This is a genomic window from Devosia sp. CN2-171 (assembly GCF_049354815.1).
Taxonomy (GTDB): domain Bacteria; phylum Pseudomonadota; class Alphaproteobacteria; order Rhizobiales; family Devosiaceae; genus Devosia_A.
In genome coordinates this window covers 2138075-2193102 of record NZ_CP186479.1, presented here as the reverse complement: position 1 = coordinate 2193102, position 55028 = coordinate 2138075, and the positions used below count along the sequence as shown (strand labels likewise).

58 protein-coding genes, 1 tRNA gene and 1 other RNA gene (2 of these 60 running past the window's edge) are annotated in these 55028 nt (G+C 65.1%); 30 read left to right on the top strand and 30 right to left on the bottom strand.

The genetic code is table 11. The annotated features are described in order from the left end of the window. The 4 genes from ACOYW5_RS10835 to ACOYW5_RS10820 all read right to left on the bottom strand — a co-directional run. A protein-coding gene (locus ACOYW5_RS10835) for an HAD family hydrolase (RefSeq protein WP_423069262.1) crosses the window boundary here: on the bottom strand, positions 1–474 show its 5' portion. Its footprint begins 150 nt before the window's first position; 474 of the gene's 624 nt are visible here — the first part of the coding sequence; its start codon is at positions 472–474; the stop codon falls past the left edge of the window. 61 nt (positions 475–535) lie between these two features. Next, on the bottom strand, positions 536–1114 hold the full coding sequence (locus ACOYW5_RS10830) for a TadE/TadG family type IV pilus assembly protein (RefSeq protein ID WP_423069261.1): 579 nt from the start codon (positions 1112–1114) through the stop codon (positions 536–538). Beyond that, positions 1096–1671: a TadE/TadG family type IV pilus assembly protein gene (locus ACOYW5_RS10825; protein WP_423069260.1), complete on the bottom strand. Its 576-nt coding sequence runs from the start codon at positions 1669–1671 to the stop codon at positions 1096–1098. Before ACOYW5_RS10825 ends, ACOYW5_RS10830 begins: the two co-directional genes overlap by 19 nt. 142 nt (positions 1672–1813) lie before the next feature. Next, positions 1814–2263 carry a pilus assembly protein N-terminal domain-containing protein gene (locus ACOYW5_RS10820; RefSeq protein ID WP_423069259.1) on the bottom strand — a complete coding sequence of 150 codons (450 nt, stop codon included), beginning with the start codon at positions 2261–2263 and terminating at the stop codon, positions 1814–1816. A 339-nt stretch (positions 2264–2602) separates the two neighbouring features. On the opposite strand from ACOYW5_RS10820, the gene ACOYW5_RS10815 reads away from it, so the two are divergent. The 8 genes from ACOYW5_RS10815 to ACOYW5_RS10780 all read left to right on the top strand — a co-directional run bounded on the left by ACOYW5_RS10815 (position 2603) and on the right by ACOYW5_RS10780 (position 10819). Then, positions 2603–2791: a Flp family type IVb pilin gene (locus tag ACOYW5_RS10815; RefSeq protein ID WP_423069258.1), complete on the top strand. Its 189-nt coding sequence runs from the start codon at positions 2603–2605 to the stop codon at positions 2789–2791. A 131-nt stretch (positions 2792–2922) separates the two neighbouring features. Next, positions 2923–3435 (top strand): A24 family peptidase, encoded by a 513-nt coding sequence (locus ACOYW5_RS10810; RefSeq protein WP_423069257.1) that lies wholly within the window; start codon positions 2923–2925, stop codon positions 3433–3435. A gap of 131 nt (positions 3436–3566) precedes the next feature. Continuing rightward, positions 3567–4535: a Flp pilus assembly protein CpaB gene (cpaB, locus tag ACOYW5_RS10805; RefSeq protein WP_423069256.1), complete on the top strand. Its 969-nt coding sequence runs from the start codon at positions 3567–3569 to the stop codon at positions 4533–4535. 17 nt (positions 4536–4552) lie between these two features. Then, on the top strand, positions 4553–6037 hold the full coding sequence (locus tag ACOYW5_RS10800) for a type II and III secretion system protein family protein (protein ID WP_423069255.1): 1485 nt from the start codon (positions 4553–4555) through the stop codon (positions 6035–6037). 15 nt (positions 6038–6052) lie between these two features. Continuing rightward, positions 6053–7330, top strand: coding sequence for an AAA family ATPase (locus ACOYW5_RS10795; protein WP_423069254.1), 1278 nt, complete (start codon positions 6053–6055; stop codon positions 7328–7330). Positions 7331–7341: 11 nt separating this feature from the next. Then, positions 7342–8811 (top strand): CpaF family protein, encoded by a 1470-nt coding sequence (locus tag ACOYW5_RS10790; protein ID WP_423069253.1) that lies wholly within the window; start codon positions 7342–7344, stop codon positions 8809–8811. A 9-nt stretch (positions 8812–8820) separates the two neighbouring features. Next, positions 8821–9798, top strand: coding sequence for a type II secretion system F family protein (locus tag ACOYW5_RS10785; RefSeq protein ID WP_423069252.1), 978 nt, complete (start codon positions 8821–8823; stop codon positions 9796–9798). Positions 9799–9808: 10 nt separating this feature from the next. Further along, on the top strand, positions 9809–10819 hold the full coding sequence (locus tag ACOYW5_RS10780) for a type II secretion system F family protein (RefSeq protein ID WP_423069251.1): 1011 nt from the start codon (positions 9809–9811) through the stop codon (positions 10817–10819). Positions 10820–10906: 87 nt separating this feature from the next. On the opposite strand, the gene ACOYW5_RS10775 is transcribed toward ACOYW5_RS10780, so the two are convergent. Then, on the bottom strand, positions 10907–11689 hold the full coding sequence (locus ACOYW5_RS10775; protein ID WP_423069250.1) for a tetratricopeptide repeat protein: 783 nt from the start codon (positions 11687–11689) through the stop codon (positions 10907–10909). Positions 11690–11829: 140 nt separating this feature from the next. On the opposite strand from ACOYW5_RS10775, the gene ACOYW5_RS10770 reads away from it, so the two are divergent. Together ACOYW5_RS10770 and ACOYW5_RS10765 are read left to right on the top strand one after the other, a co-directional pair. Next, entirely contained in the window at positions 11830–13173 is a 1344-nt protein-coding gene (locus ACOYW5_RS10770) for a leucyl aminopeptidase family protein (protein WP_423069249.1), read from the top strand. 31 nt (positions 13174–13204) lie between these two features. Continuing rightward, entirely contained in the window at positions 13205–14119 is a 915-nt protein-coding gene (locus ACOYW5_RS10765) for a bifunctional helix-turn-helix transcriptional regulator/GNAT family N-acetyltransferase (protein ID WP_423069248.1), read from the top strand. Between the two features lie 112 nt (positions 14120–14231). Here the strand turns inward: ACOYW5_RS10765 and ACOYW5_RS10760 are convergent, their stop codons facing one another. Both ACOYW5_RS10760 and ACOYW5_RS10755 read right to left on the bottom strand, forming a co-directional pair. Beyond that, complete coding sequence (locus ACOYW5_RS10760; protein ID WP_423069247.1) at positions 14232–15182, bottom strand: 2-hydroxyacid dehydrogenase; 951 nt, start codon at positions 15180–15182, stop codon at positions 14232–14234. A 71-nt stretch (positions 15183–15253) separates the two neighbouring features. Further along, complete coding sequence (locus ACOYW5_RS10755) at positions 15254–15952, bottom strand: c-type cytochrome (RefSeq protein WP_423069246.1); 699 nt, start codon at positions 15950–15952, stop codon at positions 15254–15256. 244 nt (positions 15953–16196) lie between these two features. Here ACOYW5_RS10755 and ACOYW5_RS10750 point away from each other — a divergent pair, with 244 nt between their 5' ends. Next, positions 16197–17045 (top strand): prephenate dehydratase, encoded by an 849-nt coding sequence (locus ACOYW5_RS10750; protein ID WP_423069245.1) that lies wholly within the window; start codon positions 16197–16199, stop codon positions 17043–17045. Here ACOYW5_RS10750 and ACOYW5_RS10745 read toward each other — a convergent pair. Both ACOYW5_RS10745 and ACOYW5_RS10740 read right to left on the bottom strand, forming a co-directional pair. Continuing rightward, a complete protein-coding gene (locus ACOYW5_RS10745) occupies positions 17039–17257 on the bottom strand; it encodes a hypothetical protein (RefSeq protein ID WP_423069244.1) in 219 nt (72 codons plus the stop codon). The genes ACOYW5_RS10750 and ACOYW5_RS10745 overlap by 7 nt on opposite strands. A gap of 460 nt (positions 17258–17717) precedes the next feature. Beyond that, a complete protein-coding gene (locus ACOYW5_RS10740) occupies positions 17718–18113 on the bottom strand; it encodes a hypothetical protein (RefSeq protein ID WP_423069243.1) in 396 nt (131 codons plus the stop codon). A gap of 97 nt (positions 18114–18210) precedes the next feature. On the opposite strand from ACOYW5_RS10740, the gene ffs reads away from it, so the two are divergent. From ffs to recR, 4 genes are all read left to right on the top strand, one after another. Then, positions 18211–18306: signal recognition particle sRNA small type (gene ffs, locus ACOYW5_RS10735), an RNA gene on the top strand. An 84-nt stretch (positions 18307–18390) separates the two neighbouring features. Next, on the top strand, positions 18391–20190 hold the full coding sequence (locus ACOYW5_RS10730) for a DNA polymerase III subunit gamma/tau (protein WP_423069242.1): 1800 nt from the start codon (positions 18391–18393) through the stop codon (positions 20188–20190). Next, positions 20187–20507 carry a YbaB/EbfC family nucleoid-associated protein gene (locus ACOYW5_RS10725; RefSeq protein ID WP_423069241.1) on the top strand — a complete coding sequence of 107 codons (321 nt, stop codon included), beginning with the start codon at positions 20187–20189 and terminating at the stop codon, positions 20505–20507. The genes ACOYW5_RS10730 and ACOYW5_RS10725 overlap by 4 nt, the downstream gene beginning before the upstream one ends. Before the next feature lie 7 nt (positions 20508–20514). Then, positions 20515–21108 carry a recombination mediator RecR gene (gene recR / locus ACOYW5_RS10720; RefSeq protein WP_423069240.1) on the top strand — a complete coding sequence of 198 codons (594 nt, stop codon included), beginning with the start codon at positions 20515–20517 and terminating at the stop codon, positions 21106–21108. A 58-nt stretch (positions 21109–21166) separates the two neighbouring features. Here the strand turns inward: recR and ACOYW5_RS10715 are convergent, their stop codons facing one another. Beyond that, positions 21167–21622, bottom strand: coding sequence for a hypothetical protein (locus ACOYW5_RS10715; RefSeq protein ID WP_423069239.1), 456 nt, complete (start codon positions 21620–21622; stop codon positions 21167–21169). A 224-nt stretch (positions 21623–21846) separates the two neighbouring features. Here ACOYW5_RS10715 and ACOYW5_RS10710 point away from each other — a divergent pair, with 224 nt between their 5' ends. Next, entirely contained in the window at positions 21847–24240 is a 2394-nt protein-coding gene (locus ACOYW5_RS10710; protein ID WP_423069238.1) for a bifunctional diguanylate cyclase/phosphodiesterase, read from the top strand. 3 nt (positions 24241–24243) lie between these two features. On the opposite strand, the gene ACOYW5_RS10705 is transcribed toward ACOYW5_RS10710, so the two are convergent. Continuing rightward, positions 24244–25422 carry a DNA recombination protein RmuC gene (locus tag ACOYW5_RS10705; RefSeq protein ID WP_423069237.1) on the bottom strand — a complete coding sequence of 393 codons (1179 nt, stop codon included), beginning with the start codon at positions 25420–25422 and terminating at the stop codon, positions 24244–24246. A 149-nt stretch (positions 25423–25571) separates the two neighbouring features. Between ACOYW5_RS10705 and def the strand changes: the two genes are divergently transcribed. From def to truA, 3 genes are all read left to right on the top strand, one after another. After that, positions 25572–26093: a peptide deformylase gene (gene def / locus ACOYW5_RS10700; protein WP_423069236.1), complete on the top strand. Its 522-nt coding sequence runs from the start codon at positions 25572–25574 to the stop codon at positions 26091–26093. A gap of 139 nt (positions 26094–26232) precedes the next feature. After that, a complete protein-coding gene (fmt, locus tag ACOYW5_RS10695) occupies positions 26233–27153 on the top strand; it encodes a methionyl-tRNA formyltransferase (RefSeq protein ID WP_423069235.1) in 921 nt (306 codons plus the stop codon). Then, complete coding sequence (gene truA, locus ACOYW5_RS10690) at positions 27153–27890, top strand: tRNA pseudouridine(38-40) synthase TruA (protein ID WP_423069234.1); 738 nt, start codon at positions 27153–27155, stop codon at positions 27888–27890. Before fmt ends, truA begins: the two co-directional genes overlap by 1 nt. Here the strand turns inward: truA and ACOYW5_RS10685 are convergent. The 4 genes from ACOYW5_RS10685 to dapD are packed head-to-tail and all read right to left on the bottom strand — an operon-like array spanning position 27887 to position 30981. After that, a complete protein-coding gene (locus tag ACOYW5_RS10685) occupies positions 27887–28462 on the bottom strand; it encodes a hypothetical protein (RefSeq protein ID WP_423069233.1) in 576 nt (191 codons plus the stop codon). The genes truA and ACOYW5_RS10685 overlap by 4 nt on opposite strands. After that, positions 28462–29004 carry a hypothetical protein gene (locus ACOYW5_RS10680; RefSeq protein ID WP_423069232.1) on the bottom strand — a complete coding sequence of 181 codons (543 nt, stop codon included), beginning with the start codon at positions 29002–29004 and terminating at the stop codon, positions 28462–28464. Before ACOYW5_RS10680 ends, ACOYW5_RS10685 begins: the two co-directional genes overlap by 1 nt. Next, positions 29001–30134 carry a succinyl-diaminopimelate desuccinylase gene (dapE, locus tag ACOYW5_RS10675; protein WP_423069231.1) on the bottom strand — a complete coding sequence of 378 codons (1134 nt, stop codon included), beginning with the start codon at positions 30132–30134 and terminating at the stop codon, positions 29001–29003. The genes ACOYW5_RS10680 and dapE overlap by 4 nt, the downstream gene beginning before the upstream one ends. A 1-nt stretch (position 30135) precedes the next feature. Further along, a complete protein-coding gene (dapD, locus tag ACOYW5_RS10670) occupies positions 30136–30981 on the bottom strand; it encodes a 2,3,4,5-tetrahydropyridine-2,6-dicarboxylate N-succinyltransferase (protein ID WP_423069442.1) in 846 nt (281 codons plus the stop codon). Positions 30982–31097: 116 nt separating this feature from the next. On the opposite strand from dapD, the gene ACOYW5_RS10665 reads away from it, so the two are divergent. After that, complete coding sequence (locus ACOYW5_RS10665) at positions 31098–31940, top strand: LOG family protein (RefSeq protein ID WP_423069230.1); 843 nt, start codon at positions 31098–31100, stop codon at positions 31938–31940. Between the two features lie 23 nt (positions 31941–31963). Here ACOYW5_RS10665 and ACOYW5_RS10660 read toward each other — a convergent pair whose 3' ends face one another. Both ACOYW5_RS10660 and ACOYW5_RS10655 read right to left on the bottom strand, forming a co-directional pair. Further along, a complete protein-coding gene (locus ACOYW5_RS10660; protein WP_423069229.1) occupies positions 31964–32560 on the bottom strand; it encodes an NAD(P)H-dependent oxidoreductase in 597 nt (198 codons plus the stop codon). A gap of 26 nt (positions 32561–32586) precedes the next feature. Further along, positions 32587–33270 carry a pyrimidine 5'-nucleotidase gene (locus tag ACOYW5_RS10655; RefSeq protein ID WP_423069228.1) on the bottom strand — a complete coding sequence of 228 codons (684 nt, stop codon included), beginning with the start codon at positions 33268–33270 and terminating at the stop codon, positions 32587–32589. 99 nt (positions 33271–33369) lie between these two features. On the opposite strand from ACOYW5_RS10655, the gene ACOYW5_RS10650 reads away from it, so the two are divergent. Together ACOYW5_RS10650 and ACOYW5_RS10645 are read left to right on the top strand one after the other, a co-directional pair. Then, the gene (locus ACOYW5_RS10650) at positions 33370–34872 is read left to right on the top strand and encodes an MFS transporter (RefSeq protein ID WP_423069227.1); all 1503 of its coding nucleotides are present in this window, start codon (positions 33370–33372) and stop codon (positions 34870–34872) included. Positions 34873–35033: 161 nt separating this feature from the next. Beyond that, on the top strand, positions 35034–36002 hold the full coding sequence (locus tag ACOYW5_RS10645) for a hypothetical protein (protein ID WP_423069226.1): 969 nt from the start codon (positions 35034–35036) through the stop codon (positions 36000–36002). A 13-nt stretch (positions 36003–36015) separates the two neighbouring features. Here ACOYW5_RS10645 and argB read toward each other — a convergent pair whose 3' ends face one another. Continuing rightward, entirely contained in the window at positions 36016–36924 is a 909-nt protein-coding gene (gene argB, locus ACOYW5_RS10640) for an acetylglutamate kinase (RefSeq protein ID WP_423069225.1), read from the bottom strand. Positions 36925–37068: 144 nt separating this feature from the next. Between argB and ACOYW5_RS10635 the strand changes: the two genes are divergently transcribed. From ACOYW5_RS10635 to ACOYW5_RS10615, 5 genes are all read left to right on the top strand, one after another. Further along, positions 37069–37617, top strand: a complete 549-nt coding sequence (locus ACOYW5_RS10635) for a sigma-70 family RNA polymerase sigma factor (RefSeq protein WP_423069224.1) — start codon at positions 37069–37071, stop codon at positions 37615–37617. Beyond that, positions 37614–38330, top strand: a complete 717-nt coding sequence (locus ACOYW5_RS10630) for an anti-sigma factor (RefSeq protein ID WP_423069223.1) — start codon at positions 37614–37616, stop codon at positions 38328–38330. The genes ACOYW5_RS10635 and ACOYW5_RS10630 overlap by 4 nt, the downstream gene beginning before the upstream one ends. Before the next feature lie 227 nt (positions 38331–38557). Next, positions 38558–39121 carry a fasciclin domain-containing protein gene (locus ACOYW5_RS10625; protein WP_423069222.1) on the top strand — a complete coding sequence of 188 codons (564 nt, stop codon included), beginning with the start codon at positions 38558–38560 and terminating at the stop codon, positions 39119–39121. A 136-nt stretch (positions 39122–39257) separates the two neighbouring features. Continuing rightward, positions 39258–39761, top strand: a complete 504-nt coding sequence (msrB, locus tag ACOYW5_RS10620) for a peptide-methionine (R)-S-oxide reductase MsrB (RefSeq protein ID WP_423069221.1) — start codon at positions 39258–39260, stop codon at positions 39759–39761. 221 nt (positions 39762–39982) lie between these two features. Then, positions 39983–40687 carry a glutamine amidotransferase-related protein gene (locus ACOYW5_RS10615; protein ID WP_423069220.1) on the top strand — a complete coding sequence of 235 codons (705 nt, stop codon included), beginning with the start codon at positions 39983–39985 and terminating at the stop codon, positions 40685–40687. Here ACOYW5_RS10615 and yihA read toward each other — a convergent pair. From yihA to rpmH, 4 genes are all read right to left on the bottom strand, one after another. Beyond that, complete coding sequence (gene yihA, locus ACOYW5_RS10610) at positions 40684–41334, bottom strand: ribosome biogenesis GTP-binding protein YihA/YsxC (RefSeq protein WP_423069219.1); 651 nt, start codon at positions 41332–41334, stop codon at positions 40684–40686. The genes ACOYW5_RS10615 and yihA overlap by 4 nt on opposite strands. 84 nt (positions 41335–41418) lie before the next feature. Further along, complete coding sequence (gene yidC, locus ACOYW5_RS10605; protein WP_423069218.1) at positions 41419–43293, bottom strand: membrane protein insertase YidC; 1875 nt, start codon at positions 43291–43293, stop codon at positions 41419–41421. Continuing rightward, positions 43293–43622: a ribonuclease P protein component gene (rnpA, locus tag ACOYW5_RS10600; protein ID WP_423069217.1), complete on the bottom strand. Its 330-nt coding sequence runs from the start codon at positions 43620–43622 to the stop codon at positions 43293–43295. Before rnpA ends, yidC begins: the two co-directional genes overlap by 1 nt. Positions 43623–43662: 40 nt before the next feature. After that, positions 43663–43800, bottom strand: a complete 138-nt coding sequence (rpmH, locus tag ACOYW5_RS10595; protein ID WP_291396073.1) for a 50S ribosomal protein L34 — start codon at positions 43798–43800, stop codon at positions 43663–43665. Positions 43801–44076: 276 nt separating this feature from the next. On the opposite strand from rpmH, the gene ACOYW5_RS10590 reads away from it, so the two are divergent. From ACOYW5_RS10590 to ACOYW5_RS10580, 3 genes are all read left to right on the top strand, one after another. Beyond that, on the top strand, positions 44077–45507 hold the full coding sequence (locus tag ACOYW5_RS10590) for a dihydrolipoyl dehydrogenase family protein (RefSeq protein WP_423069216.1): 1431 nt from the start codon (positions 44077–44079) through the stop codon (positions 45505–45507). Between the two features lie 54 nt (positions 45508–45561). After that, positions 45562–46992, top strand: a complete 1431-nt coding sequence (locus ACOYW5_RS10585; RefSeq protein WP_423069215.1) for a sensor histidine kinase — start codon at positions 45562–45564, stop codon at positions 46990–46992. A 103-nt stretch (positions 46993–47095) separates the two neighbouring features. After that, positions 47096–47172, top strand: a tRNA-Arg gene (locus ACOYW5_RS10580). A gap of 229 nt (positions 47173–47401) precedes the next feature. On the opposite strand, the gene ACOYW5_RS10575 is transcribed toward ACOYW5_RS10580, so the two are convergent. The 8 genes from ACOYW5_RS10575 to ACOYW5_RS10540 form a co-directional block, all read right to left on the bottom strand. Beyond that, positions 47402–48184, bottom strand: a complete 783-nt coding sequence (locus tag ACOYW5_RS10575; protein ID WP_423069214.1) for an urease accessory protein UreD — start codon at positions 48182–48184, stop codon at positions 47402–47404. Continuing rightward, positions 48181–48831, bottom strand: coding sequence for an urease accessory protein UreG (gene ureG / locus ACOYW5_RS10570; protein ID WP_423069213.1), 651 nt, complete (start codon positions 48829–48831; stop codon positions 48181–48183). The genes ACOYW5_RS10575 and ureG overlap by 4 nt, the downstream gene beginning before the upstream one ends. Beyond that, on the bottom strand, positions 48828–50525 hold the full coding sequence (ureC, locus tag ACOYW5_RS10565) for an urease subunit alpha (protein WP_423069212.1): 1698 nt from the start codon (positions 50523–50525) through the stop codon (positions 48828–48830). The genes ureG and ureC overlap by 4 nt, the downstream gene beginning before the upstream one ends. A gap of 5 nt (positions 50526–50530) precedes the next feature. After that, the gene (gene ureB / locus ACOYW5_RS10560) at positions 50531–51226 is read right to left on the bottom strand and encodes an urease subunit beta (protein ID WP_423069211.1); all 696 of its coding nucleotides are present in this window, start codon (positions 51224–51226) and stop codon (positions 50531–50533) included. 15 nt (positions 51227–51241) lie between these two features. Continuing rightward, positions 51242–51922 (bottom strand): urease accessory protein UreF, encoded by a 681-nt coding sequence (locus ACOYW5_RS10555; protein ID WP_423069210.1) that lies wholly within the window; start codon positions 51920–51922, stop codon positions 51242–51244. Positions 51923–52139: 217 nt separating this feature from the next. Next, a complete protein-coding gene (ureE, locus tag ACOYW5_RS10550; protein ID WP_423069209.1) occupies positions 52140–52586 on the bottom strand; it encodes an urease accessory protein UreE in 447 nt (148 codons plus the stop codon). A gap of 11 nt (positions 52587–52597) precedes the next feature. Then, positions 52598–54268: an asparaginase domain-containing protein gene (locus ACOYW5_RS10545; protein WP_423069208.1), complete on the bottom strand. Its 1671-nt coding sequence runs from the start codon at positions 54266–54268 to the stop codon at positions 52598–52600. Further along, a protein-coding gene (locus tag ACOYW5_RS10540) for an acetamidase/formamidase family protein (RefSeq protein ID WP_423069207.1) crosses the window boundary here: on the bottom strand, positions 54265–55028 show its 3' portion. Its footprint extends 175 nt past the window's final position; only the last 764 of its 939 coding nucleotides appear in the window; its start codon lies off the right edge, out of view — the gene reads right to left on this strand; it ends in the stop codon at positions 54265–54267. The genes ACOYW5_RS10545 and ACOYW5_RS10540 overlap by 4 nt, the downstream gene beginning before the upstream one ends.

The following is a 55028-nucleotide window of genomic DNA, read 5'->3' as shown; positions in this document are numbered from 1 at the left end:
CAGCGCATAGCGCTCGCAGAACACGCGGTAGAGCCGGGGATCGGGCTTTACCAGGCCCTCGAGGCCCGAGACGACCACGCCGTCGAACTTCTCGAGAAACGGCCATTCGCCGAGGCAGCTGACCCACTTCTCCCAGCTGAAATTGGTGATGGCGAAAGTCGGGATCTCCTCAGCGATTAACTCGTCATGGATGGCGATCGTGCCTGGGATGAACTCGCCCACCGTCTCTTTCCACCGCAGGTCGAACGCCTGGATCTCGCGCCAGTAACGCGGATAGCGGGTGATGAGCTTGGCGACGCCCTCCGCGAAGATGTCGCCGGCGTCGAACTCCAGGTTCCAGTCCTTGGTGCAGATATTGTCCCAGAACCACTGCGCTTCCTCTTCGTTCGGAAAGAGCTTGCGGAACAGGTACATCGGGTTCCAGTCGACGAACACCCCGCCGAGGTCGAAGACAGGGATCAGGGTATCGGTCATGGAACTTGCCTCGTCGCTGGGATGGCCGCGCCTATGGCATGGCCGCACCCGGACAGCAAGCTCAGCTATCGGGGTCGAGCGCTATGGCTTCCCCGAAGCGAGGCAGGAAGTACTCGACATGCCTGAGATTGACCGTGTCGGAGATGATGTAGTTGACGAGCGGCTGGTAGGGATAGTCGATCTCGGCGGCAACGAGCAGTCCGTCAGCGTTCTGCGCCAATTGGCTGATCTGCGTCGTGCCGTCGAGCGGAAACGGACTATCGGTCTCGCGCGCCGTGCCGGCACCGCTAGCCCTGCTCCACAGCACCGTCGCCGCGCCGTCTTCGTCGATCGAGACCATCGAGACGACCTGGCCGAGGTCGGTGGTGTTGAACGGCTGCATGACTGTGGCCGCCGCGGCGAAGTAGTCGTTGAGCGTCGACAGGCCAATCGTGTCCCGCTCGCGGGCCACAAGATCGGCCATCGAACTCGCCAGTATCGCGACCTTCTGGTCCGCCGTGTAGAGCCGCGATACCTCGACCGAGCCGAGATAGAGCGCCAGCATCAGCGGCAGCACCAGGGCAAATTCGACCGCGGCGACCCCACGTTCGTCACCGAGACTGGCTTTCCACCGGTTGCGGATCATGTGCAATCGCTGCATCCGAAGGGCTCGTTTCTGAACACGCGCGAGGATCCCAGCAGCCGGCTGCCATCGGGCAGGGTGCCGAAGTTGAAGCCGGGCAGGTTTATGATCGTGGGCCACTTGTAGTAGGCCCGGACCAGCACAACGTCGGCGCCAACGCCGGGTACGTAGTCGGATTCCAGCGTCCAGTCGCAGGTGACGGCGGTGCAGTCGTCATCGATCTCCAGCGGGTAGCCGATGGCGGCCTCGCTAAAATCCTCGATGACGGCGACGTTGACGCGCATCCGTGCGTTGGGCCCGTTGGTGCAATCGAACATGCCGTAGAGCCTGTCGCAGATGGCGGCGCGATAGTCGTCGCCATCCCACTCCGCGGTCTGAGCCTGGCCGGTTCGAACGAGGCGTGCCGTGTCCTGCACGGCGCTATCGAGGACCTGGCCGGCGAGGAAGATCATCGCCGTCTCGAGGGTCGCTCCGATGATGGTGAAGAAGGGAAGCGCCAGGATGCCGAACTCGATTGCCGTCACGCCGCGCTCGTCGCAGCCGAACTGCCGGCCGCGCCGTATGAACGGCGTCATCCATCGCCTTAAGAGAGTACCGCGTTTGCGCATAGTGAGCCCCGCATACCACCGCGACGCCGAAGCTAGAAGCAACCGCCTAGTTAATGGTTAGTACGAAGGCAGTATTTGGAAGGGATGCGACCGCGTGCTTAACGCCGGGTTACTGCTGTGCCGCCGATGCGATCGTCTGCGACGAACTGATCGTGGTGCCGGTGAAGTCGCTGTCGTCGCCGAGCATGATCGTCGGCTGGCAAGTCGGCTCGCACGACAGGGTGGTTCGCTTATCGCCCATGTAGACTGTGACGATGCTGGCCTGGTCCTGGACCACCTCGATTATCGTATCGGCGATCGGGCTGCCCCGGTTGTCGAGCACGATCAGGTTGGTCTGGCCGTAGGCCTTGCCGGTGAGCACCAGCGTCTGCGGATCCTGGATGGTCACGTCGGCGATGGCCGGGTTGCCGATGATCACGGTCGAGGCCGGCGCGTTGATCCTCAGGATGCGCGCCATGTTCACCTTGACACTGACCGGTGCGCTTTCGGCATGGGCGAACGAAGGCGCCAGCAGCATCGGCAGCGTGATCAATACGGCAAGGCTGGTACGGAACGACATGGGGCGACCCTGGTAAGCGGTACTCGAACGCAAATAGAGTGTTGCGCGGAATGGTGAACAATTCGCAAATGCCCCCAGGCCGGCAACACGCACGAACAGCGGTGGCGGGGCTCGGTCGTATTACTTGGTGCCAGGTCTGAACAATTGGATCGACTGCTTTAACGATCCGCTCAGTATGCTTGAAAGCCCTGTATTCCGGGGCTTTGCGGGCTTCAACATTAACTCAATGTCAAGAGGTCGAGCGCTAGCTTTTGGGCATGTTCGATGTGTGACGTATCGAACGGTGCAGGACGCATCAAACGATGCGATCACAAGAATGACGTGTGCAAGGAGCCAAAAATGAACACTGTTGCTAACTTCGTGAACGACGAGTCTGGCGCGACCGCCATTGAGTACGGCCTGATCGCCGCGCTCATCGCCGTCGGTATCATCGCCGCCGCTACCGCCCTGGGCGGCAGCCTCTCGGGTCTGTTCTCCGCGATCTCGACCCAGCTTGGTACCGCTACCGAGAATATCCCGGACGCGTAAGTCGCTACGGGGCTCGAAAAGAGTTCGGAGGGGACCCCCAGTGGGTCCCCTTTCCGTTTCTGGTTTATTAACCACGAACCACCGAGAGTGGCGGCGCGCCGGGTCTGCCGGCATTGAACCGCCGCCAGATCATGCCCGCATTCATCACCGTCCCGCTGCTGTTCGTGTTTCCGGCCCTGATGGCCTATGCGGCCTGTTCGGATCTCCTCACCATGCGGATCAGCAACAAGCTCGTGCTGTTGCTCATTGTCGCCTTCTTCGCCCTGGCGCTGCTTATCGGCATGCCGTTCGAGCAGATAGGCGTTCACGCGCTGACCGGAATCGTCGTCCTTCTCGTCGCTTTCAGCTTTTTTGCCTTCGGGTGGATTGGCGGTGGCGACGCCAAGCTGATCGCGGCCACGGCGCTGTGGTTCGGCTTCCCCGGTGCGATCGCCTACATGATCTACGCCTCGCTGCTGGGCGGCAGCCTGACCCTCGCCTTGCTGGGCGTGCGTCGCTTGCCCCTGCCGCCACAGCTCAAGTTCGTCGGCTGGATCGAAAAGCTCCACGACGCCAAGACCGGCGTACCCTACGGCATCGCGCTCGCCGCAGCCGGGCTGGCGGTCTACCCGACCAGCGTCGTCTTTCAACTGCTCATCGGCTGAAAGTCTTCGCGCTACGGGTCGTTAACCGTAATTGACAAGCTTCGATTAACCAAACTTTGACCCTTTGCCCCGATAGTCGTTGGCAAGTGTAACCGGGCCTTTGGGGGCTCAGTCGGCTTGGAGTCTGAGCCATGCGTGCCTCGCGTATTATCCTGCTGTTCGTAGCTTTGCTGGCAGGCGGATTGGCGGCATTTCTCGCGATGCGCCAGGGCACCCCCCAACAGGTCGCTGTCCCCGGTCCGACCCAGATCGTCGAAGAAAAGAAGGCCAAGATCCTTATCGCCAAGGCGCCGATCGGCGTCGGCCAGCGGTTGAGTGCCGATACGATCGAATGGATGGATTGGCCCGAGCTGTCGGTGCGGGACGAGTATGTCACCGAGGCTGAGCTGCCCGATGCCCTGACGCAGATGAACGGCACCGTTGCCCGCTTTGAAATCTTCATTGGCGAGCCGATCTCCGACCAGAAGCTGGTGCGCTCCGACCAGGGCTACCTCTCCGCCGTCCTGCCCAAGGGCATGCGCGGCGTGTCCGTGCCAGTCAGCGCCGACGCCGCGGCCGGTGGTTTCGTGGTGCCGAACGACCGCGTAGACGTGGTGCTGACCCGTGGCGGGATCAGCCAAACCATCCTCGCCAACGTCAAGATTCTCGCCATTGGCACCCGTCTCGGCCAGATCAACCAGGCGGCCAAGAAAGAGGGTGAGGACACCAAGGCAACGGACGTCAGCACCTTCCAGGGCGGCACGATCGCCACTCTCGAGCTGACCCCGGCCCAGGGTGAAATGATCATCAACGCCACCCGCCTCGGCAAGCTCTCGGTGGTTCTCCGCTCGATCGCCGATTTCGCCCAGTCGCCGGGCGACGCGATCCAGAACGAGACCAGCCGGGCGATCAAGATGATCCGCTTCGGCAAGGATGCCACCGTGATGCCGGCGACCAACGGCGCCGAGGTCACCGACGCCGCGTACACCGAACCGGCCAGTGACGATGCCCCCGTCGACGGTCCGACCACGCCCGCTGGCGAGTCGGTTGTCGGCAACGAAGCCGACATCGACCGGCAGCTGGCCACTGAAGGTACCGGCTCAGAAGAGCAGGCCGAATGATGCGTGAGGATAACGTGATGACCCCGGTCCCCGTCCGCCCCGTCCGCGGCTTCGTTGCCCGATCCGCGCGTCTGATGGTCGCTGCTACGGCTGTCGGCGCCACTCTCGGGCTTGCCCCGCTCGGGCTCGTCGAGGGGCGGGCGGCCGAGTCCACGCACCTCAAGCTCACCGCCAGCGGCTTCGGCTCGACCCAGCAGGTGAGCCTTGATCTCAACAAGTCCATGCTGGTCGACCTGCCGGTCGATGCCTACGAGGTCATCGTCTCCCAGCCGGGTGTGGCCAACGCGATCCTGCGTTCGAAGCGCCGCGCCATTGTTCAGGCCCTGGGGCCGGGTGACAGCAACATCTTCTTCATGGATGCCTCGGGTCGCACCATCCTTGTCCTGGATGTGAGCACCAAGGGCACCAACAACCAGAGTTCGAGCGTCGCCGCGGTGCTGCGCGACACCTACGCCAAGGTCATCCCCAACTCGCAGATCGACGTTGAGGCGGTTGCGATGACCGATGCCGACGGCAACCTCATCAACCGCATCGTGTTGTCCGGTTCAGCCAACAGCGCCGACGACCTGCACAAGGCCATGTCGATCGCGGCGCAATTCGCCGGCGGACAGGACAACGTCACCAGCGTGCTCGAGGTCGGCGGCACGCAGCAGGTCATGATCAAAGTCGCCGTGGCCGAGGTCAATCGCAGCCTCGCCAAGGAGTTCGGCATCAATCTGAGCGGCAGCATCAACAGCGGCGCGCTGACCACCGGCTTCGTTTCCACGCAGCCCATCGGCGGCGTTTCGAACATCTTCACCAGCAATGGAGTCGATCTGGGCCTTGACGTCGGGCCGCTGTCGATCGACGCGCAAATCCGCGCCATGGAACAGCGCGGCGCTGCCCGCATGTTGGCCGAACCGGTGCTGACCGCCATGTCCGGCCAGACCGCATCCTTTACCGCAGGCGGCCAGTTCCCCGTGCCGACCGGCGTTTCGGACAACACGGTGTCCTTTGCCTACCAAGACTTTGGCGTGACGCTCGACTTCACCCCGACCATCAAGTCCAACGGCACGATCGGTTTGCAGATCGATACGACGAGCAGCGAACTTAGCCCCGAGGGCAGCATCACCGTCGGCACGGTTACGCTGCCGGGCATCAAGAAGCGCTCTGCCAAGACCAGCGTCGAGGTCGGCGCGGGCATGACCCTCGCGATCGGCGGTCTCATTCAGGAAACGACCCGCGCGCAGGTGCACCGTCTGCCCGGCCTCGGTGACATTCCGATCCTCGGCACGCTGTTCCGCTCGCGCGATTTCATCACCTCGCAGACCGAGCTGGTCATCCTCGTGACGCCCTATCTCGCCCAAGCGACGCAGGAAGCTCCCGAGACCCCGGCCGACAGGATGGTATTTGCTAACGATGCCGAGGCTATTTTCCTCGGGCGTATCGAGACGATGTACGGTGTCGGCCCGGCCGGCACGCGCGGCAGCTACGACGGTAACGTCGGCTTCGTGCTGGATTGATGGAGTAAGGTTGTCATGAGTCTGCTCTCCCGCGATGGCGGCAAAGCTGCCGAAGAAACGGTGCTGGACGTCGCCGCAGGCGCGCGGCTGATCCCCCGCATCACCATCCAGGCATTCTGCGAGCATTCGCAGACCGCCCAGCTGGTCGAGTCGGCGGTGCACGACCGGCGTATGTCCAAGGTGGCGCTCACCACCCACAATGGTGGCCTCGAGGGCGCCATCGAGACCTACCGCGCCAATCCGACGCCGAACCTGATCCTCGTCGAGACCTCGTTGCCGACCGAAGAGATCCCGCATGCGCTCGAACGCCTCGCCGAAGTCTGCGATGCCTCTACGCGCCTGATCGTCCTCGGCCACGTCAACGACGTGCTGCTCTATCGCGAGCTGATCCGCTCCGGCGTCTCCGAATACATAGTGCTGCCGGCCTCGGCCCAGACGATCGTCTCCGCCATCACCGAGCTGTTTGCCGCCGAAGGCGCCGCCCCGATCGGCCGCACCGTCGGCTTCATCTCAGCCAAGGGCGGTTCCGGCAGCTCGACCGTCGCGCACAATGTCGCCTGGGCGGTAAGCCAGCACCTGCGTCAGGATACGCTGATCCTCGATCTCGACTTGCCCTTCGGAACGGCCGGCCTCAACTTCAACCAGGATCCGCCGCACGGCATCGCCGACGCCATCGGGGGCAACGCCCAGAAGATGGACCAGACCATGCTGGACCGTCTGATGAGCAAGGCGGCCAACCATGTGAGCCTCCTCACCGCTCCGGCTATGCTCGATCGCACCTTCGATTTCGAGGAGCGCGAGTTCGAGCAGATCCTCGAACTCAGCCAGAAGTCGACGCCGATCGTCGTGCTCGACCTGCCGCACACCTGGAACGCCTGGGTGCGCTACACCATCGCCACCATCGATGAAATTGTGATCGTCGCTGAGCCGGACCTGGCCAATCTGCGGAACGCCAAGAACCTCTCCGACGCGATCAAGGCGCTGCGCCCCACCGAGAGCGAGCCCATGCTGGTGATCAACAAGGTCGGCATTCCGCGCCGCCCCGAGATCGCGCCGGCCGAATTCGCCACCTCCGTCGAGTGCCGGCTGCTCGGCCAGATCGCCTTCGACGCCGCGACCTTCGGCACCGCCGCCAACAACGGGCAGATGATCGCCGAGGTCTCGGCCAACAACAAGGCCAACGAGGTGTTCCGCCTGATCGGCATGCACGTCACCGGCCGCAACGCCCCGGAACGGGCAGCCTCCTCCATGGGTGGGCTGAAACTGCCGTTCCTCAAGAAGAAGCGCGCCTGAGGGCTTTCTGAATGTTCGGTAGACGTACCACTTTCGGCGGCAATACTCCCGGCGCGGCCCCCGTGCCGCGGCCCTCGGTCGCGCCAGTCGTTCCGGCCACACGGTCGGAGCCCGCGCGGGGGATCGACATCAAGCGCCCCGACGAGGTCATCGACGTGCGCAGCCCCGAAGCGGCGACGCGCGACAAGGAATACTTCCAGACCAAGTCGGCGATCTTCAACGCCCTGATCGACTCGATCGACCTTTCCCAGCTCGCTACAATGGAGCAGGAGACGGCGCGCGAGGAAATCCGCGATATCGTCGCCGAGATCATCGCGCTCAAATCGATCATCATGTCGATCTCCGAGCAGGAAGACCTGCTCGAGGACATCTGCAACGACGTGCTCGGCTACGGCCCCCTCGAGCCGCTACTGGCGCGCGACGACATCGCCGACATCATGGTGAACGGGTCGCAGAAGTGCTACATCGAGGTCGGCGGCAAGGTGAAGCTCACCAACGTCCGCTTCCGCGACGACGCGCACCTGATGAACGTCTGCCAGCGCATCGTGTCCCAGGTCGGCCGCCGCGTCGACGAAAGCTCCCCCATCTGTGACGCCCGCCTCCCCGACGGCTCACGCGTCAACGTGATCGCCCCACCGCTCGCCATCGACGGCGCCGCGCTCACCATTCGTAAGTTCAAGAAGGACAAGCTGACCCTTCCGCAGCTGGTCAAGTATAACTCGATCTCGCCCGAGGGCGCCGAGGTGCTGCGCATCCTCGGTCGCGTGCGCGCTAACATTCTGATCTCCGGCGGTACCGGTTCGGGCAAGACCACCTTGCTCAACGCGCTCACCGGTTTCATCGAGAAGGACGAGCGCGTCATCACCTGCGAGGACTCGGCCGAACTGCAGCTGCAGCAGCCGCACGTGGTGCGGCTCGAAACCCGCCCGCCCAACCTCGAAGGCGAGGGCGAGATCACCATGCGTGACCTCGTCAAGAATTGCCTCCGTATGCGTCCTGAGCGGATCATCGTGGGCGAAGTGCGCGGACCCGAGGCGTTTGATCTGTTGCAGGCTATGAACACCGGCCACGACGGCTCGATGGGCACGCTCCACGCCAACAGCCCGCGCGAGGCGCTTTCCCGTCTCGAATCCATGATCACCATGGGCGGCTACGCTCTGCCCAGCCGCACCATTCGCGAGATGATCTGCTCCTCGATCGACGTGATCGTCCAGGCCGCCCGCCTGCGCGATGGTTCGCGCCGCATCACCCACATCTCTGAGGTGCTGGGCATGGAAGGCGACGTCATCGTCACCCAGGATATCTTCCTCTACGACATCATCGGCGAGGACGCGAACGGCAACCTCGTCGGGCGCCACCGCTCGACCGGCATCACCAAGCCGAACTTCACCGAACGCGCCCGCTACTTCAACGAAGAGCCCAACCTCGTCGAGGCGCTCGAGAAGTCGAACATCGAACAGCAAGACATCCTCGGGTCATAAGGCCAGCCCATGAGCCCGCTTATCTACGCCATCCTCGCCGCCATCGCCGTTGCAGCGGCGGGCTTTGCGCTAGTCCCGGCGGTATTCGGCAGCGGTCGCGCCGACAAGCGCATGAAGGCGATGCAGGGCGATGTGCGCGCCGCCCGCGTTGCTGGCGAGGCCGACCGGAACCGCGACACGCGCCGCAAGGAACTGCAGCAGACCCTCAAGGCCCAGACTGCGGCCCTCGAGCGCAAGAAGAAGCACGTCCCCCTGCGCGACCGGCTTTACCAGGCCGGCATGAAGATCAAGCCGGCCGGTTTCATCCGCAACTCGGTGATCGTCGGCGTCGTCGTCGCCGTGATCTGCTTCGTGCTGCAGCTCGACTGGTACTACTGGATCATTTTCGGCGTCACCAGCGGCTACCTGCTGCCACGCATGTACGTCAGTCGCCGGCGCAAGAAGTATCACAACGCCTTCCTCGACGAGCTTCCGAACGCCGTGGAAGCCATCGTGCGCGGCGTGAAGTCCGGTCTGCCGCTCAACGACTCCATGCGCCTCGTCGCCAAGGAGGCCAAGGAGCCGATCAAGTCCGACTTCCAGCGGGTGCTCGACCAGCAATCGGTCGGCAAGACCATCCAGGAAGCGGTGACGACACTCTACGACCGCGTGCCGCTGCCCGAGGTGAACTTCTTCATCGTCGTCATCACGGTTCAGGCCCAGGCCGGCGGTAACCTCAGCGAAGCACTGGGCAACCTCGCCCGCGTGCTGCGCAACCGCAAGAAGATGAAGGCCAAGGTGAAGGCCATGTCGTCCGAAGCCAAGGCCTCCGCCGGTATCATCGGGTCGTTGCCGATCATCGTCGCCATCCTCGTGTCGCTGACCACGCCGACCTATCTGCTGCCGATGATCAACACCCAGATCGGCAACATCATGCTCGGCATCGCGGCGGTCCTCATGTTCATGGGCGGTTTCATCATGAACAAGATGATCCAGTTCGACGTCTAGGAGTCCGGCGTTGCAGCGGCTAATCGATACCCTTACCGACCCCCAGTTCCTGATCGCGGCGCTCGCCGCCATCGCCGCTGCGGCTGCTGTCTTCTCGATCGGCGCCACCTTCTTTACCGGCGGCTCCAAGATGCGCCAGCGCATCAAGCGCGTGGCGCTTGAACGCGAGAAGATGCGTGCCATGGAAATGGCCCGTCTGCGCGGCACGGGCGACGCCGAGCAGGGCACGCGGACCATCCGCAATGTCCAGAGCAAGGACTACATGAAGAACGTCGTCGAGCGATTCTCGCTCGAGAAGGCGTTCATGGACGAAGGCACCGTGGACAAGCTGGCGCGAGCCGGCTACCGGGGGCAGTCGGCGCTGACGACCTGGCTGTTCATCCGCTTCGTGACCCCGTTCGCGCTGTTCATCCTTGCCTTCGGCTACATGAGCCTCACTGTCTTTGCCGACAAGCCGCTATGGATGAACGCGATCTACGCGCTCCTCGTCGGCCTCATCGGCGCCTACCTGCCGGCGGTGCTCCTTCAGAACCAGACGATCAAGCGCCAGCAGTCGATCCGCCGGGCCTGGCCCGATGCACTCGATCTTGTGTTGCTCTGTGTCGAAGCCGGCATGTCGGTGGAGCACGCGCTGAAGCGCGTCGCCAAGGAGATGGGCGCGCAGAGCATCGAACTCTCCGAAGAGATGACGCTGACCACCGCCGAGCTGAGCTTTCTCGAGGACCGTACCCGCGCCTATGAGAATCTCGGCCGCCGCACCGGACTCGACAACGTCAAGTCGGTGATGCAGGCGCTGATCCAGTCCGAACGGCACGGTACCTCGGTCGGCTCGGCACTGCGCGTCATGGCCGAGGAAGGCCGCGAGCAGAGAATGATGGAGGCCGAAAAGAAGGCTGCCGCCCTGCCGCCCAAGCTGACTGTGCCGCTGATCGTGTTCTTCCTGCCGGTGCTGTTCATCGTCATTATCTCCCCGGCCATCATCCGCGTGTTCTCGAACAGCTACTTCAGCGGCGGCGGTTGAGAAGGTGGGAGTAGAACGTAGGAAGTAGAAAAGGCGCCCCCTGGGCGCCTTCTTCGTTCCTAGTGCCTACCCTCGAACTACTACTTCCTACCCCTGCTGCTTCACCAAATCCCAGCGATTCTGCTGGGTCAGCAGCGACTTGATGTAGGCCATGTTGGCCTCGACCTGGTCGGGCGGGAGTTCCGCGGCGAAGAGAGTGCGGCTCTCGTCGAAGCGGCCCTGCAGGCCGACGACGAGCGCCAGGTTTTGCCGCACCTGGCTGGTGGCGCCGCGCATCTTCACCGCCATGCGCAACTCGGACTCGGCTTTGTCGAGCTCGTTGGTCATGGCGTAGGAAAGGCCGAGATTGGCGTGGATCGACGCCTGGTCCGGCGCGATCTTCATGGCCTGGGTGTAGAGCTTGCGGGCCTCGGCGTTCTTGCCGCCCTGATCGAGGATCGCGCCCTTGACCATCAGCTCGTTCCACCCAGGCGAAGCCGGGTCGATGGCCCGGTCGATGATGTTGAGGGCGCGGTCGAACTGGCCCGATGCGGCCAGCGCCTTGGCGAAGGCGACCAGGATCTCGCGGTCGTCCTTGAACCTGGTGACGCCATTCTCGAGCACCGCCACTGCCTGCTCGGCTTGGCCGTTGGCCCGCAGCGCTGCCGCGTAATAGATGATCGTGGCCCTGTCGCCCGGGTTCTTCTTGTAGTGTGCCGCCAGTTGCGCGAGCGCCGCAGACTGCCTGCCGGCGAGCCCGGTCGAGGGCTGGTCGCCGATAGCGCCGGTGGTCATCGGGTTTGACGCGCAGGCAGAGAGCGCAACCGCGGCGACACCGGCGAGGAGAAGGGCGCGCCAGGGTTTGAGCAGCGGGCGGACGGAACGGGACAACACGGCGAACTTCCTCGTGGGCACGTAGTTGAGCAATAATTGATTAACCCTAACAGCGGGTTAAACCGGCTTTCCCGCCGTTGTCAGGGGCGGGCAGCGGGCGTACATCGTGCGCTCCCGCCTCACCTACGGATCCGACCATGGCCAAGCCCAAGACGCTCCCCCTCATCGCCGTGGAGGACGGCAGGCTTCCGTCGACGCTCAGCGCCGCACAGTCGAAATGGGCCAAGGCGCAGGGGTTTACGGGGCAACGCGGGCGCCTGCTTCCACTGCCGGGGGATGAGGGGAGCCTCGCCGGCTACCTGTTCGGACTTGGCGACCCCGCCGGCCGCTCACCTCTCATCCTCGGCACAGCCGCCGCGACCCTCGAGCCCGGCCGCTACAGCCTTGCCGGAGACTTCGGCGATCCGACCATCGCGGCGCTGGCCTTCCGCCTCGGTGCCTATCGCTATGATCGCTATCGCAAGCCGCGCGAGCCGGCGGTGCTCGATGACGTGGCCGGTGCTGATCTCGCCGAAGTCACCCGGCTCGCCGACGCGGCCTATCTCGCCCGCGATCTCGTCAACACGCCGGCCAACGATCTCGGCCCCGCCGCGCTCGAAAAGGAAATCCGAGCTTTCTGCAAGCGCCACAAGCTCGAGGCCAAGGTCATCGTTGGCGACGACCTGCTGAAGGAGAACTTCCCGATGATCCATGCGGTCGGTCGCGCAGCGGCTGAGGCGCCTCGGCTCGTCGATTTCAGCTGGGGTAAAGCCAAGGACCCAAAGGTGACGCTGGTCGGCAAGGGCGTGACCTTCGATACCGGCGGCCTCGACATCAAGCCCTCGTCCGGCATGCTGCTGATGAAGAAGGACATGGGCGGCGCTGCCAACATTCTTGGCCTTGCCCACGCCATCATCGACGCCGGCTTGCGAGTGCGCCTGCGCGTGCTGATCCCTATTGTGGAGAACGCCATTTCCGGCCCGGCCTTCCGTCCCGGCGACGTCCTGCGGGCCCGCAATGGCTCGACCGTCGAGATCGGCAACACCGATGCAGAGGGCCGGCTGATCCTCGGCGATGCGCTGGCACTCGCCGACGAGGAGAGCCCCGAGTTGATCGTCGACATGGCGACTCTCACCGGCGCTGCCCGCACCGCGCTCGGCCCGGAACTGCCGCCGCTCTATTCGACCGACGACGAAGTGGCCGCCGGCCTCCTCGCCGCCGGTGCGCCGTCCGACGACCTGCTGTGGCGGATGCCGCTCCATGCCCCCTACGAATCGATGCTCTCGTCCAGGATCGCCGACATCAACAACGCCGGCTCCGGCGGCTTCGCCGGATCGATCACGGCGGCGCTCTTCCTCAAGCGCTTCGTCAAGCAGGCGAAGGCCTGGGTGCATCTCGACATCTACGCCTGGGCCCCCGAGGCGCGCGCTGGTCGCCCCTATGGCGGCACCGACCAGGGCATCCGCGCCGTCTATGGTTACCTGAAGCAACGGTATAGTTGACAAGGTCAACTATCGGCGCATCATCGTCGGCATGACCGATGACCGCATTGCCCAGATTCGCCAGTTCAACCGCGCCTTCTCCCGCTGGCTCGGTCTGTTTGACGAACACTATTCGCAAACCGGCTACAGCCCGGCGGAGAGCCGCTTGCTCTACGAGCTCGATGCGGCGGGCCATTCCAACAGCGCGACGCTGGCCCGGGCGATGGGGGTCGATCCGGCCTACATGAGCCGGATGGTCTACAAGCTCGTCGCTGCCGGGCTGATCGCCAGTTCACCCGGCACCCAGGACAAGCGCCGTAGCGAGCTGGCGCTCACTGCCGACGGAGATCGGGCCTTCGGCGAGCTCGATGCCGCCGCCGACCGCGCCATCGCCGATCTAATTGCGCCGCTCACCGAGATGGAAAAACGTCAGCTCGTGTCCGCCATGCAGACCATCGGGCGAATTCTCGACGGCGACGACGGAACCGCCTCGATCGTCCTGAGGCCGCACCGGGTCGGCGATATCGCTCACGTCGTTGGTCGCCAGGCGCAGCTCTATACGCAGGAGTTCGGCTGGGACGGCTCGTACGAGGGGCTGGCGGCCGAGATTGGCGGTAAGTTCCTGCAGGAATTCGACCCGGCGACCGACGCTTGCTGGATCGCGGAACGCGACGGCCGCATCGTCGGTTCGGTCTTCGTCGTGGACGCCGGCAACGGCACGGCGCAGCTCCGCCTGCTCTATGTCGAGCCCGAGACGCGCGGGCTCGGCGTCGGCAAGCTGCTCGTCGAGCAGGTGATCCGCTTTGCTCGTGACAAGCGCTATCGCAAAATCAGGCTCTGGACCCAGTCTGAGCTCTTGGCGGCGCGCAAGCTCTATGCGGCCGCCGGCTTCACCCTCGTCGAAAGCAAGCCGCACCGGAGCTTCGGCCGCGACCTCATCGGCGAGTACTGGGAACTGCCGCTGTGAGGAGGTAGGAGGCAGGAATTGGAAGGTAGGACGTAGCGCAAGACCGGCTTCTGTCGCGGGCCGCGACTGTCTACCTTCTAATTCCTACCTCCCACTTCCTATGTTCTAGCCTCTAGTAGCCGCGGCTGCGGTCGACGACGTTGGGCAGCGGCTTGCCGGCCTCGTGGTCGAGGATCACGTGCGAGAAGAAGGCGACGCCCGTCTTTTCCGTCGAGGCCCCGGCGATGTGCGGGGTGAACAGCACGTTGTCGAGCTCCCACAGCGGGCTCTCCTGCGGCAGCGGCTCTGTCTCGAACACGTCGAGGCTGGCCGAGCCGAGCGTTCCATCGGTCAGCGCCTTGATCAGGTCGGCCTCGCGCTGGTGGCCGCCGCGCCCGCAATTGATCAGCGCCGGGCCGTAGCCGTCGAGCCCGCCGCGGCGAAGCTTTGATACCGTGTCGTAGTTGAGGATGCCGTGCGTCTCGGGCGTCAGTGGCAGCACATTGACGAGGATATCGGTCTCGGCAAGGAAGGCATCGAACTCTTCCGGGCCGGCGAAGGTCGGCGTGCCCTCGATCTCCTTCTTGCTGCGGGCCCAGCCGCGCGTCTTGAAGCCAATGGCGCCGAGCAAGCGGATCGCTTCGCTGCCGATCATCCCGAGCCCCATCACACCCACGGTCGTGTTCCAGGCCGGAGCCGGATAGAGCTGGGACCAGCGCTTCGCCGCCTTGTCGCGGGCAAAGCGGGTATCGAGCCGGTGATGGGCGAGGACGCCACTAAGGATGTAGTCGCACATCTGCTGCGTGAGCGATCTGTCCATGAACCGGACCACCGGTACGTTCGCCGGCAGGTTCGGGTGCCGCAGCACCGCGTCGACCCCAGCGCCGAGCGACAGGATCGCCTTGAGGTTGGTGAGCCCGTCGAACGCATCCGCCTTGGGCTTCCAGATGAAGATGTAGTCGACCTCGGCCGGATCATACTGGTCGGCCCGCGTCACCACTTTGTGGCCGGGGAGGGCGGCGGCATAGCCGTCGGCCCAGCGGCGCTCGTTGAAATCGGCAAGGTGGAGCAGCAAGGTCGTCATGTCGGATCCCCAAAACGAAAGAGCCGCACCATGGGCGCGGCTCTGAAATTGATCGCGATAGGCAACGCCGCTTAGTGCGAAGCGGCCGGAGCTTCGGTGGCCGCCGGTGCCTCGGTGGCCGCAGGAGCGGCAGCACCATCGGCCGGCGCAGCAGCAGCGTCGGGAGCAGGTGCGGCGCCTTCGGCGGGGGCCGCTGCGGCAGCTGCGGGATCCGCTTCAGCCGGCGGGAACGGCACGGGCGATGCGGAAAGCGTCGCGAGGTAAGCGAGGAGATTGGCGCGCTCGACCGGATCCTTGACGCCGGCAAAGCTCATCTTGGTGTCGGGCGTGAAGCTCTTGGGCGCGGTCAGGAACGCATTTAGGTTCTCGTACGACCACACGTCGCCCGCGGCCTTGTGCGCTTCCATGCCGGCCGAATAGGCAAAGCCCTCGTGGCTGCCGATCAGACGGCCGACGACGCCGTAGAGGCCCGGGCCTGTCTTGTTGGCTTCGCCCTCGCCGAAGTTGTGGCAGCTGGCGCACTTCTTGGACACGGCCTGGCCGGCGGTGGCATCGGCGCTGGCGAGCAGCACACCGAGCGGAACTTCCGGCGGGGCTTCGGCGGCGGCGCCACCGTGCTCGCCCGGAGCCTCGGCTTCCGCCAGGGCGTAACCCGGACCACGGTCCACGATCGGGTGGTAGATGGCTTCGGCCAGGAACCCCACGCCCATGACGAAAAGCAGGGTGCCAAGGATGGCGCCAATGATCTTGTTGAGTTCGAACGAATCCATCGCGGGTATCTTAGCCTTTGACGCCGGTTTGCTGAACGGCGGAACAGATGCAAGGCCTTACCTAGCCTGCACCGGCGCTTCAAGCCCTGTCCCGACGCGGGCGGAAGATAGTCTGCGGTTTTCACCCGTGCAACGGGGTTCGGCGCCCCTGCGACAACGAGAAAACTGGAGCAAGTGCCTCAACATTGACTTGGCGGCTGCTCGGTCGCATTAAGGCGCCGCCTGTCACTACGGAGCTATTTCCATGTCCCGCAAGATCGCGTTCCAGGGCGAACCCGGTGCGTTCAGCCATGCCGCGGCCCACGCGCTCTTTCCCGCCGACGAGGCGCTGCCCTGCGTGACCTTCGAGGACACGATCACCGCCGTGCAGAACGGTGATGCCGACTACGGTGTCGTGCCGGTCGAGAACTCGCTCTATGGCCGCATCACCGACATCTATCACCTGTTGCCGCAGAGCGGGCTGTTCATCAACGGCGAGCACTTCCTGCGCATCGAGATGAACCTGCTGGGACTGCCCGGCACAAGGCTCGAGGAGATCAAGTCGGTGCAGTCGCTTTCGGTGGCCCTCGGCCAATGCCGCAAGTTCATCGCCAGGCACAAGCTCAAAACCATCAACGCAGTCGATACTGCCGGCTCCGCCCGCGAGGTCGCCCAGCGCGGCGACAAGACCGTCGGTGCCATTGCCTCGCGCTTTGCCGCCGAGGTCTACGGGCTCGACGTGATCGCCGGCAATATCGAGGATGCCGCGCACAACACAACGCGCTTCCTCGTCATTTCGAAGAATCCCGAAACCCCCAAGCCTGACAACGGCAAGGTGAAGACCACATTCGTCTTCCGTGTGCGCAACGTGCCGGCGGCGCTCTATAAGGCGATGGGCGGGTTTGCGACGAACGGCGTGAACATGACCAAGCTCGAGAGCTACATGCTCGATGGCTCGTTCACCGCGACGCAGTTTTACGCCGATATCGAAGGGCATCCCGAGGACAAGAGCGTTCAGTTCGCTTTCGAGGAACTGAAGTTCTTCACCGACCACTTCCACGTGCTGGGCGTCTATCCGGCGGCCTCGCCGGATCCGATTGTCGCGGCTCAGTAGAAGTCGTCGTCCTCGTCGGCGCCGATGGTGATGCCGCCGGCCTCGACGCCCCAGTCGAGATCGGTGTCGTCCTCGGCGCTGCGCGCCTCGGCTTCGAGGATCTGGTTCTGGAAGGCGGGGAGATAGAGCGGCGCGCCGGCTTCGCGGATGCTGGCCCGCTGCATCTGGCTGACGGCGATCAGATCGAGTGGAACACGGACTGACTTCAACATGACAAGCCCTCCTTGGGCTCGTGATGTTGATAAGAATGCGCCCGAGTTTGTTAACAAGCTCTGAGGGACGCGTTCATCCCGGCACGGGACGACACCGCTCTGCCCGGAAACTTATCCCCTCACACTCCACCCCCGCTTATCCTCATCTCGTCCAACCACGGGCGGGCGGTCGCTACGAACGGTCGGTGGGTGGATATCGGGAGCCATGGCAGTCGTGCCGTGGCGGGTTTGTGGGACCGACAACCGGCCACCCATCCGGGCTCCGACACAGTAATGTGGACGAGAGGCGAGATGGGGGTTCGCTCCTTGGATCCCCCAGATCTAACTCCATCCCGATCAAGACCGGCGCGGCGACGGCCGTTTCATTGCGGACTACCCGCGTGGCTGAAAACCGCGCCGGTCTCCCCGCCTGCTCTTTGACATCCTCCGGGGCTTATGGCCGCCGGATGCATCAGCACAGCTAAGACGTAAGCCCTGCGTCCTTCTTCAATGCCCCGAGCAGGTACTTGAGCCCCGCCACGTTATGGCTCGCCTCGATCCTCGGCACCATGGCTTCCGCCGAAATCGCGATGCTCTCGCTCAGGCACTCGAGGGCCGAAACGATCTGGAACAGGTCGCGCCTGAGGTCATGCCCGGGCGCCAGATTGTCGATCAGCCGGTCGCTGAGATCGAGTGCACCAAGGATGTCCTGGCGCGTCCGGTCCGCTTCCCTGAGCAGGCTGTCGGTTGCAAAGGCCCGCCCGCGCCCCGCCGCGCGATAGCCGTCCGCGAGTACATTCCAGTGCGCGATCAGCCCCTGCCACATCGCGATATGATGGCGGACCTCGCTTTCATCCTGGCTTCCCCTGGCGATCATTTGTTCAAACTCCGACACGCTCGGCGTAGAGAAACGGCTGAACTCGGGTCGCGGTTGCATCTTGCCATCGCCGCATTCCCGCGCCATATACCGGCTCGGGAGGTTGGCGCGGACGTGTTCCTCGCCAACCGGGTCAGGTCCGGAAGGAAGCAGCCCCAACGAGACCTTCACGGGTCGTTGCCAGCCTCCTACTTTCCCCACATAAATCTCCGTTCTCACCCTGCCTGCGACGGCATGAAGTTTTGCGATCCGCGCTGCCGGTCGCTATATGCTCTCCATGGCTGACGGAATGTTCCCCGACGACCCGCCTGCGCCCGCCGCATCCACGGCGTCGTCGCCCTATCTGGTGCTGGCGCGCAAGTACCGGCCGCTGAGCTTTGATTCCCTGATCGGCCAGGACGCGATGGTGCAGACGCTGCGCAACGCGTTCAAATCGGGCCGCATCCATCACGCCTTCATCCTCACCGGGGTGCGCGGCGTGGGCAAGACCACCACCGCCCGCATCCTCGCCCGCGCCTTCAACTACGAGGACGAGAACGGTCGCCGCCCGACGCTCGACTTCACCAAGGAAGGCATCCACGACCGCGCCATCATCGAGGGGCGCCACGTCGATGTGGTCGAGATGGACGCCGCGTCCAACACCGGCATCAACGACATCCGCGAGATCATCGACTCGGTGAAGTACGGGCCCGTTTCGGCGCCCTACAAGGTCTACATCATCGACGAAGTGCACATGCTCTCGACCGCGGCCTTCAACGGCCTGCTGAAGACGCTCGAAGAGCCGCCGCCCTATGTGAAGTTCATCTTCGCCACCACCGAGATCCGCAAGGTGCCGGTGACGATCCTCTCCCGCTGCATGCGCTTCGACCTGCGCCGCGTGCCGCCCGACATCATGAACGCGCATCTGATCGACCTACTCGGCCGCGAAGGCATCGACTACGAGCCCGAGGCGCTGTCGATGATCGTCCGTGCCGGCGAGGGTTCGGTCCGCGACAACCAGTCCCTGCTCGACCAGGCCATCAGCCATGGCGACGGCAAGGTGACCGCCGCGACGGTCAAAGCCATGCTCGGCCTCGGCGACCGCGCGCGCACTATCGACTTGTTCGAAGCTCTGATGGCCGGCCGCATCGCCGATGCGCTCACTAACCTCCGCGAACTCTACGACGCCGGCGCCGACCCGCAGACGATCATCGCCGATCTCTGCGACTTCACCCATCTCGTCACTCGCATCAAGGTGGTGCCGGCCGCAGCCGACGACGTGTCGCTGACGCCCGACGAGCGCAGCCGCGGTGCCCAGCTTGCCACCAAGCTCGGCATGCGGGCGCTGAGCCGTTCGTGGCAGATCCTTTTCAAGGGCTATGACGAGGTTCAGCAGGCGGGCAACGGCTTGCAGGCAGCCGAAATGGTGCTGGTCCGCCTCGCTTACGCCGCCGACTTGCCGAGCCCGGACGAGTTGATCGCTAAGCTCTCGAACCAGCCTATCCCCAGCACGCCGCAGACGGCGCCGGTGGCACGCGGCAATGGTGGCGGCGGCGGAAGTGCGGGCGGCCCTTCGGCGGCACGACAGTTGCAGCCGCAGGTCGCTCCGCAGTTCGAGGCTGCGCCGGCGGCGGCTCCGGTGACTACGCAGCCGGCGCCGCAGGCTTTTGCCAATCCACGCAGCTATGCCGAGATCGTCGCTCTCGCCGGCGAGAAGCGCGACGTGCTGGTCAAGCTCGCGCTCGAGCAGTCGCTGCGCCCCGTGTCGATCGGCGATGGCCGGCTCGAAGTGGCGCTGGTGCAGAACGCCGATCCGGCGATCATCCAGACGCTACAGGCTCGGTTGAAGCTCTGGACCGGCAAGCAGTGGCTGATCACGCTCAAGACCGATGCCCAGCACGTGCCCACCATGCGCGAGCAGCGCGAGGAGCGGCAGGAAGCCGTAAGGCAGGAGGCGCATCAGGATCCACTGGTGCAGGCTATTCTCGATACTTTTCCTGGTGCCACGGTGCGGGTCACCGTCAAGCAGGAACAGGTGCCCATCGAGGCCTACGCGGACATGATGAACCGCGACAGCGACGAGGACGATGACGAATGAAAGACCTGATGAACATGATGAAGGCCGCCCAGGAGATGAAGGGGCGGATGGAAGAGTTTCAAAGTAAGGTCGCCGACATGACCGCCGAAGGCCGCTCCGGCGGCGGGCTGGTGGTCGTCACGCTGAACGGCAAGGGTGAGCTCAAGGGCCTGAAGATCGACCCGAGCCTCGTCTCCGACGACGTCTCCGTGCTCGAGGACCTGATCATTGCCGCTCACAACGACGCCAAGGGCAAGGTCGAATACGAGATGAACGCCAAGATGCAGGAGATGACGGCCGGACTGCCGATCCCTCCCGGCCTCAAGTTCCCGTTCTGAGGCCAGCTTGTCCAACGGCGGACCCGAGATTGAACAGCTGATCCTGCTCCTGGCGCGCCTGCCGGGGCTTGGGCCGCGCTCCGCTCGGCGCGCCGTGCTGCAGCTGATCAAGAAGAAGGAACAACTGATGATCCCGCTTTCGGCGGCGCTCGATCGCGCCGTGGAAGCCGTGATCGTCTGCGAGACCTGCGGCAATATCGATACGCGCTCGCCCTGCCACATCTGCGCCGATCCGCGCCGCGAGGGTGGCATCCTGATCGTGGTCGAAGATGTCGCCGACCTCTGGGCGCTCGAGCGCGCCGGTGTCGGAGCGGTGAAGTATCACGTGCTCGGCGGCGTGCTGTCGCCGCTCGACGGCATCGGGCCGGACGACCTCTCGATCGATGCGCTGCTGCGACGCGCCCCCGAGTTCGCGGAAATCGTGCTGGCGGTAAACGCCACCGTCGAGGGCCAGACCACTGCGCATTACATCACCGACCGGCTGGCCCCCAGCGGCGTGAAGATCACCCGCCTCGCCCACGGCGTGCCGGTGGGGGGCGAACTCGACTATCTCGATGAGGGTACGCTTAGCCAGGCGCTGAAGGCGCGCACAGCACTCTAGGTCCTTGTTTTGTCGCGCTTTCAAACAGGAAAAGTCTGCAACTTTTCCTGGAAGCGCTCTAGCTCTTCCCGCCGTCCAGCCCGTCGATCCACTGGCTCCTGTCGATCGAGCCATCGTCGGCAGCATCCTCGCCGAACGAGGCTTCGTCGGCCGCTTCGATCGCTTCCAGCTCGTCGGAATCGGGTGAAAGCGTCTCCCGGTGCGCGCTGGCATCCTGGTCGACAGACGTCCGGTCCATGCCTTCACCGTTGAGCTTCTGAAGCCGGTTGATCGCATCATCGATGAAGCGGACAAGGGTCAGCGGGTCTTCGTCGCCATAGTCGGGGGCCTCGAAGTCAGCGATGTCCTGCCGCATCTCGCGCAGCTTGGCCAGTCGCTCCTCGATCGGCCAGTCGTCGCTGTAGAGCAGCTCCTCGACCTCGGTCTGGCTGACGGGCTGTGCCATGCCCGGCGTGTCCCCGTCATTGCCGACGGGCATGTCCTGTCCGACCAGATCGCGGAAACGGGAGCTCATCGCGCCCTCCCTATGTGAGTTGCACCCACAACGCACGGCACGGGCAGATCGATCCCGCGGCGGCCGCGGATCACGCTTCCTGAACGCGGCGGCGCTTAAGCTTACATTCACCCCGTCCCCAGATGTGAGCGGCTACGCATCTCTCGTAGGGCAGCGGGCAAGGTTCTGTTTACACGGCCATCGCCACATGGAGCGCGTATGTTGCTCCAGAAGGACGCACTGCCGTGCAGACCGTACTCACAACTCTTTTCGCGCAGCACGATCTGCGCCTCGTGGCCCTGGCGGCGCTCGTGTGTGCGCTCTCGGCCTTTGCCGGCATCACCTTGCTCAACCACGCCCGCCGCACCGACGGCGGCATGAAAAGCGCCTGGCTCGCCGTCGCCGCCGTCTCAGTCGGTTTCGGCATCTGGGCGACGCATTTCGTCGCCATGCTGTCATTCAACGCCGGCATGCCGGTGGGCTACGACCTGCCGGTCACGCTGGTGTCGCTGGCCATCGCAATTTCGATTGTGGGTGGGGGCCTGTGGTTCGCTGCGATCGGCCCGCGCCGCACCGACAGCCTCCTCGGTGGCGCCGTGGTCGGCGTCGGCATCGCCGCGATGCACTATACCGGCATGGCTGCGCTCCTCATCGGTGGCGGGATCGCCTGGGACTCGCCGCTCGTCGCCGCTTCGATGCTGCTCGGCATCGGGCTCGGCTCGATCGCCCTCTATTTTGCCGTGCAGGGCAATACGCTCCGGCACCGCTTTCGGGCCACCATCCTGCTAACGCTCGCCATCTGCGCCATGCACTTCACCGCCATGGGCGCGGCGGGGCTCCAGAATTGCTATCCGATCGTCGCCGACGGCGATGCCACGCCGCAATGGCTGTCGATCGTGGTCGCCGTCGTTTCGGTGATGATCCTGCTGTTCGCGCTGGGCGGTACCTATCTCGATATGCTCGATCGCCGTCGCACCGCTGCCGAAAGCGAGCGCATGCGGGGGCTGGCCGATGCCGCGGTCGAGGGACTGGTAGTGGCGAAGGACGGTATCATCGTCACCGCCAACCAGAGCTTTCTCCACATGGTCGGCGCTGAAGCGGTGCACGGCCGCCCAGTGGCCGAGTTCCTTTCCTGCGCCGTCGTCACGCGCCTCGTCGAGCGCCCGAACACCGCCATCGAGACCGAGCTCAAGGCGACCTCGGAAATCGTGCCAGCCGAAGTCATCCTGCGCGAGGTCGACTATGCCGGCTTGCCGCACCAGGCCATCGCGGTGCGCGACCTTTCCGCTCGCAAGCAGGCCGAACAACACATCCGCTTCCTCGCGCACCACGACGCGCTCACGGGGCTGCCCAATCGCGTCAGCTTCGGACGCAAGCTCGATGACGAGATCGCCCATGCTCGCCGCCATGGCCAGACCTTTGCGGTGCTCTGCCTCGATCTCGACCGGTTCAAGGAGGTCAACGATCTCTTTGGCCATGGTGCCGGCGATGCGCTGCTGCAGCGGGTCGGCAACGCCTTGCTCACCGCTGTGGACGGCATCGGCAGTGCGGCTCGGCTGAGCGGCGACGAGTTCGCGATCCTTTTGGGCGACATCGGCGGGCCGGCGAGGGCCGGGCGCATCGCGGAACAGGTGCTCGATGCCTTCCGTCGCAACAACGACATCATGCTCTCCGGCCCGAACATCGCGGCCTCGATCGGTATCGCGCTGTTCCCGGACAATGCCGAGACCGCCGAGCAACTGATGACCAATGCCGACACCGCGCTCTATCGCGCCAAGCAGGACGGTCGCGGCATCTATCGTTTCTTCGAGAGCGCCATGGGCGCCGAGGTGCGCGATCGCCGCATGCTCGAGCATGACTTGCGCCACGCCGTATCGCGCAACCAGTTGCGCCTCGTCTACCAGCCGCAGGTGCACATCCGGTCGGGCGAGGTCACCGGCTTCGAGGCCTTGGTCCGCTGGCGCCATCCCGAGCGTGGCGAGATCTCGCCGGCCACCTTCGTGCCCGTGGCCGAGGAAAGCGGGCTGATCCTCCAGATCGGCGACTGGGTAATGCGCACTGCCTGCGCCGAAGCCGCCCGCTGGAAGTCACCGCTGAGCGTCGCGGTCAACGTCTCGCCGGTACAGATCCACGCGGCGGCCTTCGCCCAGAAGGTGCATGAGGTGCTGACCCAGACTGGCCTGTCGCCATCCCGGCTCGAGATCGAAGTCACCGAAACCGCGCTGGTCCGCGACATGGTCCGTGCGGTGACGACCCTGCGTCAGGTGCGGGCTCTCGGCGTGCGCATCGCCATGGACGATTTCGGCACCGGCTACTCGTCGCTGGCCAACCTCCGCGCCTTCCCGTTTTCGAAGATCAAAGTCGATCAGTCCTTCATCCGCTCGGTCGACAACAACAACCAGTCGGCCGCCATCGTGCGCGCCGTGCTGGGCCTCGGCAGCGGGCTGAACGTACCGGTGGTGGCCGAGGGCGTCGAACGGCAGGAGGAGCTGGATTTCCTCCGGGGTGAAATCTGCCAGACCGCGCAGGGCTACCTGCTGAGCCGGCCCGAGGATATCGGAGCATTCCTCGCGGTGACCGAGGGTCGGAGCAAGGTTCTCGAAGTCGCCTCGCGCGTGCAGCTGCGGGCAGCCAGCTGACGACTATTCCCCTGCCAGCCGCTGTGGCTCCGGCCGTGCTTCGTCGAACTCCATCGCCTCGATCCGCTCGCCGCGGCGCATGACCTTGTTCGAGGAGGTGACGATATCGCCGATATCGTTGCTGGCCTGCGTGAAGTGGGTCTGGAGCTTCCTGACGCGCTCGTCCAGCCGGCCGACATCGCCGAGCAGCGCCCGCACCTCGGTCTGGATGCGATAGGCTTCCTCGCGCATCCGCACGTCGCGCAACAGCGCCTGCACCACCTGGATCGATAACATCAGGATCGAGGGCGAGACGATCACTACCCGCGCCTTAAGTGCGCGCTGCACGACGTCTTCGAAATGTTCGTGGAGATCGGCAAAGATCGATTCCGACGGCACAAACAGGAAGGCCGTATCCGCTGTCTCGCCAGCGATCAGGTACTTTTCCGAGATCGCCTTGATGTGGACGCCCATGTCGTTGCGGAAGCCACTGGCAGCAAAGCGAGGATCCTCGCCCTCGGCAGCGGCGGTGAAACGCTGCCAGCTCTCGAGCGGGAATTTTGCGTCGATCACCAGCGATGGCGCATTGTTGGGCATATAGACCAGCGCATCGGGCCGGCTGCCGTTCGAGAGCGTCGCCTGGAAGGCGTAGGCGTTCTGCGCCAGCCCGTCGCCGAGGATGGCTTCCATCCGGCCCTGGCCGAACGCACCGCGCGTCTGCTTGTTGGCAAGGATCGACTGCAGCGAGACGACGTTCTGGCTCAACTGCGCGATGTTGGACTGCGCCCGGTCGATGACCGCCAGCCGCTCCTGCAGCTTGGCGAGGCTCTCGTTGGTCTTGGTGCTGCTCTCGCTCATGGCCGCGCCGATGCGCTGGCCCTGGCTGTCGAGCCGGTCGTTGACGAGGCGCGCGAGGTCGGAGGTGCGCGAGCCGAAGATCTCGCTCATCGTCTGCATGCGTCCGGTCATTTCGGACTGGATGCGGATCATGTCGGCCAGGTGCCGCTCGTTCTCGGCCGATTTGAGTCGGAGCGCCTCGGCTTCCTCGGCGCGCTGACGTGCCTCTTCTGCCCGCTGCCGCGACTGGCGCACGACGACGACGAGCAGTGCCACGAGCAGCGCCGTGAACAGCCCGGCCGCCGCGTAGGCGGCAATCTCGAGGGTGACGGGAAAGTCGGCGACGACGAAAAGCACACGATCCATCGCCGTAGCTTACACGATTCGCCGCCCTTGTTCCCGCATTGTTCACGCTTGCCGCAATTATGCTTGCGAAGGCGTAAACCGGCTGGCCGTTGACCCGCGGGCCGGAAATACCATATTCAGCGGCATCCCCGATTGAGGACCGAACGTTCATGGCCAAGCGCCCTATCCTTATCCTGCCCGACGAGCGCCTGCGCGCCATTGCGGAGCCGATCGCCCAGATCGACGATGAGGTGAAGCAACTCGCCAAGGATATGCTCGAGACCATGTATGACGCGCCGGGCATCGGCCTCGCCGCGCCGCAGGTCGGCGAGCTGCGCCGTATCGTGGTAATGGACCTTGCCCCAGAAGGCGAGACGCCCGATCCCATCGTGATGGTTAACCCCGAAATCCTGAAGTACTCGGACGAAACCGTCGTGACCGAAGAGGGGTGCCTTTCGATTCCGGAGCTCTACTACGACGTCGAGCGCCCGGCCGAAGTCACGGTTCGCTACACCGATCTCGATGGCAAGGTCATCGAGCGCGATGCCAAGGACCGCCTCGCCATCTGCATCCAGCATGAGCTCGATCATCTCGACGGCGTGCTCTACATCGACTACCTGAGCCGCCTGAAGCGCGACCGGGTGCTGAAGAAGTTCCAGAAGGCCGAGCGGCTGAGCAAGAAGGCGAGCTGAGCCCCCCAATCCGCGATGTCATTCCGGCGCAAGCCGGAATCCATCTTGAGGTGGCGCTGCCACCATCCAGGGGTTATGGGACCATCTCATGATGGACCCCGGCCTTCGCCGGGGTGACCCGGTGCAGGATAGCCGATCGATGCGCATCATCTTCATGGGCACGCCCGAGTTCGCGGTGCCCACCCTCACCGAGATCGTCTCGACCGGCCATGAGGTCGTTGCCGTCTATACGCGGGCCCCCAAGCCGGCGGGGCGCGGGCAGGCCGAGCGCAAGTCGCCCGTGCATGAGGCCGCCGAAGGTTTCGGCATTCCGGTATTCACGCCGCGTTCCCTCAGGCAATCGCCGGAGCAGGAGGTGTTCGCCTCGCTCGACGCCGATGTTGCGGTGGTGGTGGCCTACGGCCTGATCCTGCCCAAGCCGATCCTAGACGCGCCGCGTCTCGGCTGCCTCAATCTCCACGGTTCCCTCCTGCCGCGTTGGCGTGGCGCCGCCCCGATCCAGCGCGCGGTGATGGCCGGCGATGCCCGCACTGGCATCATGGTCATGCAGATGGACGAGGGCCTCGATACTGGCGCGGTCGGGCTCGTCGAAGAGATGCCGATCGGCCCGGACATGACCTCAGGCGAGGTCCACGACAAGATGATGCTGATTGGTGCCGACCTGATGGGCCGGGCGCTGGCCGCGCTCGATCGCGGCAGCCTGCACTTCACGCCGCAAGCCGAGGACGGTGTCACCTACGCCGCCAAGATCGACAAGGCCGAAGCCCGGATCGATTGGACCAAGCCTGCGGCCGAGGTGCACAACCTCATCCGCGGGCTGTCGCCGTTCCCGGGCGCCTGGTTCGAGCTGACGCTCAACGGCATCCCCACGCGCATCAAGGCGCTGCGCTCGACGCTCGTCAGCGGTAGTGGCCCAGCCGGCACGATCCTGCCCGATCTCACCATTGCCTGCGGCAGCGGTGCCGTCCGCCTCGTGGCGGTACAGCGCGAAGGCAAGGGCGCCATGGATGCGGCGACCTTCCTGCGTGGGGCCGGGGCTTTGCCAGAGCGGGCCGGCTGATGCCGCGCTATCGCCTGACCATCGAGTATGACGGCCGGCCCTTCTGCGGCTGGCAGCGGCAGGCGGGCGACCTCTCGGTGCAGCAGGTGCTGGAAGAGGCGATTGTGCGCTTCTCCGGCGAGACTGCCGTAACGCAGGCTGCAGGGCGCACCGATGCCGGCGTGCACGCGCTGGGGCAGGTGGTGCATTTCGATCTCGAGCGCGAGTGGGATCCGTTCAAGGTGCGCGAGGCCCTCAACTTCCACACCAAACCGCACCCGGTGGCGATCCTGACTGCGGATCGCGTCGGCGAGGCGTTCGAGGCTCGCTTTTCCGCCATCGCCCGGCACTACGAGTATCGCATCCTCAATCGCCGCGCCCGCCCCGCGCTCGATAGCGGCAAGGTGTGGCACGTGCCCATGGTGCTCGATGCCGATGCCATGCACGGGGCGGCGCAGCGCATCCTCGGCAAGCACGACTTCAGCACCTTCCGCGCTTCCGAGTGCCAGGCCAAGTCGCCCGAGCGCACGCTCGATGTCTTCGACGTAAGGCGCGAAGCGGAGGTGATCGTCGTCACCGCCAAGGCCCGCAGCTTCCTCCACTCGCAAGTGCGTTCGATGGTGGGCTCGCTGAAGCTGGTCGGCGAAGGCAAGTGGACGGCAAGCGACTTCCGCGCCGCATTGGACGCACGCGATCGCTCGCGCTGTGGCCCGCTGGCGCCGCCCGACGGGCTCTACCTGACGAAGGTCGATTACTAGCGGTTGGCTGCCGCGGCGATTTCCGCCAGCTGCTCCGGCGTCGGCGGGAACAGCATCACCAGCAGCAGCACCGCGGCGATCAATCCCACCGCCTGCGCGATGATCAGCAGCACGATCTGCATCGGCTTGAGCGTCATCACCAGCCGCGCGATGTTGATCGACACCACCACGCCCACGATGAGGAACAGGAAGCCGAGGAAGGTGAGGCCCATCAGAACCGTCACCAGCATCACTGCCGACAGGATGGCGTTGGCCCAGTTCACCGCCACGATGAACGGCACCAATGCATCCCATCGGCCGATCTGGCGCAGGTACAGTGCTGAAGTGCCGAGCACCGCCGCGTAGACGAGAGCGGTCTGCATCAGCGAGGAGAAGATGTGGCCAGCGCCGAGCAGCGCTGTCGCCACCAGTTCGGCAGCGGTCACGACCAGCACGGCGATGAAGCTCGTGACCAGCCCCGCCTGCGTGAACTTGAAATAGCCCGCCGCGCTGCGGTCGCCGGTCAGCAGCGCCAACAGGCCCCGCGCCGCCGCTTGGGTCTCTTCGACAATGGTCGTGTTCGACTCAGGCACTAAACAATCCCTTGCCCGCCGGTGGTCAGCATGTAGAGACCGAACGGGATGGCGGCAAGCAGCACAATGCAAAGAATGGCAAACGCGAAGGAAACGCCGAGGCTGAGCTTTCCGACCTCGCGCGCCGCCCGATAGAACATGAAACCGCGCACCCCGAGCAGCGCCAGCGCAGCGGCGTCGCTGTGCACATAGACGAGCGGCAGCGACAGAACCTGCACGATGCCGAGCGCATAGACGCTGGGAACGGCAACCGCCAACGCATCGGCGCGCATCAGCCGCGCCGTGCCCCAGGCCGCGATGACAATGGCTAACACCAGGATCAGATTGAAGAGCAGGCTGATGGCCACCTGCATCCAGGCCGGCACAGTGCCGGCGGCGAGGCCGAGGACCGCAATCGCCAGCAGGACGCTGACGACGTAGAACCCCATCGCGTTCAGCAGGCCGGCGCGCGTCAGGTTGAACTTGGCGATCGCATCAGGCTGCGCGGTCAGCAGGTCGAGCCAGCCGACCACCGCGCGCCACAGCTCGGAAAAGGCGTTCATCCGAGGTAGTTCGCGATGAACTGCGCGTAGAGCGTGGTCAGCTCCTCGAGGTCGGATAGCCGGATGTTTTCGTCGACCTTGTGCATGGTCGGGCCGGGCAGGCCGAACTCCACTACCGGGCAATAGTCGGCGATGAAGCGTGCGTCCGACGTGCCGCCACCGGTGGAGAGTTCCGGCGGAATGCCGGTGCGCCGGGCGATGGTCTCGATCAGCGTCTCTACTCCGCCGCCGAGGTCGGAGAGGAAGGAACGCGACGGGCGGCCCACCACCTTGAACTCGACGAGGGTGTCGCGCTTGTCCTGATTGGCGATCACGTCCTCGATCGCTTCGATCAGCGTCTCCGGCGTCCACCGGTCATTGTACCGCACGTTGAAGCGCAGGAGCGCCGAGGCGGGGATGACATTGGTCGTCGTATTGCCGACATCGGCCGAGGTGAACTCGAGGTTCGACGGCGGAAAGTGCTCCGAGCCGTCATCGAGCTTGCCCGAGAGCGCCAGCAGCAAAGTCGCGGCAACCGGCAGGGGGTTGTTGGCCTTGTCCGGGTAGGCGACGTGCCCCTGCGTGCCGGTGACGCGGACCTGTCCGTTGAGCGAACCGCGCCGGCCGACCTTTATGCTGTCGCCGACCCGGACGGTGGCACTCGGCTCGCCGACGATGGCGAAATCGAACCGATAGCCCTGGCTCTCGGCCCAGGCCATCAGCTTGTCGGTGCCGTTGATCGAGTCCGCTTCCTCGTCATTGGTAATGGCGAGCGAGATCGTGCCATCGGTCGGAGCGCGCGAGATCGCGGCGATGAAGGCGGCGATGCCGGACTTCATGTCGGCCGCACCGCGCCCATAAATCTTGCCATCGACGATATCCGCCGCGAATGGCGGATGGGTCCACGCCGCGGCGTCACCCGGTGTCACCACGTCGGTATGGCCGGCGAACAGCAGGTGCCTGCCGCCCCTCCCGCGCGTCGCGAACAGGTTGTCGACCGGGTACGACCCGTCACCCTCGAACCGCACCCGCTCGCAGGTGAACCCGAGCGGCACCAGCGCCGCTTCGAGCACATCGAAGACGTCGTGAAGCTCCGGGGTGACCGAAGGTTTGCGGATCAGGTCGGCAAGGAGTTGGACGGGGTCGACCACCTCAGTCCCGCAGCAGCTCGTTGATGCCGGTCTTGCTGCGCGTCTGGGCGTCGACGGTCTTGACGATCACGGCGCAATAGAGGTTCGGGCCTGGCTGCCCGTTCGGCAACGGCTTGCCGGGAAGGCTCCCCGAGACGACGACGGAATAGGGTGGCACCTTGCCGATATGCACTTCGCCGGTGGCGCGGTCGACGATCTTGGTCGAGGCGCTGAGGAACACGCCCATGGAGATAACCGAGCCCTCGCCGACGATGACGCCTTCCACCACTTCGGAGCGGGCGCCGATGAAGCAGTTGTCTTCGATGATCGTGGGGTTGGCCTGCATCGGCTCGAGCACGCCGCCGATGCCGACGCCACCCGAGAGGTGGACGTGCTTGCCGATTTGCGCGCAGCTGCCGACGGTCACCCAAGTATCGACCATGGTACCTTCATCGACATAGGCGCCGACATTAACGAAGCTCGGCATCAGGATGACGTTCTTGGCCACGTAAGCCGACCGGCGGGCGACCGCACCGGGCACGGCGCGGAAGCCGGCGTCGCGATAGGTGTTTTCGCTCCAGCCCTCGAACTTGGACGGCACCTTGTCCCACCACGAGGCGCCGCCGGGCGCACCGGGGATCATGGTGTTGTCGTTGAGCCGGAAGCTCAGCAGCACCGCCTTCTTCAGCCACTGGTTGACCGTCCACTCGGTCGGCGCCTGCCGTTCAGCGACCCGCGCCTTGCCGCTGTCGAGCAGGTTCAGCGCCTCGTTCACCGCCTCACGGACCTCGCCTGACGTGCCCGAGTTGATTTCGGCGCGCGCCTCCCAGGCGGCGTCGATGGTACGGGCGAGATCGGCGTAGGACATGGACTGGCTCTCTGGCGGGATAGTAAGCGCGGCGGACATTATCCCGCTCGCTTGGCCTGTCAACGATCCTTAACCCGGCGCGATGCAAGCTTGGGAGCAGTTTTCGGAGACTTGAAATGGCCAGACGCGCCGATACCCCGCTTCGTACCTCGGTCGAGGACCTGGATGCGGTAAAGAGCGCGCCTTCGACGCCGCAGACCGAAGCCGCCGCCTTCCGCCTCGCTTATTCCGACGAGGAGTTCATGACCAGCGAGGATACGCGCGGCGTGCGCTTCCAGCTGGAGTACCTGAAGACGGAGTTCCGGCTGCGCGAATACGGCATCCGCTCGACCGTCGTACTGTTCGGCGGCGCCCGCATCCCCGAGCCGGGCAAGCCGGCCTGGGCGGCGCGCAACGAGACGCAGAAGAAGAACCTCGAGGCCGCCTCGCGCTACTACGAGGAGGCGCGCCGCTTCGCCCAATATGCCTCGCTGACCTCCAAGGCCCTTGACCATCGCGATTTCGTCGTCGTGACGGGCGGCGGGCCCGGCGTCATGGAGGCCGGCAATCGCGGTGCCGACGACGTCGATGCCCCCTCGATCGGTCTCAACATCGTGCTGCCGCACGAGCAGACGCCGAACGCCTACATCACCCCGGACCTCTGCTTCAATTTCCATTATTTCGCGACGCGCAAGATCCACTTCCTGCTGCGCGCGCGGGTCGTGGCGATCTTCCCCGGCGGCTTCGGCACGATGGACGAGTTCTTCGAGACGCTGACGCTGATCCAGACGGGCCGCATGGAGCGCGTCCCGCTCCTGCTGTTCGGCAAGGAGTTCTGGGCCAAGGTGATCAATTTCGAGGCGCTGGCCGAAGCCGGCACCATCGCGCCTGATGATCCGTACCTGTTCACCGTGGTCGACAGCGCCGAAGAAGGCTGGGACGTGGTCCGCGCGCACTACAATTTGCCGGAACTGACGTAGGCGGGCTGAGGGGCGGCCGCACCCTAGAACTGGGCGAACCGCTGCTCGACCTTCTGCGCGAACTTTTCTCGCGCCTCCGGCGAGATGTCGTAGATGGAGTGCTGCGCCAGATACAGGTGTTTCACGCCGAGGCCGCCGCAGGTGGCCTTCAACCCGCGCAGCAGCAGCTTTCTCGCCGGATCCTGCATCAGCAGCTGGTTGTAGAACCAGGGCGAGCCGCAGGTGGTGACCACGCCCATCCGAGTGAGGTTCCGCAGAGCCGGCTTGATGAGACCTCCGCCCGGCGGCTGTTCAAAGGCGACGCCCGGACGCCATACCCGATCGAAATAACCCTTTAGGATCGCCGGCATGTCCGACCACCAGGTGGGAAAGCAGAATACGCAGGCGTCGGCCCATCTCAGCGCGCCGATGTAGACCTCTAGGTCCTGCGGCGGCGGCCGTGTCCGCTCCTCCTGCCCGTGCCACTCCTCCTCCCCCATCACCGGGTCGAACTTCATCGCGTAAAGGTCGAAATCGATGACCTCGTCGCCCCTGGCCTTGAGGGTCCGCAGGATCCGCTGGTGCAGCGACGCCTGGTAGCTGTCGGCAGCCGGATGCGCATAGACGACGTTGACCTTCATGGCGAGCGCCCCCTGCGCCCATTAGATTATGGCAGCTTCCGCAAAAACCCCGCCAGGTCCGCCGTCATGTGATGCACATGTGCGCCGCCGGTCCGTTCCAGTTCCCACGCCTCGACCTGTTCGTGGGTGAACGCTTCCGATGCGATCACCTGTACGGTGGTCATGCCCGTATCGTGCGGGACCCTCAGGTTCTTTTCGAGGTCGTCGAACATCGCCGCGCGCCGCGCGTCGATGCCGTGCTTGTCGAAGAACTGCTGGTAGGCCTCAGGCAGGGGCTTGGGCTTGTAGCCCATGGCGCGGATATCGAAGATGTCCTCGAACAGATCGTCGGCATTGCCGAGGCGGCCGAGTACGGCGCGGGCATGCCCGACATCGCCGTTGGTGAGGATGAACTTGCGGCCGGGCAGGGCGCGGATCGCATCGACGAGATCGGGATGCGCGGCAATCGGCGAATAGTCGATCGCATGCACAGTATTGAGGAAGTGGTCGGGATCGACCTCGTGCCGCTGCATCAGCCCGTTCAGCGTCGTGCCGTAATCGCGGTAATAGGTCTTCTGCAGGGCCCGCGCCTCGTCGAACGGCAGCTGCGTCACGCCCACCATGTAATGCGAGATGAGCATGTCGATCTGCGCGAACAGGTTGCACTCGCGCGGGTAGAGCGTGTTGTCGAGGTCGAATACCCAGTCGGTGACGTGGGATAGTGACCGCATCTTAGTCAAATCATTCATCGCGCTACTATGCCAGACATCATGGTGCGGTTACACGTGCGAATTGATCAGGCCACCTGTGCCGCCAGAGGTTGTTAGTAGATGACTGCCCAATTCCACGTGCCGCAATCGAAGGCCGATGCCGATCCGCGCCGCTGGATCGCGCTCGCCGTGCTGTTGCTCGCAAGCTTCATGAACCTGATCGACGTGACCATCGTCAACGTAGCGCTGCCCAGCCTGCAACAGAACCTCGGCGCCGACTCGACCCACATCGAATGGGTCATTGCCGCCTATGTGCTGAGCTTCGCGCTCGGCCTCCTGCCCTTCGGCAGGCTGGGCGACATCGTCGGCCGCACCAAGATGTTCCTGATCGGCGTCGCCGCGTTCACACTGGCTTCGGCGTTCTGTGGCCTTGCCCCCTCGATCGAGTGGCTAATCTTTGCCCGCGTACTGCAGGGCCTTGCCGGTGCGGCCATGACCCCGCAGGTGCTCGCCATCGCGCAGGTGACCTTTCCGCCCGAGGAAAAGGGCCAGGCGTTCTCGTTGTTCGGCCTCAGCGCCGGCCTTGCCGCCGTCACCGGCCCGATCGTCGGTGGCCTGCTGATCGGCGCGAACTTCTTCGGCCTCGACTGGCGCCCGATCTTTCTGGTCAACATCCCCTTCGGCATCCTCGCCGTCGTCGCCGGCTGGTACCTGATCCCGCGCACGCCCGGCCATCCCGGGCTCAAGAACGACTTCGTTGGCATTGCCCTGTTCGGCGCCGCCGTGGTGGCCATCGTTTTCCCGATGGTCGAGGGGCACTCGCTCGGCTGGCCGACCTGGCTGTGGGGCCTGATGGCTCTGGGGCTGCTGCTGGCCGGTATCTTCGTGATCTGGGAGCGCCACCGTGCCCGGCAGGACGCTCCGCAACTGCTCAACTTCAGCCTGATCAGCAACCCGAATTACCTGCTCGGTCTGCTCATCACCACCGTCTTCGCATCCGGCGTGCCGGCTATGTTCATGGTGATCTCGCTGATGCTGCAGTCCGGCTACGGCTTCAGCCCGCTCGAGTCCGGGCTGGTCAACACGCCATTCTCGGTCGGTGTGCTCGCCGTCTCGCTGTTCATCGGTCGGCTCGGCCAGCGCTACCTGCGCACCCGCCTTGCGGTCGGCGCGGCGACGCTGGTGGTCGGCATTGCCTGGCTCGATCTCACCATCCGCAGTCTCGGCCCGGAGATCAATCATTGGCAGTTCCTGCCGCCGCTGCTGATCGCCGGGCTTGGCCTGGGGCTCGGTTTCTCCGGCCTGTTCCAGTCGGTACTCGCGGGTGTACCGCCGCGCGATGCCGGCGCCGGTTCGGGTGCGCTGCAGGCGTTTCAGCAGATCGGCGGGGCCGTCGGTGTGGCGCTGGTGGGTGAGATCTTCTTCACCCAGCTCGCCGCCAACTTCGCCGCCGGCGAGGCCCCACATGTTGCCTTCGCCGAAGCCGCCGCGCCCGCGATCATCTACCAGATCGTCTCGTTCGGCCTCGTCGTGATCCTGGTGCCGTTCCTCACGATCAAGCGGCCCGAACCGCCCGGGCAGGGGCGCGCCGAAGCGGCTCCCCCGGTTGTCGCCGAGGCTTGACGCAGAGGGCGCCGCGAGGCGCCCTTCGCCCCAGAGTGGCAGGTTTACCACTGGCTAACCACCCGTTTCGATATCTGTTCGAATGCCACAGATCGGTCCGGCTCCGCCCACAATCCGGCCCTGCCTCGATGCGACGAGGCTGGGCCAGACCGGAGCCCGCCATGAACAGCCTGACGACATTCGCCGCGACAGCCACCGCATTCTTCATCCTGGGGCTCACGCTGGCGCTGCCGACGAAGAGCGCCGAGCCTCTGCCGGCCAACTTCCTCTACACCAGCGCCGGAGAGCTGGAGAGTAACGCGGCCATTCTCGCCCGGCCGGATATCGAGGGCGTGCAGGTCGTCTACAACTGGAAGCGGCTCGAGAGGGCCGAGGGTGAGTATGACTTCAGCCAGATCGACGCCGACCTCGCCACGGCGGAGAAGCTCGGCAAGAAACTGGTCATCCAGGTGCAGGACCGCTTCTTCTCACCAGAGGCCCGGAACATCCCCGAGTACCTGTTGACCGAAGCGCAATATGGCGGCGGGCTGGTTCCGCAGGTCGAAGAGGGAAAATCGGAGGGCTACGGCTGGACCACCATGCAGTGGAACCCGGCGGTCCGGGCCCGTTATCAGGCCCTGCTGCATGCTCTGGCGCAGCGCTTCGACGGCAAGGTGTTTGCAGTGAACCTGCCGGAGACGGCGATCGACGTGACCGAGGCGCCGGACGATACGGGCTTCACCTGCGACGGGTATTTTGCCGCCGAACTGGAGAATCTCACAGCCGCTCGCGCCGCGTTCAAGGCGTCGCACGTGGTGCAATACGTGAACTTCTGGCCGTGCGAGTGGGAGGACGACCGTCAGTACATGAGCCGGCTGTTTGAGCATGCCGCAACGAACGGGATCGGCCTCGGCGGTCCGGACATCGTGCCGTGGCGCAAGGGGCAGATGAAGAACTCCTACCCGTTCTTCAACCAGTACAAGGGCAAGCTCGATTTCGTCGGCATGGCCGTGCAGGAGCCGACGCTCGCCTACACCAACGAAAAGACGGGCAAGTCTTTCACCCGCGAGGAGTTCGTCGAATTCGCCACCGACTATCTCGGGGTGAACGCGATTTTCTGGAGCGCCGAGACGCCGTGGCTGAACCGGTAGCGGCGGGTGCCGCTTACCGTACGATCAGTGTACCGGCACCGTGTTCGGTGAAGAGCTCGACCAGCACCACGTGCGGGGTCTTGCCGTTGAGGATGACGACGCCTTCGACACCGTTGTCTAGTGCCTCGAGGCAGGTCTCGACCTTGGGGATCATGCCGCCCGAGATGGTGCCGTCGGCGATCAGTGCCTTGGCGTCGCGCATCGAAAGCTCAGGAATGAGCTTCTTGTTCGCGTCCAGCACCCCGTCGACGTCGGTCAGGAACAGCAGGCGCTTGGCGCCGAGCGAGCCGGCGATCGCACCGGCAAACGTGTCGGCGTTGATGTTGTAGGTATTGCCGTCGCGTCCGGGCGCCACCGGCGCGATCACCGGGATCATTTCGGAACGGGCGAGCGTATCGAGCAGGGTACGATCGACCTCCACCGGCTCGCCGACAAAGCCCAGATCGAGCACGCGCTCGATGTTCGAGCCCGGATCCTTGATGCGCTTCTCGGCCTTCTTGGCAAAGACCATGTTGCCGTCCTTGCCGCAGAGCCCGATGGCCCACTCGCCCTCGGCATTGATCAGCGCGACGATCTCTTTGTTGATCGAGCCGGCGAGCACCATCTCGACGACTTCCATCGTCCGCTTGTCGGTGACCCGCAACCCGCCCTCGAACTTGCTCTCAATGCCGAGGTTCTTCAGCATCGAGGCGATCTGCGGGCCGCCACCATGCACGACGATCGGATTGACGCGCGACTGCTTCAAGAGCGCGATGTCGCGGGCAAAGGCCTGGCCGAGGTTGACATCGCCCATGGCATGGCCGCCGTATTTCACAACGACGGTCTTACCCTCGTAGCGCTGCATATAGGGGAGCGCCTGGCTGAGAACGCCAGCGTCGCGGGTAAAGCTCTCGAGATCGGGCATCTTGCGCAGAGTATCCATTTTGCTTCGTCCTATAGCGCATTCCGTTGGAGTCGAAAGCGCTTTTGCGCCCGCGCCGGCCTTCAAACAGGACAATGGCGAAGATTTCGTGACCGCCCGGCGAGGGGATAGGCAGCGGCAGGACCTTTGGCTAAGGTCCGGCGCATGACGAGCGGTACCGCCTCCGACATCGCCGATCTCATCGCCCGCACCGCGCTCAGGGATCGCGCGGCGTTTCGCGATCTCTACAGCCGCACCAGCTCGAAACTATTCGGTGTGACGCTGCGTATTCTCAAAGACAGATCGGAGGCCGAAGAGGCGCTTCAGGAAGTCTACGTCAAGATCTGGCAGCGGGCCGACCGCTATGTGGCGGGTGGCTACAGCCCGATCAGCTGGCTGGTGGCGATCGCTCGCAACCACTCGCTGGACATATTGCGGGCGCGCAAGCCGATGAGCGACGACATCGATGCCGCGATCGACCTGGCGGACGGGGCTCCCGATCCCGAACAGGCAACGATCGACAGCTCGGAGAGGACGCGCATCGACGGGTGTCTCGATACGCTGGAGGCCGACAAGGCCGATTGCGTTAGGGGCGCCTACCTCGACGGCTATAGTTACGAAGAACTGGCGACGCGCCACAGCGTGCCGCTCAACACGATGCGAACCTGGCTCCGCCGGAGCCTGATCAAACTGAGAGAGTGCCTCACGGCATGAGTACCGAAGGACACAGCAGCAGCGGGGAGGACGACCAGGTTCTGGTCGCCGAATACGCGCTCGGCCTTCTGGAAGGGGGCGAACGCGCCGCCGTGGCTCGCCGTATCGCCGGCGAGCCGGTGCTGGCTGCCGACCTGCGGCTCTGGCGCAACCGGCTCTCGACGCTCGACAATGAGTTTGCCGAAGTCGCCGCCCCTGCCGGGGTGCTCTCGCGCATCGAGAACCGGCTGTTTGGCGCTACCAAGGCGGGCGCGGGTGGCTTGTGGAACTCGCTCGCCCTGTGGCGTGCCCTTACCGCGACGGCCGCTGCGGTCGCAGTCGTCGCCATCGGCGTCAACCTGCTCCAGCCGCGTGTCGATCCCACAGCTTTCGCCACCCAGCTCGTGGCCGCCATCCAGGCGCAGGAAGGCAGCGGTGTCGAGTTCGTCGCCATCTACAACGAGGCGCTGGGAGAGGTTCGCATCACGTCGCTCAAGGGCGATGCCGTCGCCGACAAGGACTACGAGCTCTGGTACATCAAGGGTGATGCGCCGGCCGTCTCGATGGGTGTGCTGCCGGTCAATGAGCGGCGCGAGATCCCGATCGACGCGGCTACGCGACCCAATATCGGGCCGGGTACGGTCTTTGCCGTCACCCTAGAGCAGAAGGGCGGCTCGCCGACCGGTGTGGCCCAGGGTCCGATCGTGGCCGTCGGTACGGCGACGCCGATCTGACGCCTGCCCGATTTCCCATTCAGCGGCTCGCACTTGGCGGGCCGTTTTTGTTTCCGGCGCCGGGCGCGGCCCGTACGAAGCTGACGCCGCAAAAGTTTCGCTTCAGCGCGCGAATAAACCTCGCCCAGCGAAAATGTGATCCGAAACTGGATCGATGGACCTTCCGTAACTCCGCCTGTCACACCGCAAGACCAATGCGGGCAACAGTCAAAAGGAAGGAACAGTCAATGAAACTCTCCACTCTGCGTGTACTTGCCGCCGCGGCCATGCTGTCGGTCTCCGCCATCGGCTCTATTGCCTATGCCGAGAATCCGATGGTCGGCGGCGCGCCGATGTCCGAGACCAAGGACATCATCGACAACGCCGTGAACTCGGCCGATCACACGACGCTGGTTGCCGCTGTGAAGGCCGCCGGTCTCGTCGACACGCTGAAGGGCGCGGGGCCGTTCACCGTGCTCGCCCCGGTCAATGCCGCCTTCGACGCCCTGCCGGCCGGTACGGTCGACAGCCTGCTGAAGCCTGAGAACAAGGACCAGCTGGTCAAGATCCTCACCTGCCACGTCATCGGGGCCAAGGCCCTCTCCACCGACATCACCAAGATGGCCATGGACGATGGCGGCACTCACGAAGTAACCACTGTCGGCGGCTGCAAGCTCTGGCTCAAGGCCGATGGCGGCAAGGTCACCATCACCGATGAATCGGGCGGCGTCGCCACCGTGACAATCGCCGACGTGATCCAGTCGAACGGCGTGATCCACGTCATCGACAAGGTGCTGCTGCCCAAGATGTAACGTTCACGGCTTCGGCCGCGAATAACACATCGACACGCGGACCCGTGTCCCGTCCTTATGGGCGGGACACAGCCATTTGTACTGCTCGCTCGACCGCCTGCCGCTAGACTGAACCAAGCTCGAAAGGGGCGATCCCATGACCACCAGTCGCCGCAATTTTCTCCTCGGCACCAGTGCTGTCGCCGCACTCGGCGCCGCTGCCTTCTTCTTCCGTCCGATGGGGAGTTCGCGTGCCGCCGAAGGCACGTTCGAGTTCACCCTCACCGACGAGGAGTGGAAGAAGAGGCTCAGTCCGATGAGCTACCAGGTGCTCCGGCACGAACATACCGAGCACCCGGGGACGTCCGAACTGCTCTACGAGCACCGCGTCGGCACCTTTGCCTGCGGCGGTTGCGAACTCCCGCTGTTCGACAGTGCCACCAAATACGAGAGCGGGACCGGCTGGCCGAGCTTCTACCAGCCGCTCGAAAACGCCGTGGGCGAGTCGACGGACACGTTGCTCGGCTATCCCCGCACCGAAGTGCACTGCCGCCGCTGCGGCGGGCATCTCGGCCATGTGTTCGACGATGGCCCGCAACCGACGGGCTTGCGCTACTGCATGAACGGCGCCGCACTGGTCTTTCACCCGGCCGAGGGGTGAGCGGGACGCTGACTGAAACAGACGACCCCCTCCCATCCTCCCCCATAAAGGGGGAGGTGCCGCTCAGTGCTGAGGGCACTATCGAAAACACAAGCTCGACTCTTCACCTCCCCCTTTAAGGGGGAGGATGGGAGGGGGCAGTCTCGGCTTCAGTCAGCGCAACCCTGCTCCGACTTCCACCGATCTTGCGCCGTTTCACGAACCGCGCCATCTGTGACTGAATGAAGCTCACTATTATCCAGACCGGCGACGTCCCGGCGCCGTTGCGGCCGCAGTTCGGCGCCTATCCCCCGATGTTCAAGCGCATGTTCGACGAAGCCGGCCAGGCCTTCGAATACGAGACTGTGCCCATCTACGACGGCGCCGGTTTTCCCGATCCGGGCAAGCTCGAAGGCGTCCTGATCACCGGCTCGGCCGTCGGCGTCTACGAGGATCACGCCTGGCTCGATCCGTTGCGGGCTTTCATCCGCACCGCTTATGCGGCGAACACGCCGATGCTCGGCATCTGCTTCGGCCACCAGATCATGGCCGATGCGCTGGGCGGCGATGTGCGAAAATCCGAGAAGGGCTGGGGCCTTGGCCGTCACACCTATCAGGTGAAGGCGCGGCCCGGCTTTCTCGCCACCGATTTGCCGGCGCTCTCCATCGCCTGCTCGCATCAGGACCAGGTGATCACGCCGCCCGTGGAGGCGGAGGTATTCCTCGGCTCGGAGTTCACCCCCAATGCCGGCCTCGCCTACAAGAACGGCAAGGCCCTGAGCCTCCAGCCGCATCCCGAGTTCCTCGACGACTACACGCTGGCGCTAGCCGAGCTGCGCCGGGGTAAGGCGCCGGATGAACTGGTCGATAAGGCACTGGCATCAGTCGCAACGCCTTCGCACAGCAAGGATGTGGCCGGCTGGCTGGGCGCGTTCCTCAGCCGCTAGTGCTCCAGCAACTGCCGGATCTCTGCCCGTAACTGCTCCATGCCGAACTTGGTCTCGCTCGAGGTGAGGACGATTTCGGGATGTGCGGCGGGGCGCTTTGCAATGGTGTCGCGGGTCTTCTTGATGGCGGCGTCGAGCTCGGCCTTGGTCGGCTTGTCGGCTTTGGTGATCACCACCTGGTAGCTCACCGCCGCCTTGTCGAGCTCGTTCATCACCGATTTGTCGTTGGCGTTCGGGCCATGGCGGCCGTCGATCAGCACGTAGACGCGGCGCAGGTTCGGCCGGCCGGTGAGGTACTGGTGGATCAGCCTGGTCCACTGCTTGACCTTCGCCTCGGGCGCCTTGGCAAAGCCATAGCCTGGCATGTCGACGATGCGCAGATCCGCATGCTGGCTATCGAAGATATTGAGCTCCTGCGTCCGCCCCGGCGTGTTGGAGGTGCGGGCGAGAGCCGTCGTGCCGGTCAGCGCATTGATCAGCGAGGATTTGCCGACGTTCGAGCGCCCGGCGAAGGCGATCTCCAGCTTGTCCGCCTCCGGCAGGTCGGCGAGGCGCACGCAGCCCTTGATGAAGACGAACGGGCGCGCGAACAGCAGCCGTCCGGCTTCGATCTGGTCGTCGCTAAATTTGGCGGGCGTGTCGTTCATGGGCGTTCAATAGGGGAGACCGGCGAATAAGGAAAGGGCCGCGCACCGTACGATGCGCGGCCCTCGAATTACGTGGGTCTAGCCTCAGCTCGCCTTGCCGCCGGCGGGCTTTTCTTCAACCTTGGGCTTGCGCTTGAAGCTCGCCGCGATGTTGCCGAGCAGGTCCACTTCGGCGCCGTGGCGCTTCATAATGAACCACTGCTGCGTCACCGACAGCAGGTTGTTCCAGGCCCAGTAGATCACGAGGCCGGCCGGGAACGTGCCGAGCATGAATGTAAAGATCACCGGCATCCAGTTGAAGATCATCGCCTGAGTCGGATCCGGCGGCGGCGGATTGAGCCGCATCTGCACCCACATGGTCACGCCCATGATGAGCGGCCAGATGCCGAGATGGAGCAGGCCGCCGATCACCGGCAGGGCCACCGGGTTCCACGGGATCAGGCCGAACAGGGTGAAGATATTGGTCGGATCGGGGGCCGCGAGGTCGACGATCCAGCCGAAGAACGGCGCATGACGCATCTCGAGCGAGATGAAGATGACGGTGTACAGAGAGAAGAACACTGGGATCTGGATCAGGATCGGCCAGCAGCCCGCGAGCGGGTTAATCTTCTCTTTCTTGTAGAGCTCCATCATCGCCTGCTGCTGCGCAGCACGATCGTCCTTGAAGCGCTCCTGGATCGACTTCATTTCCGGCTGCACGCGCCGCATCGCCGCCATCGACTTGTAGGAGCGGTTAGCCAGAGGGAAGAAGATCGCCTTGACGATGACCGTCACCGCGAGGATGGCAAGGCCGAAATTGCCCAGGATCCCGTAGAGGAAGTTCAAGAGGTCGAACATCGGGCGGGTGATGAAGTGCAGCCAGCCCCAATCGATCAGCAGTTCCAGCCGGTCGAAGCCATAGGTCTTGTCGTAGCTGTCGATGATATGGGTCTGCTTGGCACCGGCGAAGGCGTAGGTCTTGCTCTCGGCCTTGCCGCCGGCCGGCACGATGACCGGGGTGCTTTCGACGAAGCTCGTCTGGTAGACGTCGATGGCGCCTTGCTTGGTCGCCGAGAAGCGTGCGTTCAGCGGCGAGCCGGGGAGCGAGTGGATCGCGGTCGCCCAGTACTTGTCGCCGATGCCGACCCAGCCGCCGGTTGCCGACGTCCAGTCGATCTGGCCGTCATGGACGACGTCCGAGTATTTCTTCGAAACGAGGTTGTTCGCGCCGAGCACGCCGAGCGGGCCTTCGTGCTGGACGAAGAAGTTCGCCACATGCGGCGTGCCCTGGCGCACGATGCGCGAATAGGGGTAGAGCGCGATATCGCCGGCGGTGGTGTTCTCCACCGACTGGACCACGGTCACCAGATAATGGTCGTCGACGGTGAAGTTGCGACGGAAGATCAGGCCCGCGCCATTGTCCCAGCGCAGCGTCACCGGCGTTGCGACGGTGAGCGAAGCATTGTCGCCTTCGACCGTCCAGACGCTGTTGCCGTCCGGAAGGGCATTGGTGCTGCCCGCCGCGGGGGCCCAGCCGCCCTCGATATAGTAGCCGTTCGGCCCGCCCGAGGGGCTGAGGAGCGTAATGATCGGCGAGTTCGGATCGACCGTCTCGCGGTAGTCCTTGAGCTGGACGTCGTCGAGGCGCGCACCGGTAAGGCTGATCGAGCCCGCCAGCGCCGGCGTATCGATGCTGACACGCTGCGAGGCCGCGAGGGCCGCTTCGCGCGTGGCGAAGCTACCGGCGATGGTGGTGTCGGTCACGGCGACCTGCGCTGCTCCGGCAGCGGCGGTGCCGGCGGCCGGCGTCGCGAGGCCGGTGTCAGCGGGAGCCGTCGTCTGCTGGGCAGCCTGCTGGGCCTCGGCGCGCCGCTGCGCCTGCTCGAGCTGCGGCCCGGCCACGAAGAACTGCCATCCGAACAGCACCACGATGCTGAGCACGATCGCGATGATCATGTTGCGGTTGTTTTCGGACTGCATCAGCTCTTCTTCTTCAGGTGAATCTTGGAAATCGAGGCGTTGAGCTCGCTGACGAGCTCCGCAAACGGTGTGCTCAGCGCGTCGCGGCGTCCGACCAGCACATAGTCATGTTGGGGCTGGAAGCTCGACTCGCAAGCCTTGGCGGCGGCTCTGAGGCGACGCCGGATGCGATTACGCTCCGGCGAGTTGCCCTGCTGCTTGGTAACGGTGAAGCCGATACCGGGTTCGTCGAGCGCGCGGTCGTTCGACTGCAGCGAAAATGCAGAGCGCCCGACGCGCTTGCCTCGGGCGACTCCAACAAATTCGGATCGATTCTTCAGGCGCCGCACAGCGCCCTCCTCAGATATGGCCGTGTGCACGGCCACAGTCTTAGGCCGACAGCTTCTTGCGGCCGACGGCGCGACGGCGAGCCAGCACCGCGCGGCCATTCTTGGTTGCCATACGGGCGCGGAAGCCATGCCGGCGGGTGCGGACCAGAGTGCTCGGCTGGAAAGTGCGTTTCGACATACGATCTGACCACGCCGGCGCGCGGTTCCCTAATTCTGCTGACTAGAGCAAAGCAATTGGCATGCCGGCCGGACCCATCGAGTGGTCCACGGCAGATTTCGGCGCTGTATATGGAATTGGTCCACCGAAGTCAACGCGACCCGCCTGCGTCAGTTCGGCTTTTATGCAGCGGATTTCCACTGTGGCTTGGCCTTCGCCACTATTGCCCGGCACGAGGCCGGTGTTATTGAGGCAGGACAGGGGTTTGGGGCCCCGTGAAGAACACCGGGGACGCGATTGGCCGACATCCTAACTCCCGACCTGTGCGTCATCGGGGCCGGATCTGGCGGCCTCGCGGTCGCCGAGCTGGCGCGGGCCTATGGTGCCAGCGTCGTCCTCGTCGAAAAAGGCACGCTCGGCGGCAATGCCCTCAACACCGGCGCCGTGCCGGCCAAGGCGCTCGCGGCAGCGGCGGCCCATGCCCGCAACGTCCGTGACGGCGGCCAGTTCGGGGTCACCGTGGAGGAAGCGAGAGTCAACTTCCGCCGTGTCCACGATCACATCGAGCAGGTGATCGCCGCGCTGTCGCCGGCGAGCGCTGTGTCGCGGCTCGGGGCGCTCGGCATCGACGTCGTCAAGGGCACGGCCCGGTTCATCAATCGCAGGGCGGTTGTCGTCGGCGACACCGAGATCCGCGCTCGCCGTTTCGTCATCGCCACCGGGGCCCGCTCCGTGGTGCCCGCGATCGCCGGCGTCGATGGGGTGCCCTATTTTACCGCCGACACCATTCTCGACAATACGCGCAAGCTCACCCATCTCGTCGTGATCGGCACCGGCGCCATCGCCATCGAGCTGGCCCAGGCCTACGCCCGCCTCGGTACCGAGGTGACGGTGATCGGCAGCGGGGCATTTCTCCCCGGCCTCGACCCCGAACTCGCTGCAGTTGCCTTGAAGCGGGTGGCGGAGGAGGGGGTGCGGCTGGTGCCCAATGCCGCCGTCACCGCCATCCAGTCCCGCTCGATGGGCATCGGCGTTGCCGTGCATGACGGCGAGACGGACCTGCTGCTCGACGCGTCGCACATCCTGATTGCCGGTGAGCGCATCCCAAATCTCGACGGCCTCGACCTCGCCAAGGCGGGCATCAGGCTGGAGAAGAGCCGCCCTGCCTTCCTGCAGCTCACGGCGGGGCTGCGCACCACCAATGCGCATGTCTATGCGGTCGGCGACGTCGTGGGCAGCCAGTCGGTACCCGCCGCCATGGGGCAGGCGGAAGCCGTGGTCCGTAGCGCCGTGCTCGGTGCGCTGGCCCGGCCCAGCGGCCTAGTGCCGCGCCTCGTCTCGACCGATCCGGCGATCGCCGAGATCGGGCTCACCGAAACCACCGCGCGCACCAAGCACGGCGTCAGCTTCCGCGTCACCCGCTGGGCCTTTGCCGATAACGACCAGGCCCGCGCCGCGCGCCAGACCTATGGCCTCGCCAAGCTCGTCACTGACCGCTCTGGCAGGATCATCGGTGCTGGGGTCGTCGGAGCGGGGGCGAGCGAGCTTGTTGCCTTGTTCTCGCTCGCCATGTCCGCCGGCATGAAGGCCGGCGACCTGGCGTCGCTGACGGTGCCCTATCCTTCTGTCGCCGAGATCGCGGTGCGGCTCGGCGCCGAGTTCCGCCGCGGCGAGTTGCAGAGCCCCTTGGTCAAATACTGGGCGGCGCTGACCCGTCTCCTCGGTTGATCCGACCCTTATCGCACTGGCAAGGCCGGGTTTTTCCCGGTAAGCATCGCTCAAATGGCCACACCGACCCGTGCGATGCCGGGCCCGTTCTCGGGCCTCTCCGTCAAGCTGATCGCCACGCTTATCGTGGTGATCCTTGCGGTTGAGGTGGTGATCTATCTCCCCTCCGCCGCGAGTTTCCGCCAGAGCTGGCTCAACGACCGGCTGCGCGTCGGCACCGTCGCCGCCCGTGTGCTCGATGCCGTGCCCGATGCCATGGACCTGCCGCGCATGCTGACCGACCGCCTGCTGACCTCGGCGGGCGCCATCGCCATTGTCTATCGCCGCGAGGGCCAGAGCCAGCTGATCGAGCTCGAGGGCGCTGAGACCCCGCGGGAGGCGCTTACCGTCGATATGCGTCAGCGCGACCCGGCGACGCTGATCCTGGGCGCGCTCGATACGCTGCTCTTCGGCTCGAACCGGACCTTGCGCATCGTCGGCAACGAGGACGGCCAGGCCGACCGCACCATCGAGGTGCTGATGCCCGAGGCGCCGCTCCGGGCCGAGCTGCTGCTCTACTCGCGCAACCTGTTCTTCCTCTCGGTGATTCTCGCCATCATCACCTCGGCGGTGCTCTACGTCTTCGTGTCGCGCATCCTGATCGCGCCGATCCGCCGCCTGACCGGCAATCTCGTCGAGTTCTCCGGCGCTCCCGAGAACGCTGCGCTCATCGTCGTGCCGTCCGACCGGCGCGACGAGATCGGCATCATGGAGCGCGAACTGGCGGCGATGGAATCGGACATCTATTCGATGCTGCGCCAGCGCCGGCACCTCGCCGATCTCGGCCTCGCCGTGGCCAAGATCAATCATGACCTCCGCAACACCCTGACCTCTGCCCAGTTGCTCTCCGACCAGGTCGCCAATGTCGACGATCCCAAGGTGCAGCGGCTGGCGCCGCGCCTCGTGCAATCGATCGACAAGGCCATCGGTTTTGCCCAGTCGGTGCTCGACTACGGCCGCCAGAGCGCCACGCCGCCGCGTCCAGTGCCGGTGGACCTGCACCTCCTGCTCGACGAAGCGGCCTTCGATGCGGGCCTCGTGGGGCACCCAACGGTGCGCTGGCGCAACGGTGTGCCGGACGCCGTCACCATTTCAGCTGACCCGGATCAGTTCGCCCGCATCTTCGATAACCTCTTGAAGAACGCGCGCGAGGCGCTCGAGGCCGCCAACGGCAAGATCGAAGCGCCCTATGTCGAGATCGGTTATTCCGAAACCGCGGACTGGCTGACGCTCTCGGTTTCCGACAACGGGCCGGGCCTGCCGCCACGGGCCCGCGACAATCTGTTCGTCGCCTTCGAGGGCTCGGCCCGGGCTGGCGGCACCGGGCTGGGCCTCGCCATTGCCCGCGAGCTGACCGAAGCCCATGGCGGCAAGATCGGCTTCGTCGACCAGCCGCAGGGAACCCGCTTCGACGTCACCCTGCCGCGCAGCATCCGCATCGCCTGACGCTGTCACCGGAACGTCAAAATTCGCATGGCTTCCCGGCTTGCAATGCCGCAACTCCCAATGTATGGGTCACGCCGTTCGCCGGAAACACCACCGGCCGTGCGCGCCCTTAGCTCAGCTGGATAGAGCACCAGACTACGAATCTGGGGGTCAGGAGTTCGAATCTCTTAGGGCGCGCCAATCTCTTCCCCTTGCCGCATAGCGTGGTTCCAAGATCGACCGCGTGACAGGGATGCTCCTTGGGCTTGCGCTAGTAGCATCCGCTGGTTCGGAGACGGTTGTGGACGCTTGTCCGAACGCCGATACCAGACCGCGATTCCAACGGAAAGAGAAGCGGGGAGACGCTGGCCAGAACGACAATTCTCCCAAAGAGCGTGGCGTGTCAGGGAAACTCGGCGTCACCTCCGCTTCATCGCGATCGATCGATCAACCCGATCGCGGCTCTAATCGGACGCAGATCGCTCGCGGCGAGGCGGATGGACCAGCCGAGGTCGAAGGGCAGGCAGCTGGTGGCGGCGTAGAGGTTCGGGATTTCGGGAAGCTCGGGGGCCTGGCGGCCGATGAGCAGGATCGTGCCGAAGGCGCGATAGTCTTTTCCGATCAATGGGTTGGTGAGGTGCTGGCGGTCGAGCAGCACGATCTCGCCGTTGCGGCGGATGGTGAGGGTGTTGTCGAGTTCGCGGAACAGCCGCCCGGTCGCCGCGGGGTCGTGGAAGGTGAAGGCGTCGGTGAAAAGCACTGTGCTGCCGGCACTTAGCTCGATGTCGGTGGTCTGGTGGTGCGCGGCTTCGGGGAAGAGGATCCGCGCCTCGGGCAGATAGGCGAGCCGGCTGCCCGGATCTAGGGTGATGTTGAGGCGCTCACGGCTCATGTTGCCGGGGCGGGCGCGGCTGATGGTGGTGGCGCCCTGGTAGGTGACGCGGACATTGGTGCCTTCGGTCAGCCGGAGGTTGGTCGTGAGATTGTCGCGATCATGAACGGGTCCGCCGCTGTTCTGAACGAGCACATGGGTCAGCGTCGCTGCCGCATTGTCCTGACCATCCTGAACGGATGATAAAGGCTGGCTGAACGTCCGCATCAGCACATAGGGGTAGCGGAACAGCCGGCGATCGAGCACCGTCCGGCCGTTGCGGACAACGAAGCTCAGATCGAGCTGGGCGCCCTCCGTCTCTGAAATCGTGACGTGCTTCACGCGCGGAACAGGACCTCGCGTTCGATGAGGTCGACCACCGCTTCGATGCCTTCACCCTTGCGGCAATTGGTGAGCAGCACTGGGCGATCGTTGCGCACCGACTTCGCCTCGGCATGCATGCGCTCGAGATCGACGCCGACATAGGGGGCAAGGTCGGTCTTGTTGATGACGAGGAGGTCGGAGCGGATGACGCCGGGACCGCGTTTGCGGGGAATGTCGTCACCGCCAGCGACGTCGATGACGAACATCCAGAAATCCGTGAGGTCGCGCGAAAAGGTCGAGGCAAGATTATCGCCACCGGACTCGAGGAGGATAAGTTCGACGCCGGGGAAGCGACGCTCGAGCTCATCGGCGGCCTCGATGTTGAGCGTGGGGTCCTCGCGGATGACGGTATGCGGGCAGGCGCCGGCTTCGACGGCCGAAACGCGGGCCGGATCGATCAGGCCGGAGCGGCGGACGCGCTCGGCGTCCTCGGCGGTGACGAGGTCGTTGGTGATGACGGCGATGTCGATGCCGCGCGCCATCAGCGCCGGGATCAGCCGCTCGACCATCGCGGTCTTGCCCGAGCCGACCGGACCGCCGATGCCGACGCGCGCGGCGCCGATGGGTTTTGCTCCGACGGTACGCGTCGGGGAAAGCTCGTTCATCGCAGCATGTACCTCCGCATCAGCGGGACTTTCTTGACCGGCTCGCACATCAGCAGCTTGCCGTCGGCGCGGACCTCGAAGGTCTGCGGGTCGACCTCGATCCACGGCAGCAGATCGTTGCGGATCATGTGCTTCTTCCTGAGGTGGCGGACCGACTTGATCGGCAGCGTGGTCTTGCTGAGCCCGAGCGACCCGGTGACGCCGGCATCGATGGCGAGCTTGGACATGAAGTTGAAGCTGACCCGCTGCGTCGCCATGCCGAGCCCGCCCCACATGTGCTTTTGCACCTGCGGCTCGGCGACGCCCAGACTGCCATTGCCGTCACCCATTGCCTGCCAGGTGATGGCGCCATTCTTGATGACGGTCCATGGCTTCACGCCGAACGAGGCGCGCGGCCAGAGCACGAGATCGGCGATCTTGCCCACTTCGATCGAGCCGACATGGTCGTCAATGCCGACGGCGATGGCCGGGTTGATGGTGAGCTTGGCCACATAGCGCTTCACCCGCTCATTGTCGGCGCGGGCGGTCGTCTCCTCGGGCAGGCGCCCGATGCGCTCCTTCATCACCGAGGCGAGCTGCCAGCACTTGGCGACGTTCTCGGCGAGCCGGCCCATGCCCTGCGTGTCTGTGCCGAAGATCGAGATCGCCCCCATGTCGTGGAGGAAGTCCTCGGCGGCGACCGTGCCGGCGCGCACGCGGGACTCGCCGAACAGCAGGTCCTCGGGCGTGTTGTAGTTGAGGCTGTGGGCGATCATCGACATCGGCAGCCCCTCCTCCATCGCATACTGGGTGTAGGGGTTGGTGGGGTTGGTCGATGAGGGGATGACATTGTCGTAGGAGCAGACCTTCAGGAGGTCCGGCGCATGGCCGCCGCCTGCGCCTTCCACATGGTACATGTGGATGGTGCGATCGGCGCAGGCCGCCATGGTGTCTTCGGCGAAGAGGAACTCGTTGATGGTGTCGGTGTGGAGATGCACCGCGAAATCGTTGCGGTCGGCGGCGATCAGCGAGCCGTCGATGACGCTGGGCGCGGCGCCCCAATCTTCATGGATCTTGATGGCGGCGGCACCGGCCGCGACCGATTCCTCTACCGCCTCCGGGCTGGTGCTGCCGCGTCCGAACAGGGCGTAGTTGACGGGCGAGCTCTCCATGCCCTGCAGCAGCAGCCCAAACGAGCGCGTGGTGCCCGAACCGACATCGAGCGGACCGCCGCCGACCAGCGTCGTGGTGCCGCCAGCCAGCGCGTGCTCGGATTGCTCGGGCGAGCCGATATGGGCGTGGCTTTCGACGGCACCAGCGGTGACGATGAAGTTGTTGCCGGGTATCTGCTGTGTGGTGCTGCCGACCAGCATGCCGGGGGTGACGCCGGGCATGGTGTGCGGGTTGCCGGCCTTGCCGATGCCGGCGATGCGGCCATCCTTCATACCGATATCGGCCTTGATGATGCCGGTCACGGCATCGATGATGGTGGCGCCGTAGATGACGATATCGAGGATGCCGTCGCTCGGGCGGGCATAGGGGTCGATGCCCTCGCCGTCGCGGAGGTTCTTGCCGGCACCCAGCACCAGTTCGTGGCCATAGACGGCGTAGTCGTGCTCGATTTCGACCAGCAGCTCGGTATCGCCGAGCCGGATGACGTCGCCCGTGGTCGGGCCGTAGAGCCGGGCATAGGCGGCGCGGGATAGTGTCGACATGTGGTTCAGGCTCCCTTGTAGCCGCGAGCCCGGGCCAGCTCGAGGCCCGCAGCTTTCGCCCCGGCACTGTCGAGCGATCCGTTGACGAGGCCGGCCTGGCCCTGGACGACACGATTGCCGGCAATGGGGGTGAGCCGGACCGATTGCGGCACGCCGGGCTCGAAGCGGATGCCCATGCCGGCGGGGCGATCGAGCTTCATGCCCCAGGCGGCGGCACGGTCGAATTCGAGCGCGCGGTTGGTTTCGAAGAAGTGCGTGTGGCTGCGCACCTGGATATCGCGATCGCCGGTGTTGACGACGTCGAGCGTGACGCTCTCGCCATCCTCGAAGAAGGTGATCTCGCCTTCCGGGCTGAAGATCTGGCCGGGATAGGAGTCTTCGAGGAGCGGCTGGTGCCCGATGCTGATCGGCTCGAACAGCACGAGGAGCTTGGTGCCCTCGGCGAACGCGCACTCGATATAGATCATTGGCGTCATTTCGGCGACGCCGGGTTCGACATCGTCGGTGGTGAGCAGCCGGCTCGCCATGTCGCGGATCTCGGCATAGGGCATGTCGCGGCGGGCGGCGAGCATGACCTCGTCGGTCAGCAGCGCCACAGCTTCCGGGTGGCTGAGGCGGATGCCGAGCTTGCGATTCCGGCGCGCCATTTCGGCGGCGGTGAAGATGGTCAGGCGATCCATCTCGGTGGGCGTGAGGTTCATTGCTCTTCCCTGAAACTAGGTGGCGAACATGCGGACATGGCGGGAGGGGCCACGGGCGACGGCGATATCGATCAGCGGGGTGAAGCTGGAGGGGATGGCGCCGGCGTCTGGTGTATCCGCGAGCAGTTCGGCGAGGACGGCGCGGGCGCTGGTCATCGAGCGCTGTGCCTCGATATGGCCGACGATGCCGAGGCGGGTCGCGGCGGAGACGAGGCCGGTGACGAGCGTCCAGCCGGAGACGAGTTCGGCGGCATCGAGGGTGAGGCCGGCATCGCGGTAGGCGATGGCTTGGACAACGGGCAGGTGACCGAGGCGCGGGTCAGCGGAGACCATCTGGCGGTAGGTGACGGAACCCGAACCGCCAAGTTTGACGGCAACGCCGAGCAGAGCCTTGCCGGCGCGGTGCGAGCCTTCGCGCATCTCGGCCGAGAGGGTGACGGCTTCGGCGAGGCGGTCGGTTGCGGCGACGAGTTCGAGATCCGGCGCGATGAAGGCGCGGCGGAGGAGGACGCGGTCCATCGTCTGCCAGCGGTGGCCCAGGTGGTCGGCGATGAAGCCGTCGAGCTGGGCGGGGGAGTCGAGGAGGCCGTCGGCGGCGAGGCCCTCGATGCCCCAGGAAAAGGCGAAGCCGCCGGCGGGGTAGGCACTGTCGCCGTATTGGAGGAGGGCCAGGGCGGTGGCGGGGGTGAAGGTCATGGGAGCGACCCAGGTGCGGGGTGAACTAGGGCCGGTGCGTGGGGTCGCCCCCTCCACCGGCTTCGCCGGTCCCCCTCCCCCGCTACGCAGGGGAGGATCACGACTGCGCCGCCGGTGCGCCGACCATTCCAGTGGCACGGTCTCTCCGTGATCCTCCGTGACCACGGTGGAGGGGGACGGCCGCAGGAGGTGGAGGCGGCGACCACAAGCACCGAAATCAAGACGGCACCTCTTCCACTTCACCACTCTCCAGCAGCGGCAATATCCGCGCGCGGTAGGTGTGGAGCGGCGCATCCAGAAGCACGTGCAGCACGTCGCCGTCGAACCGGACGCGCCAGTGGAGGTTGCCGGCGTTCCAGCCGAGTTTCAGCGAAGCGGCCTGGTCGACTGGGCGGAGGCTCCAGATTTCCTGTTCGCCGAAGCGCGCGATGATGGCGCGCTCCGGATCGAGGAACAGCACCGCGCCATCGACGAGATCCTCGTCGCGATCGAGGCTGACGGCGCAATCGGTGCCGCGATCGGTGACGAGGCGGAAGCGCTTGCGGCCGGCATCGGAAGGCGGGACGAACAGCAGCTCGATCCCGTCACGGTGCTCGAGCTCGTGGATGAGGCCGGCATAGGCCGCATCGTGAGCCGTTCCGATGATGCCGTGGAGCCGCAGCATACCGGTCTCCATCAATGCGTGTGGAACACGGACTGATACTTCGCCAGCGCCGCCTTCAGCGCATCGAACTCCGCCGGTGTCGGGTTGTAGGGGTCAGCGGCGATAGGCAAGGCTCCGAACTTCATCAGGCAGGCCATCAGCAGCAGGCGCGCCTTGGTAGAGGTGAGGTTGCTGCCGGCGATGGTGTACGGCTCGGGGTCGGAAAAGCCCTCGGGATAGCCACGGCCGGTGCGGGCGACGGGGATGCCCATGAAGCTCGCGACGCGCAGCATCTGGCCGCGGAGCTCCGAGGTGATGTTGCCGTAGGGCACGAGGCCTTCGACGACGAAGCCGCCGAGGCGCTTGCCGCTGAGCTTGTGCTTGATCAGGTAATCGAGATCGTCCTCGGCCGCCGGATCGTCGCCGAACTGGTCAGCGAAGTAGCCGCCCTCCTTGATGATCGACACGGACGGGATCGCATCGGCGAGGAGCTTGCCCGACGCATCCTTGATCGCGACCTCCCAGGTCACGGCCTTGCCGTCGACGAGCCTGGTGCCGGTGACCGATGCGGGGAGCTTGGTGATGTTCACGTCGGAGGCCGATGTGTGCTTGTAGGCCGGGACGTACATCATGTACGGCGTGCCCATATGGGTCACCTGCCCGAGGATGCCGCCGTGGCCGCCGGTGGCGACATAGCCGCCGGGGCGGGCATCGACCTTGGCCACTTCACGCGCGGCAAAGAACTGTTGCTCCTGGATGACGACGGTGCCGGCGCGGTTGCCGCCCTTGCCGTCCTTCCAGATGCCGGACTGGAGGTAGGTGACGCTGTCGACGATGTTGGCCGGGCCGTCGTTGGAGATCTGGTTCTGCGGACGCTGGGCGGCGTTGCAGGCGATGGGCAGGTCGGTGTCGATCAGCAGGTTGAACCAGTAGGCGGTTTCCTCGACCTGCGGGGAACCCTGCGTCCAGATGGCGCCGTCATACTTGCCCGACGACATGATCGCCTGCACTTCGTTGGTGATCTTGGCCAGCACCGGGCGCGGCGGGGATTTCGCCATGTGGAAGGGCTTGTAGGCGAAGAAGTCGTGACCCAGCCGCTCGGTGGGCGTATCGCCATCGCCCTGGTCGGCGCGTCTGGCGTTTGCGAGGCCCTTGGTGAATCCACCCGGAGGGGCGGGGCGATAGAAATCCACCTTGGCGCGGCCCCCGATCAGATTAACCTTGCCGTCGGCGCCGATGGAGAGCCGGTCGATCTCCTCGAAGCTGCGCGAGCCGTCGGGGTAAAAGCCCTGGCGGGTGACGGTGCCGAAGGGTTTTGTCGTCTCTTCTTCCCACGCGGTGCCGTCGGCCTGCAGCGCCATGTAGGGGAGGGGGTAGAGGCCGTCCTCCGGCTTGAGTTCGATTTCGTAGACGGGCTTGTCTGCCTCGGACGCCTTCGTCTTCGAGAAGCTGCCATCGGCGCCGATATAGCCATCGGGGGCCGCGTAGAGCTCGGCGGCGTCGGCTTCGAGCGGGTGGGCGCTGAACTGCTCGACATACACCTTCACCGGCGCGGCGAGGCGCTGCGCGCGCAGCGGATCGAACCCCTCGCTGACCGGTGGCAGGCCCGCCTTGGCGCGGGCCTTGTTCGAGGTGACGAGCGGCGGCGTGTTCTGGATGGTAGCCGTGGGGCCGGCCATATGGGCGATGCGGATCTTGCTCATAGCTGGAAGTTCTTCTTTTCCATCATCATGTGGACACCCTTGTTGCCGTTGACGGTCTGGGTGATGTGGAGGTCGCCGGCGAGGCTGCAGAGCATGTACGCGTCGGCGTGCGAGAGCCCGGATTTCTCGCCGAGCAGCGCGATCATCTCGCGCAGCGCGGTGATGGCGCACTGGTCGAGATCTGGGTCCATGCCCATGGTGATGTGGTGCGACGGGGTTTCGGCGCGCGGCCAGGTGAAGGAGAGGTCGTCGCGGACGATGAACTCGAACGTGCCGCGCAGCGCCGTCTCGATGGCGGTGACGTTCACCTCGCCATCGCCCTGGCAGCCATGGCCGTCGCCGCAGCTGAACAGGCCGCCTTCGTTGAAGACGGGGATGTACAGCGTGGAGCCGGCGATCAACTCCTTGTTGTCGAGATTGCCGCACATCGATTGCGGGGCGATCGACGAGATGCGACCCCAGCCTTTCGGCGGCGCGAGGCCCATGACGCCGAAGAAGGGCCGCAGCGGCAGCTCGAGGCCCCAGGGCATGATGCCGACCTTGCGCGCCTGGTCGATCGGGATGTTGTTGTAGACCATCTCGTCATAGTCGTGCGGCAGCGTGCCGAGCTTGGGGACGATGATGTTGAAGCCCCAGTCCTGGATGATCGAGACATCCTTGATCCGGACTTCCAGCACGCTGCCGGGCCTCGCCCCCTCGACATAGACCGGGCCGGTGAGGATATGCGGGCCTTCGGGCTTCAGCCCGGCGAAGATCTCGT

Coding starts and splice junctions, on each gene's coding strand:
- ACOYW5_RS10830 (WP_423069261.1), bottom strand. CDS start 1,114: ATGCAGCGATTGCACATGATCCGCAACCGGTGGAAAGCCAGTCTCGGT.
- ACOYW5_RS10825 (WP_423069260.1), bottom strand. CDS start 1,671: ATGACGCCGTTCATACGGCGCGGCCGGCAGTTCGGCTGCGACGAGCGC.
- ACOYW5_RS10820 (WP_423069259.1), bottom strand. CDS start 2,263: ATGTCGTTCCGTACCAGCCTTGCCGTATTGATCACGCTGCCGATGCTG.
- ACOYW5_RS10815 (WP_423069258.1), top strand. CDS start 2,603: ATGAACACTGTTGCTAACTTCGTGAACGACGAGTCTGGCGCGACCGCC.
- ACOYW5_RS10810 (WP_423069257.1), top strand. CDS start 2,923: ATGCCCGCATTCATCACCGTCCCGCTGCTGTTCGTGTTTCCGGCCCTG.
- cpaB (WP_423069256.1), top strand. CDS start 3,567: ATGCGTGCCTCGCGTATTATCCTGCTGTTCGTAGCTTTGCTGGCAGGC.
- ACOYW5_RS10800 (WP_423069255.1), top strand. CDS start 4,553: ATGACCCCGGTCCCCGTCCGCCCCGTCCGCGGCTTCGTTGCCCGATCC.
- ACOYW5_RS10795 (WP_423069254.1), top strand. CDS start 6,053: ATGAGTCTGCTCTCCCGCGATGGCGGCAAAGCTGCCGAAGAAACGGTG.
- ACOYW5_RS10790 (WP_423069253.1), top strand. CDS start 7,342: ATGTTCGGTAGACGTACCACTTTCGGCGGCAATACTCCCGGCGCGGCC.
- ACOYW5_RS10785 (WP_423069252.1), top strand. CDS start 8,821: ATGAGCCCGCTTATCTACGCCATCCTCGCCGCCATCGCCGTTGCAGCG.
- ACOYW5_RS10770 (WP_423069249.1), top strand. CDS start 11,830: ATGGCCAAGCCCAAGACGCTCCCCCTCATCGCCGTGGAGGACGGCAGG.
- ACOYW5_RS10765 (WP_423069248.1), top strand. CDS start 13,205: ATGACCGATGACCGCATTGCCCAGATTCGCCAGTTCAACCGCGCCTTC.
- ACOYW5_RS10760 (WP_423069247.1), bottom strand. CDS start 15,182: ATGACGACCTTGCTGCTCCACCTTGCCGATTTCAACGAGCGCCGCTGG.
- ACOYW5_RS10755 (WP_423069246.1), bottom strand. CDS start 15,952: ATGGATTCGTTCGAACTCAACAAGATCATTGGCGCCATCCTTGGCACC.
- ACOYW5_RS10750 (WP_423069245.1), top strand. CDS start 16,197: ATGTCCCGCAAGATCGCGTTCCAGGGCGAACCCGGTGCGTTCAGCCAT.
- ACOYW5_RS10745 (WP_423069244.1), bottom strand. CDS start 17,257: ATGTTGAAGTCAGTCCGTGTTCCACTCGATCTGATCGCCGTCAGCCAG.
- ACOYW5_RS10740 (WP_423069243.1), bottom strand. CDS start 18,113: ATGATCGCCAGGGGAAGCCAGGATGAAAGCGAGGTCCGCCATCATATC.
- ACOYW5_RS10730 (WP_423069242.1), top strand. CDS start 18,391: ATGGCTGACGGAATGTTCCCCGACGACCCGCCTGCGCCCGCCGCATCC.
- ACOYW5_RS10725 (WP_423069241.1), top strand. CDS start 20,187: ATGAAAGACCTGATGAACATGATGAAGGCCGCCCAGGAGATGAAGGGG.
- ACOYW5_RS10715 (WP_423069239.1), bottom strand. CDS start 21,622: ATGAGCTCCCGTTTCCGCGATCTGGTCGGACAGGACATGCCCGTCGGC.
- ACOYW5_RS10705 (WP_423069237.1), bottom strand. CDS start 25,422: ATGGATCGTGTGCTTTTCGTCGTCGCCGACTTTCCCGTCACCCTCGAG.
- def (WP_423069236.1), top strand. CDS start 25,572: ATGGCCAAGCGCCCTATCCTTATCCTGCCCGACGAGCGCCTGCGCGCC.
- fmt (WP_423069235.1), top strand. CDS start 26,233: ATGCGCATCATCTTCATGGGCACGCCCGAGTTCGCGGTGCCCACCCTC.
- truA (WP_423069234.1), top strand. CDS start 27,153: ATGCCGCGCTATCGCCTGACCATCGAGTATGACGGCCGGCCCTTCTGC.
- ACOYW5_RS10680 (WP_423069232.1), bottom strand. CDS start 29,004: ATGAACGCCTTTTCCGAGCTGTGGCGCGCGGTGGTCGGCTGGCTCGAC.
- dapD (WP_423069442.1), bottom strand. CDS start 30,981: ATGTCCTACGCCGATCTCGCCCGTACCATCGACGCCGCCTGGGAGGCG.
- ACOYW5_RS10665 (WP_423069230.1), top strand. CDS start 31,098: ATGGCCAGACGCGCCGATACCCCGCTTCGTACCTCGGTCGAGGACCTG.
- ACOYW5_RS10660 (WP_423069229.1), bottom strand. CDS start 32,560: ATGAAGGTCAACGTCGTCTATGCGCATCCGGCTGCCGACAGCTACCAG.
- ACOYW5_RS10655 (WP_423069228.1), bottom strand. CDS start 33,270: ATGCGGTCACTATCCCACGTCACCGACTGGGTATTCGACCTCGACAAC.
- ACOYW5_RS10650 (WP_423069227.1), top strand. CDS start 33,370: ATGACTGCCCAATTCCACGTGCCGCAATCGAAGGCCGATGCCGATCCG.
- ACOYW5_RS10645 (WP_423069226.1), top strand. CDS start 35,034: ATGAACAGCCTGACGACATTCGCCGCGACAGCCACCGCATTCTTCATC.
- argB (WP_423069225.1), bottom strand. CDS start 36,924: ATGGATACTCTGCGCAAGATGCCCGATCTCGAGAGCTTTACCCGCGAC.
- ACOYW5_RS10635 (WP_423069224.1), top strand. CDS start 37,069: ATGACGAGCGGTACCGCCTCCGACATCGCCGATCTCATCGCCCGCACC.
- ACOYW5_RS10630 (WP_423069223.1), top strand. CDS start 37,614: ATGAGTACCGAAGGACACAGCAGCAGCGGGGAGGACGACCAGGTTCTG.
- ACOYW5_RS10625 (WP_423069222.1), top strand. CDS start 38,558: ATGAAACTCTCCACTCTGCGTGTACTTGCCGCCGCGGCCATGCTGTCG.
- msrB (WP_423069221.1), top strand. CDS start 39,258: ATGACCACCAGTCGCCGCAATTTTCTCCTCGGCACCAGTGCTGTCGCC.
- ACOYW5_RS10615 (WP_423069220.1), top strand. CDS start 39,983: ATGAAGCTCACTATTATCCAGACCGGCGACGTCCCGGCGCCGTTGCGG.
- yihA (WP_423069219.1), bottom strand. CDS start 41,334: ATGAACGACACGCCCGCCAAATTTAGCGACGACCAGATCGAAGCCGGA.
- yidC (WP_423069218.1), bottom strand. CDS start 43,293: ATGCAGTCCGAAAACAACCGCAACATGATCATCGCGATCGTGCTCAGC.
- rpmH (WP_291396073.1), bottom strand. CDS start 43,800: ATGTCGAAACGCACTTTCCAGCCGAGCACTCTGGTCCGCACCCGCCGG.
- ACOYW5_RS10585 (WP_423069215.1), top strand. CDS start 45,562: ATGGCCACACCGACCCGTGCGATGCCGGGCCCGTTCTCGGGCCTCTCC.
- ureG (WP_423069213.1), bottom strand. CDS start 48,831: ATGAACGAGCTTTCCCCGACGCGTACCGTCGGAGCAAAACCCATCGGC.
- ureC (WP_423069212.1), bottom strand. CDS start 50,525: ATGTCGACACTATCCCGCGCCGCCTATGCCCGGCTCTACGGCCCGACC.
- ureB (WP_423069211.1), bottom strand. CDS start 51,226: ATGAACCTCACGCCCACCGAGATGGATCGCCTGACCATCTTCACCGCC.
- ACOYW5_RS10555 (WP_423069210.1), bottom strand. CDS start 51,922: ATGACCTTCACCCCCGCCACCGCCCTGGCCCTCCTCCAATACGGCGAC.
- ureE (WP_423069209.1), bottom strand. CDS start 52,586: ATGCTGCGGCTCCACGGCATCATCGGAACGGCTCACGATGCGGCCTAT.
- ACOYW5_RS10545 (WP_423069208.1), bottom strand. CDS start 54,268: ATGAGCAAGATCCGCATCGCCCATATGGCCGGCCCCACGGCTACCATC.